A 55,586-nucleotide genomic window follows, 5' to 3' on the forward strand; every position below is an offset into this window, starting at 1 on the left:
CACCAGCCAGACAGGCACCTCACAAGCGAACGTGCAGGATTATGCCGATAGAAGGCACTCACTCGTAGCCCTGACCAGGGCATCTGCCCACCCAGTCGGCATAATCCGGACCTCGGCATAAGCGGACGACGCCGTGGTCCACTGCGCGACCGAGAGGCAGGCCAGGGAAGTGCTGGCCGCGCTCGGCGGGCGGATGGCCGAGGTCGGGCTCCAGCTGCACCCGGACAAGACGAAAATCGTCTACTGCCGGGACAGCGACCGGCGCGGCTCGTATGAGCACACGTCGTTCACGTTCCTGGGGTTCGAGTTCCGGGGGCGGCGTGCCCGCGGGAAGAACGGGAAGATCTTCACCTCGTTCCTGCCTGCGGTCAGCAAGGATGCCCTGAGCAAGATGAGCGCGGCAGTGCGGTCCTGGCGGCTGCACCGTCGCACCGGCCTGACCATGAGCCAGCTCGCCCGGGAGATCAACCCGGTCGTGCGAGGCTGGGTTCAGTACTACGGGGCCTTCGGCCTCAAGGAGCTGTATCCCCTTCTCCAGCGCGTCAACTATTACCTGGCGCGCTGGCTCCGCAAGAAATACCGGCGGTTGAGCACCTGGAAGAGACTCCGCATTTGCTGGGAGAGAATCACCAGCCAGTACCCGGCTATGTTCTCGCACTGGCACCAGGTGACGTGGTACTGGCGGACAGGATGACAGGAGCCCGGTGACGCGAGAGCGTCACGCCGGGATCTGTGGGAGCCCGGAGGGGAAGTTCCTCCGGGCTACCCGACCCCCCGGCCGACTCGCCCGCTATAGAGGAAGCCTTCTGAGCGGAATCCGGCATGTCGAGTTTACGTCGCTGCCGAATTTACTGACGTATCAAGCGGTCTGCCTGGAGAATTCGAATGGCCTTACAGTGGTACCGGACAACCGTGCGTGAGTCATGGTAGCTGACCGGGGAAGACTGTTTCCGGTTCAGGTCGCCGGGTTCGGCTACTGGTTCATCTGCTCAGACACGGCCCAGAGCCGTTCCGCGGCCTGGGGGTTGAGCGCGTAGGCGGCGACCCCGGCGGCGTCGGTGCCGGCAGCGGTCGGGTCGTCCGGGGTGTCCTCCTGACAGTTCTCGAAGTACCGGCCGACCACGCCGTGGAGCCGGGGCGAGGTAGCCACGTAGACGCTGGTGGCCGCGCCCTGGGCGAGCGTCTTGAAGGTGTACCGCCCAGACGAGCGGAGCGCGTCGAGTTGCGCCGGGTCGTAGTAGCGCGAGAGGTTGGAGTCGGCGATGGCGCCCGGGTGCAGGGCATTGACCTCGATCCCGTCACCGCCCCAATGCCGGGCAGCGGCCACGGCGAACAGCACGTTCGCGGTCTTGGACTGAGCGTAGGCAAGCGCCGGGTCGTACGGCCGGTCACGGAAGTCGATGTCGTCGAAGATTACCGGGGAGTTCAGGTGGGCCCGGGAGCTGACCGAGACCACCCTGGCGCCGCCGGCGGCCCGCAGCGCGGGCAGCAGCCCCAGGGCGAGGCGGAAGTGGCCGAGATGGTTGGTCGCGAACTGCAGCTCATGTCCTTCAGGGCTGCGGCGCAGTTCGGGGACGGCCATCACCCCAGCGTTGTTAACCAGGATGTGCAGCGGGCCCGTGAGGTCTCGGACCAGCTGGTCGACGGAGCCGCGGTCGAGCAGGTCGAGCCGGGCCGCCGAGACGGCCGGGTTTCCGGTCGTGGCCCGGATGTCGGCGGCTGTCCGCTCCCCGGCGGCGAGGTCGCGGGCGGCGATGACCGTCTCAGCGCCGGCCGAGGCCAGGGCACGGGCCGTCTCCACGCCGATGCCGCTGGCTGCCCCGGTGACCAGGGCCCGGCGGCCGTGCAGGTCGATGCCTGCGACCACCTCGGCCGCGGTGGACTCGAAGCCGAACGGGGAGGTGACGCGGGTGGTGGTCATGGTTTGTCCTTTGGGTTCATGCGGCGGATGATCGGGGCGAGTTCCTCGGCGACGGCGGCAGCCTTGTCCAGGTCGCCTGCCTCGCGGGCGCTCCAGTAGCGGACCTTGAGGTCCAGATAACGACGGCGCAGTTCGAGTGCGGCCACCTCGTCGGCTAGGCGGCGGGCATGGGTCTCGAATAGCTCCCGCTGCTCGCTGGCCGCCTCGTCGCCCCGGCGGGCACTGGCCAGGTAGGCGCGCATGTCTTCGATGCTCAGCCCGACGGCGCGCAGATTGCCCAGGGTTTCGAGGGTCGCGACGTCCTCGGGACGGCAGCGCCGGTGCCCGCTTGAGGCGTCGCGCTGCACCCGGTTGACCAAGCCGATGCGTTCCCAGTAGCGCAGCGTGCTCTCCGGCAGGCCGCACCGGGCCACAGCCTCGGCGATCGTCATCCAGTCCTCCTCCACCCGATCAGTATCGGAAACTTGAAGCACTTCAAGTCAAGCTCCGCGCCGGCCGGGTGAAGCCAGCGGATGAATTCGGCTCTGCTGGTGCTGAACAGGCCAGCCGTGCCCGCGATGAAACCGCACGGCTGCCAGAGCGTCCCGCCGGCTGCCTCACGTGGATTCCCGCCAGGGCGAGCTGCGAAAAAGCCCGGCTAGGATCGCGGCCAGCCGGCCGTCGTCCACGGGCACGGCCGGGACCGTCCCATTACCTGAACGCCCGGTCGTAAGATGCCCAGCTCCTGCCGGCCGCTGCTCAGGCACAGCCGCACGGCGGGGTCAGCCGGATCGTCCGCAGTGCTCAGCAGGCACTGCCGGCCGACCCCGGTGAGCAGGGCGTGGTGCAGCTGACGGCCTAGCCCGCGGCGGCGGTGGCGGCTGGGCAACGGCAAGCTCCACGAACTCGAACAATCCGTCTGGCCCGCGCGGTGTCGCCCCCGGTCACGCGAACCACGCCATTGCCTGTCCGTGGGCGCGAGTCCAGGCCAGCGGCGTACCGTCGAGCGCGAGCACGTTGTGCAGTGCCTGGTCTGGTGGCGGCGGCAGTCCCTCATAGGTCAGGACGTCCGGGGCCTCCACCGCTATCCAGTGCCCAGGTAGTTCGCGTACCAGGTCCACGAACGCCGCGCGGTGCGCCTCCGGCACCTGATAGAGCACGGACGAGTGGAACACCACCAGCGTTGCGCCGGCCGGGGCCTGCGCGGCCAAGGGCAGGAGTTCCTCCGTGAGGTCGCCGCGGATCAGCATCGGCGGATGCGCGGCGGCGATCACGGCCGCGGCACGCAGCCGGTCCCGGCGGTAGCTATGCTCGGGCCAGATGAGGGCTTCCAGCCAGGCCAGGTCTGCAGGATTGGTGATGTCGAGCGGATTCAGGTCCAGGCCGGCCCGCCATGCCACCTCGGGTAGCCGCGTTGGCGGCGCCGCTCCGGTGAGCGCGCAGTCGAGGACAGGTCCGCTCGAACCGAGCAGATGGCCACCGTAACGGTAGCAGTACCGGTCAGGATGGAGCCCCAGTCCTGCGGCGGTGCCGACCTCCAGCAACGCCAGCGGCTGCGGGAGCGAGGCAAGGACCGGCAGCAGCAGTGCGCACCGCCCGGCCTCGTTGGTCTGGGTGATACGGGTACGCAGCCCGGCCTCGATGGCCGGCCAGTTGGCCACCGTGAAGTCATGAAAGGCGGCCGGATCATCCACCGGGCCGCCCAGGAAACGGACGACGCCCAGAAGCAGATTCGGCTGCCGTTTAGCCGCGGGCACCGTATCCAGCAGCGCCAGGATCTCCTCGTCACCGGAGACCGCCAGCGACAAGCGCTCGTACGTCGGCGATATCCCACGAGCCTCGCGTATGCCGAACTCGGCGTACATCGATGCGATCGTCATTGCGCGATAATCGCACAGCCGCGCACGCTCATGCCGCGATGAGGTTGTCCGTCCAGCGACCCAAGTGCGCAGAACCGGATGATCGGTGCGCGGACGCGCGCACTGCCGATACCGTTGCGCGCCGCTCGTATTCGGCAGGGCGCGCAGTCGCCGGCTTTGCCGATTCGATTGCCGGGTGCCGCAAGAACTCCGCGGGGTGGTCGCGTGTCGCGCTGGGACGACGCGGCTGTTCCCGGTGTCCCGCTGCCCTGCCGGCCAAACCGGATCACCGTCTGCATGGGCCAGCGGGCAGCGGCGACACGAGGCAGGTGGCCAGTGGCTACCGGTCAGGTAGTGGCTCCTGCGCTGCCTGCGGTGCATCAAGCAGCGCACGGCATATGTCAGTGATGTCCACGATGCCGACCAGGCCGGGGCCACCCATGACCGGCAGGTGCCGGAAACGCCCGCTCGTCATGACCCTGGCCGCGTCACGGATGCTTGTCGTGGTGCTGACGACGGTCGGGCGGGTAGTCATCAGCTGGTATATCCGTACGTCGTTCGGGTTCTTCCCGTCCGCGACCAGGTGAGAGATGTCAGCCTCGGTGATGATGCCGACCGGCTCGCGGGTCTGGGCCTGCGTGACGACCAGGGCGGTCGCGCCTGCACGCTTCATCAGGTAGGCGGCCCCGGCCACGTGGTCGTTTTGCTCGACCGTCGTCACCGGCGGGTGCATGACGTCCGCGACCGTGGCCGCCGGCGGCGTCGGATGAATTGCTGAGGCCTCTGCCATGATCTGCTCTCCCTCGGGGATCCCATCCATTGTCAGGTATTCGATCACACTGCCGGGCCAGGGCGGCGCGCGCTTGTGCGGCATCCGCGGCAAAGGTCGCCCCGGGGCCGGCGGCCGGCAGTTGCTGGGACGTCCTCAGCAGTGCCGCTGATACCGAAAGATCCTCCCGGGCCAATGGCAGGCCTCGCCTGCGCAGTCCGTGATCAGCACCTGCCAGCGATCTCCTCAGGGCGAGCGCCCGAGCCGCCGCTATGCGCGGCACTATGACGTGGACCTTCGACCAGCGGTCGCATGCAGAACAGGCCGTATGGCGCAGGTGCATCCGCGTCCTCTTCTGCCGATGAGAGCGCGTCGCCGAGCTTGGTGATCGCGTTAGGGATAGGTACGGGCGGTATGGCTGTAGCCGCCTCGCGGGGACCATCGGTGGGGCGTCATCACCACAAAGCCCGTGCCTGTTCACGGCGGAGTTCGCGATTGGCGGCGGCCTCGACGGTGTCTACGGGTCTTGCGGCCGGACTGTCACGCATACCAGGATCGCGGCGTTTCCTGCGGTTCCGCCGAGGGCCCGTCCGGGGGCGGGGAAAGGACCCCGGGCTCAGGGGGGTGATGCCTGGGTGCGTCGCCAGCCGCCCGCGCGGTTGCTCACGATGACGGCTTGGAATATCGCCAGCAGTGCGGGCTGGTCGATCGGGTCGCCGCGGTAGACCTTGCAGGGCACGGGCTGTCGCGTTGCCGTGTCCCTGGTTGATGATGCCGTCCGGGTCGGGCACGGTGGGGTCGTAGATGAAGACGTTGACGTGGTCCTTGGCTGCGAGCAGGGCGCATACGTTGCGCTGGATCACGAAGTAGGGCAGCACGGACCGCTTTATGGTCTCCTCGACCTCGGGGTCGGCGTCGTGTACGAGCTGGCGTACCTGCTGGCAGATGGCTTGCTGCCAGCCGGGCAGCAGGCTGATGTAGTCGTCCACCCGGGAGGCGGCGTTCATGATCACCTCGTCGGGGAGCACGGCAGGTACTGAAGACAGATCCTGTTACCTGGGTTCCGCGTAATTCACCTCACCTAGAGTCACAATTATGGTTCTGACCTTGTGAAATGGCAGGCCGGCTAGCCGCATGCCGTGTCTCTAGGCGGCGGCTCGACGAAATGGGCTCTGATCAGGCTTCGGGCGTGGTGAGCTCGTGGATCTTGCGGGGGACGTCTATTTTCAGGGCTGTGAGGAGGTCGCGGGCTGTCTTGGGGACCTCGGTGCGCTGGCGGAAGGTGCCGGCCGGGCCGGTAAAGGTGCCGATGCTGATCCGCTGGAGGTCGCGGCGCATGGCGGGCCAGGTCTGCCCGGTGTGGTTCTCGGCGACGCGGACGAGCAGGAGCGCGAGCCAGCAGAGCAGGACGTGGGCGCGGATGCGCTCTTCGAGCCGGTGGTAGACGGGCTGCAGGTCAAGGACCGATTTCATGTCTCTCCAGCCGCGCTCGACTTCGAGGAGCTGCTTGTAGCCGGCGGCGATGTCCTCGGCGCTCATGTGCGGGTCGGCGCTGCGCAGCAGGTACTTGCCGTCGAGGTTCTCCTCGGCCTTCGCCCTGGCCTTGTCGACTCGCAGCAGGCCGCCGGGGGTAACGCGCAGGAACCGGTTCGGCCCCGGCATCGTCGAGATCTTCCCCCGCAGCTCGGCCCGCTTCGTGACGCTGAGCTGGTCGCTGCCGGCGATCAGCTCCTCAAGCATGCTGATCATGTTCGCGCGGACGGCGGCGTCGCGGACGGCCTGGTCCGGGTTGAAGCAGATGACGAACCGGTCGCCCGCGTCCGGGAGCCGTACTTCCTTGATCTGCAGGTTCCCGGCGACGGTCTTGTAGCGGCCCTGCCGCGACAGGGCGGCGTTCGCCTCGGCGGAGCCGGACCGGAGCTTCTCCCCGATGATGTAGGCGCCGCCGCCGGACTGCAGGAACTTCCGGTTCTCCTTCGAGGCGAAGCCGCGGTCGGCGACCCAGACGACGCGGCCCAGGCACCAGTCCCGCATGTCGGTCTTGACCTGCCGGATCAGGGCGGAGCCGGCGGTGTTCCCGGGCCAGCACCAGACCCGGACCGGGATGCCCTCCCGGGTGACGGCCAGGCCGATCACGACCTGCGGCAGGTCGTCGCGGGAGTCCTTGGACTTGCCGTAGGCCCGGAACCCGCCCGGCTTGCCGGCCGTGTTCTCCCCGTCTCCGCCTGCCTCTTCCCCGTCTCCGCGCGCAGTGTCCTGGCCTGCTGTTTTCTCCCCGCGCCAGTCCCGCGGGACCTCCTCGTCGGCGGCGCCGGTCTCGAAATAAGTCGATGTGGTATCGAAAAAGATGAGATCGACCTGAAGATTAAGAAGGTCCGCGACCTGGAAGTACACCTGTTTTTCCAGCTCGCCGCGCACGCCGTGCAGCCAGTCCATCGCCCGGTAGCAGGCATCGTCATCTACCTCGCCGAGCCCGTCGACGTGCACGTCGCGGCTCATCCACTCCGACGCCGCCAGCTTCGACGACGGAGCGAGGGCCCCGTTCGCGACCAGCCCGAACAGCACCCGCTCGGCCGCGGCGGCGTCCCGCGGCCGGCCCCGGCCGGAGGAAGCCAGCCTTGTCAGGATCGTCCCGATGCCGAGGCGCTGCCACAGCGCGTCGAGTACGTAGGCGCCGCCGTAGGGCCGCGACTCGGCGAACTCCAGGCCCTCGCCCGCTGCGGCGGGCAGGTCACCGGGGTCCAGCAGCCGCGACAGCGACGCGACGAGCCGGCGGACGGCCTCCTTGTCGAGCTGGTCCTCCCGGCCGAACCCGTAGATCACCTTCGGCACCGACCGGCCCCTGGCCGCGTCCCACTCGTTGTGAGCGAGCTGCAGGTAGCGGACTTCGCCGGTCCTGGTCTTCCGCACCGAGGTCTTCACGTACATGACTCTAGGAGACTACACGATTATCCCGTGATTACCAGGTGTATCTACATGAACCGTGTCTCTAGGGATTTTCGCCCGTGTCACCAGGCCCCGGCCCGCTGACCTGCCGCTTCACCTGGCGCATGCCTCCAGAACCCCCGAATTACGCGGAACGCAGGTGTTAGACGTGCGGCGGGCGGGTAAGTCACCGGCCCGGGCATGCGCTCAGGATCGGGGTTCGCCCGCCGACTGCCCTGTTTGACGGCGATGGGGAGCGGGCTGAGGGCCGAGGGGCCGGTACGCCAGCCTGTCCGGCTGGTTTAGGCGAGGACAGACAGGTCGACCTCGACGGGGAAGGACACGGTGGCTTTGAAGAGCCCGGTGTATACGTCGCCCTCCCGGTACCGCCTGCGTGCGGAGCCGAGCAGGCAGGCGTACACGACGGGAGTGCGGGTCGGAGTCAGTTCCAGGCGCCAGTAGAAGGGGTTGCCGGCGCTCGCGTAGACTCTCCGTGACGGTATGGTCACGGATAAGTAGGTGATCATGGGTGCACATCCCGGTCAGGCACGCCGTCACCGGAGGTGCGCTCGGATGCCACGCAGAAGATTTGCTCTGTGGGCGGGCGCTTGACGGCGCAGGCCGAGGCAGAGCGGTGATGGGGAGTTCTCCCGATGCGGGGCGCAGCCTCGGTTTCGTACCTTCCTATTGCGGCAGATCACCGTGTCGATCCCAATGAGGACGACCGCGTCTGGGCGCTCTTCAACTGGGATCTAGAGGGCTGGCAGAGCTTCGTTTCCGACCCGGGGGTCCCGCGGTGCTCCGGGAGGCGGGGCACGTTGGCCGGCCGCAGGTCGCGGAGCTCGGCGGTGCCTGCGACGCCTAGCGCCATCGCGTCGAACGCCGCCACCGATTCATCCACAACGCACAACCAAAGGAGCCAGTCTTGAGCAGCCCTGCAGCCAAGTCACCCGGGTACCGGAAGTACGTCCTGCGCTGGGACGAGCGTCCGGCAGCCGGAACGTCGGAGTATGAGGCAATTCAGTCCCGCATCCTCCAGGTGTTCCGTGAGTGGAGCACGCCCGAGGGGTTCACGATCCACCAGTTCGTCATCCGTGTCGGTGACTGGGGCGGGTACATGGTCTTCGAGACCGACAACCTCGCCGACATCCACTTCCTGAGCACGGCCCTGGCCGGCTTCACCTTCCAGCTCGAGCCCGTGATTGACGTCATGGATGCGGTCGCTGTCGAACTGCAGGCGATGGAGTGGCGCGCCACCGTCGCGTAGGCGGGGCTGCCAAACTCGACCTCGCCAACTGGGATCAGTTCTGGTCGTAAGACCCGGCCGTTCTGCCCGCGCCGCTCAATGACGACAGCCCAAGTCGGCAACGACCCCGAAGGCGGAGTGTTAGGCGTCGTTCGGGGTGGCCATGGCGGCTGACCTTGCCCCCGTTCGCCGGACCCCCCCGTCAAAGCGGGGCAACCTCACTTCACGGCTCCGAGCGGCAGGGGCGATTAGAAGTAATGCCCGTGGTCTAAGCGACCCCTCATGCGCCGCTGTACGGTGATGCCAAAGTCGCGCTCTCGGCCCGGAGGGACTGTCAAGGCAATCCTTCGCGGAAGGGCAGTCCCCATGAAAGGTGCGGGCACCGTTATGTGCATCGCCATGGCGGCGGCCGTCGTGGCGCTGGCGTGTTACGAGACGCTTCGGTGCACAGAGGGCGAACTGGTGGCCGGGCGGGCATCCGAACTGTTGCACACTTGATCGTGGGACGGGCGCACCGGGGGAGGCGCCGCCATGGCCACGGACGTGAAGGTCTATAGCGTCGAGGACGCTGATCAGGAATCCAGCTCAGGCATCCCGGCCGGGACCTTCCCGGGCACGCTCGCAGGCCTGCTCGACGCGCTCGACGCCGCCAGGTACCGGAGCGCAGCCGCCGGGACGCCGATAGCGCTGGTCATCGCAGAGGGGAAGAACCGGCAGGTTATCAGGCGCTTCGAGAGTGGCCACGAGACCTGGTCGGCATCCCAGACCGACATCCGCACCAAGCAGGTGGACGGACCGTCGGACTAAAGCCGGGCGTGGCGTTGCGGCGGTCGGCGCCTGCTCGGCCAGCGCGACCGGATGCCACGCCGACTGCACGCTGACCGCAGTCCTCACGCCCACCCGCCGCGTGCTGCCCAGCACGTAGACGGCCAGCGTCACCGCCGACGGGCAGGTGCCGTAGGACATGAAGTGGTGCTCGGCCAGCCATACGTCATCAAAGCCGGCCCGCTCGGCCGCCACGGCAGCCCCCACCGTCGCCGCCAGCACCTCATCGTCCCTTTGCCGGGAAACCGCGCCGCCAGCAGGAACACGCCAACTCGCATCCTCCTGCTGTCGCAGCAGGGCACGCGTCCCGCGGGCACTCCACGCTGCCAGGCAACCCGGGAGGGCGAGGGCGAGGACCTGGCGCGCTGAATGCTGCGCCCGGCGGGATTCGGGTGGCCGGCTCTCGCGTGCTGCGGGCGCCGTTCCCGGGATGGTCAGTCGTCGCCGGCTTCGTGCTCCCAGGCCTCGAGTCCTTCCTTGACGGCGAGGGCGGCGATGATGAGGGCGGCGGCGGGGTCGGCCCACCACCAGCCCAGCCAGGTGTTCAGGCCGACGCCGGCGAGGGTGGCTGCGGAGGTGAAGGCGCAGAAGGCGGTCTCGGCGGAGTCGGCGATCAGGGTGCGGTTGCCGAGCGCCCGCCCGGTGCGCCGCTTGGCGATCGCGAGGGCAGGCATGACGAGCAGGGCGGCGCCGGCCACCGCCAGGCCCGTCGTGGACTGCCCGGGGCGGGCGTGGGTGGCCAGGTCGCGGATGCCCTCGGCGGCCAGGTAGAGGGCCAGGGCGAAGAAGGTAACGCCGATCAGCCGGACCGCGCGGGACTCGCGTTCCTGTCCTCGATCCTGTCCTCGTAGCTGCCAGACGACGATGGTGGCGGCGAAGAGCTCGATCACGGAGTCCAGGCCGAACCCGGTCAGGGCGATGGAGGAGGCCAGGATCCCGGCGGTGACGGCGACGGCGGCCTCGGCCGTCATCCAGGCCATGCTGGCGTACTCCAGCGCGTAGCCGCGGCGGCGCAGCCGGTCCCGGCCGGCCGCCTCGGTCGTGCTCACCGGGCCTGCCCGTAGCGGGGGCACAGCGCGACCGCGTTGCCGGTCGCGGACAGCACCGCCTCGGCCGCGGTGAAGAGCTCCAGCAGCGCGGGCTGGGCGAGGGAGTAGACCGAGGCCCGCCCGGCGGCGCGAACGGTGACCAGCCCGCAGTCGCGCAGGCAGGCCAGGTGCTTGGAGACCGTGGACTGGGCCAGGCCGAGCGGCGCGGTCAGGTCGACCACCCGTGCGTCCCCGCCGGCGAGCTGGCGCAGGATCGCCAGCCGGGCCGGGTCGCCCAGCGAGCGGAACAGCGCCGACGCGGCCCGAAGGTCGGGCCGGGACTCCGCACCGGCTATCATCGTCATGGGACGATGCTATCGCACTTAAGGAATGAAAACGAGGAACGGCTCCCGGCCCCTGCGACCGACGGGCGGGAGGGCGCAGCCGAAGACGGCAGCACGCGTCGGCGGGCACTTGCAGGCCGGCTCCCAGGGCATTGGCGGCCTGGGTCGGAGCTGCGCCGACCCGGCCCCTCAGCTGCCGGCCGGCTCCCCGCAGGCGCACTGCGCGCAGGTGCCCAGGATCTCCAGGGTGTGTGTGACGTCCACGAACCCGTGGCTGCCGGCCACCTGTGCCGCCCATCGCTCGGCGTCTTGTCCCTCAACTTCAACAGTCCGCCCGCATTGCCGGCAGACCAGATGGTGGTGGTGGTGCCCGGTGCCGCAGCGGCGGTACAGAGTCTCGCCGTCCTCGCCGCGCAGGGCGTCGATCTCGCCGTTGTCAGCGAGAGCGCGCAGCTGCGTGTAGACCGTGGTGAGCCCGACGTTCTCGCCCCGTGTCCGCAGTTCGGTGAAGAGATCCTGGGCCGAGCGGAACCCGTCGGACTCGTCGAGGACGGCGGCGAGAGCACGTTTCTGCCGCGTCGAGCGCTCCTGGGACGCTCGCGGCGAGCCACCGGAGCCGCCAGGGCCGTTGTCCAGCAGTGCGGGCGCCCCGGCTTCAGTGCCCGTCAAGCGCGGCGTAGGTGTTCCCGTCATCCCCCCAGTCAACATGACCATCACGCGGGACGGCAACGCTGGCGCCGGCGGCGCAAAGACGGCTGCGCTAGGCAGGCCAGCGGCACACTGCCAGGCGGCGGGCCAGCAGTCTGCTCATCAGCGCTCGGCACCCGGTGAGCATCGGCGACATCGCCGAGCGCATTCCGGGCGTGCCGCGCACCTCGGCCTGCCCGCACCTGACCGGCCTGGAGGCAGCCGGGATCGTCAGGCGGGTGACCGGGTACCACCACCTGCTGTTCCCCAGCTGCGGGTAGCCGTGACGCCGGGCGATTACCCGGGTGCCGCGAAGCCCCGTGTGACCGGCCCGGGCGAGCGGGGCCAGGCAGGGCATTCACGGCAGAGCCTGGCCGCGCCCCGCGCTAGGCGGCGCGGATGCCGCACAGTCAGCGCAGGTACCGAAGAACTCTGCGATGGGAGCGATCCCGGTGAAGCCATGCGCCCTGCCCACGCGTGCTGCCCATTCCTCCAGCACCGCCCCGGGCACCTCCACCGTCCGGCCGTATCGCCGGCACACCAGGTGATGGTGGTGCTCCCTGGTGCCGCAGGCACGGTAAATAGTCTGCCCGCCCCAGTCCCGCACCGCGTCCACGGCACCTTCGTCCGCCAGCGCGTGCAGCGTCCGGTACACCGTGGCGAGCCCGATCCGGTGACCGGCCGATCTCAGCCGGGCATGCAGATCCTGGGCGCTGAGGAACGTGCCCGCCTCGGCCAGCGCCTGCCTGATCATGTCCTGCCGAACGGTCACCGGGACCCGCCGCCGTACGGTGCCTGCACGCGGGGTCCAGCGGGGCGCACCGGCCGGCACAGGTGTCAGCAGCCGACCAGCTGCGGGCTCTGGCTGAGGATCTGCGCCCGGGGCGACGCGAACTCCGGGTAAGCCCCTCCGGGCGCGCCGGGAGCGAAAACCGTAACGCGGTGGCAGTTCCGGAATGCCAGCCGGACACCGAAATTCCGCTCCGGCGCGCCCCGCATCGCGTCAATGGCCAGGGCCCGCAGCAGCTGCCTGCGCGCCGCATCATCCGGCGGGGGCACCAGGTTGCCGGCGAAGTCCTGGCTGCTGGACGGCAGCCGTTCGGCCAGGCCGCTGATCACCGGCCACGCACGGGGCGGCAGCGTGCGCGCGCATGCGATGAACTGCTCGTCATCTACCTCGCCGGCACTCGCCTGCTCCGGCAGGCCCGCCGGGCCCGTCAACAACATGCCCGCAATCCCTTCTCACTGTCATGGCCCTGCGCCTGTTGCCGCCCGTCCCGGCAGCCCGGTGGCGTCCGCCGCGGCAACCTGCCGGAATCGCTTGACCACTGCCAGCCACGGCGCAACGCTCAGGCATCCTGACATGAAAACCGTTTTCAGTCTAGGGAGGTTGGGTGCGAGGCAGCCAGCCGCCGGGGTGCGGAGAGGGCGCCACGGCGACGGCCGGGACGGCACGGCGCGAGAGCGGCCGCGGTGAGGAACCGGACGAGACCGGCGAATCGCCGACTTTACTTGCATCGGGAACGGATACCGATTAGGTTACTGACAATGAATCCCGATAAGACGGCCTGGCCGTGCTGCGACGATGGGAGCCGTCACCTATGAACTTCGGGCGCTTGACGAGGGGCTGCCTGCCGGGCAGGGTCCAGCGCGCGGGCGCGCTGGCCGCGGCCATCGCAGCGGCGGCCAGCCTCGCGGCCTGCGGGGGATCGCCGTCAGCGGCGGCGGCGTCCGGCGGAAACGTCCTGCAGGTGGTGGTGGCCGAGAACGACTGGGGCTCGATCGCCGCCCAGGTAGGCGGCAAGTACGTCCACGTGACCAGCATCATCGTCAACCCCAACGCTGACCCGCATGTCTACGAGCCGACGCCGGCCGACGGCCGGACCGTCGCCACGGCCAGCCTGGTCTGGTACAACGGCATCGGCTACGACGACTGGATGCCCAAGCTGCTGTCGGCGGACCCGGGGAACCGGACCGTGCTCAGCGTCGGCCAGGTCGTCGGGGTAGCCGGCGGCGGGAACCCGCACCGCTGGTACAACCCGGCCGATACCCAGAAGGTCATCGCCGCCTACGTGGCTGACCTGGCCAAGCTCGACCCGGCGCACGCAGCCTACTTCCGGGCGCGGGCCGCCCAGTTCAACAGCGTCGGCCTGAAGGCCTACAACGACGAGATCGCCCTGATCAAGTCGAAGTACGCGGGCACGCCGGTCGGTGCGTCGGAGTCGATCTTCGCGATGCTGGCCCCGGCCCTGGGGCTGAACCTGATCACCCCCTCCTCGTTCCTGAAGGCGATCAGCGAGGGCACCGACGTGTCCGCCGCGGACAAGGCGACCATCGACCACCAGATCAAGGGCCGCCTGATCAAGGTGTACGTATACAACAGCCAGAACACCACGCCCGACGTCCAGGCCCAGCTGGCCGAGTGCAAGGCCGAAGGCATCCCGACCGCGACGATCACCGAGACCCTTGTTCCGGCTACCGCCACGTACGAGGCCTGGCAGACCCGCCAGCTCGACGGGATCGCCGCGGCCCTGGCTAAGGCGACCGGCCGGTGAGTCCCGAGCAGGTGTCCCTGGCTCAGCCACCGAACGGCCGGCCGCCAGCGGCGCCGGCCCCCGCGGTGACCGCGCGGGGCGCGGCGATCGCCGTCGGGGGCCGGATGCTATGGAGCGGCGTGGACCTGGACGTGCCGGCCGGCGAGTTCGTGGCCATCCTCGGGCCGAACGGGGTCGGCAAGTCCACCCTGGTCAAGGCCGTCCTGGGCCTGCTGCCCCTGGCTGCCGGGCAGCTGTCCGTCCTTGGCCGGCCGCCGGGCAAGGCCAGCCACCGGATCGGCTACCTGCCCCAGCGGCGCAGCTTCGACCCGGGACTGCGGGTCCGCGGGATAGACGTGGTCCGCTGCGGCCTGGACGGCGACCGGTGGGGGCTGCCGTTCCCCGGCGCCGCCCGGTTCTCGGCCCGCGCCCGCCGCGCTGCCGCGCGGGTCGACGACGTCATAGGCCTGGTCGGCGCGGGCGCCTACGCCCAGCGCCCCGTCGGGCAGGTCTCCGGCGGCGAGCAGCAGCGCCTGCTGATCGCCCAGGCGCTGGCCCGCCAGCCTGAGCTGCTTGTCCTCGACGAGCCGCTCGACAGCCTGGACCTGCCCAACCAGGCCGCCGTCGCCGCGCTGATCGCCCGGATCAGCCGGGCCGAGCAGGTCACCGTGCTGATGGTCGCCCACGACGTCAACCCGATCCTGCCCTATCTCGACAAGGTCATCTACATAGCCGCCGGGGGGGCCGTGTCGGGGAGCCCGGCCGATGTCATCACCAGCACCACCCTCACCCGCCTGTACGGCACCCCCATCGAGGTTCTCCGCACCTCCGACGGGCGCCTCGTGGTGGTCGGCCAGCCCGAAGCTCCCGCGGTGCACACCGACCGCCATACCGGGATCCCGCGCCCGTGAGCGCCGGCGCCGCAGCGCCCGGAAGTCCGGGGGCGTCGCTGACCTGGAACCTGTGGTCCGACATCACCCAGGTCCTGACGTTCCACTTCATGGTCAACGCGGTGCAGGCCGGGACCATCATCGCCGTCGCCGCCGGGGTGATCGGCTGGTTCATGATCTTGCGCCGCCAGAGCTTCGCCGGGCACACCCTCGCCGTCGTCGCCTTCCCCGGCGCGTCCGGGGCGATCTGGCTCGGGCTGCCTGCCGCTGCGGGCTACTTCGGCTTCTGCACGGCCGCCGCCCTGTTCATCACCGCCACTCCCCGCAGCCATGGCGGTGCCGGCTTCTCGCAGGAGTCCGCGGTGATCGGCACCGTCCAGGCCTTCGCGCTGGCGTGCGGGTTCCTGTTCGTCAGCCTCTACAAGGGCTTCCTCGACGGGATCACGAGCCTGCTGTTCGGCAGCTTTCTCGGCATCAGCGACAGCCAGGTCCTCACCCTGCTCATCGCCGCTGTCGCTGCTCTTGCCGTGCTGGCCGTCATCGGCCGGCCCTTGTTCTTCGCGTCCATCGACCCGGCCGTCTCCGCGGCCCGGGGCGTGCCCGTCCGCGCCCTGTCCGTGATCTTCCTGCTCCTGCTCGGGATAGCCGCAGCCGAGGTCAGCCAGATCACCGGCGCCCTGCTGGTCTTCGCCTTGCTCGTCATGCCCGCCGCCGCCGCCCAGCAGCTCACCACCCGCCCCGCCCTCAGCCTGTCACTGACCGTGGTGATCGCCCTGGCGATCACCTGGCTGGGGCTCGGGGTCGCCTACTTCTCCGTCTACCCGGTCGGGTTCTTCATCACCACTTTCGGCTTCGCCGCCTACGCCCTGGCCGTCGCCGCCCGCCAGGCCGCCGGCCGGCTCGCCCGCCGCACGCGGCCCGCCGCCATCGCAGGGAGCGCACGAGCATGGTGACAGCCCTGGCCGCCGGCGACCCCATCACCGGGATCGGCCACATGCTCGCCCTGCCCTTCGAGGTCCGGGCCTACGTGGTCGGCACGCTCATCGCAGCCGCAGCCGGCCTCATCGGTTACTTCGTGGTCCTGCGCAGCCAGGTCTTCACCGGCGACGCGCTCTCCCACGTGGCCTTCACCGGCGCCCTTGCCGCCCTCGCGGCCGGCATCGACCTGCGCATCGGGCTCTTCGCCGCCTGCGTCGTCTTCGCCATCGCCATGACAGCCCTCGGCCGGGACGGCCGGGCCGACGACGTGGTCATCGGCAACCTGTTCGCCTGGATCCTCGGCCTGGGCGTGTTCTTCCTCACCGTCTACACCACCGGAGCCAGCGCCACCGGCGGCGGCAACAACGGCAGCTCCGGCGTCAACGTCCTGTTCGGATCCATCTTCGGCCTCACCGCCGGGCAGACCACCACCGCCGCCATCATCGCCGCCGCCGTCATCCTGGCGATCCTGGCGATCGCCCGGCCGCTGCTGTTCGCCTCCGTCGACCCCGCCGTCGCGGCTGCCCGCGGGGTCCCGGTCCGGCTGCTCGGGCTCGGATTCCTGGTCCTGGCCGGGATCACCGCCGGCGAGGCCACCCAGGCCGTCGGGGCCCTCCTCATCCTCGGCCTCCTCGCCACGCCGGCGGCCACCGCCCAGCGTCTTACCACCCGCCCGTTCCTGGCCCTGTGGGCGTCCGCCGGGATCGCTGTGGCATCCATGTGGGCCGGGCTCGGCATCGCCTACGCCGCCTCCAGCATCCCGCCGTCCTTCGCCATCCTCGCCGTGTCCACCGGCGCCTACGTCGCCGCGCTCGGCGGAACAGCACTCACCCGCCAGCGCGCCACTCCGGTAAGAGCCGGATCAGCCAGCGGACCTGCCAGCGCCCTGTAATCTTCCGCCCGGTTGCGCGGCCAGGCCCGGTTTGGTCCAGCCTCCCGCCCGCAGCGAGTAAACCGGTGCCGCTGCCATGCAGCCCAGGCCGCGACATACCCAGCCGCCTGGGAGTCCCCGAACGCGACGACGCCCGGGAGGAAGCCGGGCGGAGATGGCCACAAGGCCAGCTGACAGGCTTGGTAGAGGCGGACCTGGTAGTGGTCCAGGCCGGCCTCGTTCTTGCCGACCCGGAAGCACTCCTCCACGCACCAGCGGGTTCCGGCGACCTTCACCAGGACGGCGAGCGGAACCGGCTGCGGCGTGTGACACAGGTAGAAGGCCAGCTCAGACGGCCGGCTGATAGAGCGGCGGACCAGCAGCGAGATCTCGGGCCGGGTCGTAGCGAACAGCGCCCAGTCATACCAGCGGCGGCCCTTGGCGCCGTTCCCGCAGCTCAGGCGGTGCCAGGCTCCTGCGGCGGCCAGGATGTCCGCGCGGCGCGGCCCGGTGGGCGTGGCGACCGCGTGATCGCGGGCGACCGCCAGCACGTAGGAGATTCCCTCTTCCTCGAGGAAAGCGCGCAGCGGCCCGTTGTCACCGTAGGTCTCGTCCGCCGTGACCCAGGAGAACGGGATCCCGGCGGCGACTGCCCGTTCGATCATCACCTTCAGGAGCTGCGGCTTCGTCCAGAACCGCCTGTCTTCTGGCACCTGCGCCGCACTCAGCCGGCCCTCGTCCCGGTCCACGAGCGGGGCAGGTAAAGCTCCCGGTCGATCAGCGCCCGGCCTTTCGGCCGGCATAGGCCAGGAAGACCCCGACCGCGGCAGCGTCACCGTCGACACCGCCAAGGTCCGCGAGTGGGCCAAGGAGCAGGGCATCGAAGTCAAGGACCGCGGCCGTGTCCCGGCTGGCGTCGTCGAGCAGTACCAGACAGCCGCAGGGGTGTAGGCACCTTAGCGGTACCCCCACGGAATCGCGGCCGGGCCCTTGAGATGACAGGGCATAACCGCCCCGGCACCTTGTGGCCTGGCCTGTGGCTGCGTTGCCGACGACACAACAGCGCTTTTGATGACCACGCGCTATCCGCCTTATGGTCGGCAGTCTATGCATCACAGACTCGCTCGAAGCCCGCTCAGATCAGGCCGATCGGAGCGGTCGTCTGGGTCGTCGGCGGATGTCCGCTCATGCCGGTCTGCGGTAGTTGCTCGTCGGCGGCGGTCCTGAAATGCTTCGCGCATGTCTTCCCTCCCCACCTCCGCCGAGGACGTCATCGGTCAGCCAGTCCGGGACCAGTTCGAGGTGTTCATCGATGAGCACCGCAGTGATCTCAACGCGTGCCTGGACGGGCTGACCGAGGAGCAGGCGCGCCGGTCACTGGTGCCTTCCCGGACCACGTTGCTGGGCCTGGTGAAGCACGCGACCTTCGTCGAGAAGGTCTGGTTTGACGAGGCCGTCACGTGCCGGTCACGCCGGGAGATCGGCCTCCCCGCGACGCCAGACGAGTCGTTCATTCTTCATGACGACGACACCATCGCCGCAGTCCAGCAAGCGCATCGCGAGGCATGCGAGTCATCCCGCCGCGCGACAGCATCCCTGGGGCTCGACGACCTGGTCCACGGCAACCGGCGCGGCCCGCTCCCGCTGCGCTGGGTGTATCTCCACGTGCTGCGCGAACTCGCCCAGCACTGCGGGCACGCAGACATCCTGCGCGAGCAGCTCATCAACGAGTAGCGCGTCAGGTACCCGCTGATGTCGCGATGAGGTTGCTCGGTCGAGTGATTCGGGGCGCGCATAACGGTTGATCTGTCGCGTTGACGAGCCGGTGCGTATGCCCGAGAGATCAGGGTTTGCGTCCGGCGAGTCCGGTGGGCCTAACGATTGCCGGCACTTCATAACTGGAATCGGCGTGGTTCAGCTTACTGGCATCGGCCTGTTCCATGCTGTGCGCCCGGTGGCGAGGGAGGCATGGCAGGTGTTGGTCTGCCTGGGGCCTGCGCTAGCTCGCTGCGATGGTCAGGCTTGGTGATCGGGACTTCTGTGAGCAGGTACGCACCCGCAGTTGAACTGCGGCTAAGACGGCCGCTTGGGACCTTCGGCAAGATCATCCGGGTCCGCTGGCACCAGCCCGGCGAGCGCGAGTACAGCGGGATCTGGCGTGGTTCGACCGTGGGGATGCGAGTAATCGGGGTAGGCCCCGCGGTAGCCGCGCATCCGGCCGACGGTTCCGAGCAGCCCGAACATCACCTGCTGCACGGCGCGCGGTGGCTTGGTGAACTGGATGACGTCCTGGAACTCCCGGCCGATCAGGGCGAGCTGCAGCAGGCCGGGCACCCCCTTGGCGTCGGTCTTGCCGGCATTGGCCAGCCCGAACAGTGTCGCGATCATCAGCTCGAAACGGGGATTCGCCGGCGAGATCTCGATCAGGACCTGGGCGTCCTCGTCTCCGTCGTTCCACCAGTCGTGTGTGGTGCCAGCCGGAGCGGCCACCTCTTCCCCGGCGGTAAGGGTCCGCTCCACACCGCCAAGGCGGGTTCCGAGCCTGCCGGACACGACGTGGTACCGCTCCTGGATCTGCGGGTGGATGTGCTCGCCGACGACTGCGCCGTGCGGCCGGACGGTCAGATGCACCAGGAATGACTGCCCCCGGCTGTCCTCGTCGCCGCGCAGCACTACCGCATGCTCGCCGGTGATCTTGTTCTCGTAGGTGTCGCCGCAACGTGACACTAAGGCCTCCTGTGACCTGGCCGACCCTCTGCAGGCACTGCCTCTTGGAGGCTGATTCCCAGGTGCACTGTTTGTCAAGGGCCCGGCGACGAGCCCTTGCCGCAATTTGCCGTTCCGCGCCAGGGTCCAGGTCGGTGCCATCCAGCCGGAGCTCGGCGGTGGCTTGTTTCCGGCGGCCCGCGGTCCTTGCGCGACTGGGTCCTGGAGCAGGAGTTGCTGGAGCAGGAGTTGCTGGAGTGGCGGTGGCTTGAGCACCTCGAGGACTTCGTCCGCACCGGTCATAACGTCCTGGCGCACGACGGCCTCTCCGGCGACGCCTGGGGCGTCTATCAGCGCGGCATGCGCAGCGTCGCCGGCCTTTCCTCGGCGGAGGTGGCGCGCCGGGTGCCCGTGCCCGAAGGGGCACGGCAGATGCTGGACATCGGCGGCTCACACGGTTACTACTCGGTGGTCATCTGTCGTCGCCATCCCGGCCTGCGGTCGGTTGTTCTCGATCTTCCCCAGGTGATCTGCCATGCCGCTCCGCTGCTGGCCCAGGAAGGGATGGGCGACCGCGTGGTGCACCGGGCCGGGGACGCCACGACCGATGGCTTCGGAACCGCGGCATTCGACCTTGTGTTCATCGCCAACGCCGTTCACCATTTTGATGTGCCGACCAACCGTGACCTGGCCCGGCGGGCGGCTCACGCCCTGCGCCCGGGAGGCTTCTTCGTCATCCTCGATTTCGTCAGGCCGCGCTCGCCGAAGGATGCCGGGCAGGTCGGCACCGTCAACGATATGTTCTTCGCGCTGAGCAGCGCTTCCGGCACCTGGTCCAGCGAGGAGCTCAGCCGGCGCCTGGACGTCGGCCGGGTAACCAGCACAGCGGTCTCGTACATGGGGTTCGCCGCCAAGGCCGTGCGATAACGAACCAGTTCGGGTGCATGCCGAAGACGCTCTCATGACCGCGTAGCCGTCGGGTCGGCGCCAGGATGCCGCAGCCACGCGGACCCAGCCCGCCCGGATGCTCTCCCCTGCGGGTCCTCCTGACGTCGCGGCAGTCAGCCGCTGCCCCGGCCAATTTGGCCAACGCCAAATGCGGTCGCTCTAGCAGGGCTAAGGACGCCCAAGACTGGATAATCTGCGCGCGGCCACCCGCGGAGTCGGCACGGCTCCCAGGCACTCCGATTCGGCAGGCGCAGGGAGCCTTCTCTTCGCCGCCCACGCTGCTGCGCCGCCGGAAGGCTCATCGGCCGGATGCGGGGCATCAGGATCTGATCCGCGATCTCGGTGAGCTCCCATCGGGAGCCTGTAAGCACGGCTCCCGGTGACACCCCAGCTGGCAGGCTAGTCAGGTCGTTCCGGCGGCTCGGCCGCGCTGGACCCATCAGACGCCTCGGGCCGGAGCGATCTTAATCAGCCAGCATAGGTTTTGCCGCACTCAACCAGGCTCCATTACCAGATGGACGTCTTGCTCCTTGTCTCGCTTGTGCTTCATGCAAGGCCGTTGGGCGTGGCCAACTAGTTTCCATCCGGCATCAGTTCGATTGCAGTTGTCCCCTTTTACTCTGACGGCCCTTCCGGGGTACGTATAAGGCTGTCAGGATGACGGTTTTCCGGTTTGCGAACAACAGAGCGCTCACATAGGCGCCACTTAGAGGTGTTCAGCCGGGCCGAAGCCCTGCTTTCGCAGCCCCGCTGAATAGCTAAAGGGGAGCGAAAGGCAATGGATACCACTGAAGTCGAAACCCCGCACCAGCATCCAGAGCCGCAACGGCGCCGCAGGCTGACCAGACGCGTGATCCTGACCGCAGGTTTCGTCGTAACCCTGCTCATCGGCGTCGGCATCGGGTCTGCGACGCAGAACACGGGTGTCAGCCAGAGCACCTACAACGCATCGCAGGCACGGGTCTCTTCACTGAAGAGCCAGGTGTCTTCGCTGAAGAGCCAAGTGTCCTCGCTCAAGGGCAAAGTGGTTGTGCTTCAGACGGACGTCAGCAGCGCTAACGCCGCTCTCACCACAGAACAGATCAAGGCAGAAACCGCGCAGCAGACCGCGAACGCAAATGCGGCATCCGCCTACCGTGACCAGGAGGCAGCTCTCACGGCTCAGCAAAAGCAGGTGGCGGGCGAACAGCGCACTCTGAAGCAGGAACTGGGCCAGGTTCAGGCGAGCAGCATCGATGCCGACGGCACGTACATCGTGGGCCAGGACGTCAAGGTCGGCACCTTTCACACGAACGGCTCGGGTGATACTGGGCAGAACGACTGCTACTACGCCACGCTGAGCAGCACCAACGGCAGCCTCGACAGCATCATCTCGAACGATAACTTCGACGGACCGGAGACAATCAGCCTCAGCGGCGTTTATGCCTTCCAGATCAACGGGCCGTGCACATGGGTCTTGGTTCCCCAATGAGACAGCAGGCCCATCCCCGTAGGTAAGTGGCCACCGGCATGACGCGAGCCCACCCTGACTGGCGGTGTGGCTGCGGTAGAGCCACTCCAGCAGCTCCTGCCCCACCACCCTGGTTAGGGTGTCGCACGCGAGAACTCCCGCCCGTGCTGCCGAACCCAGGCATCGGTGGATAACCGGCAGGGATCTCATGAGCGGGCCGTACGCGAACCGCCGTTAGGCGCGTTGGGCGTCATGCGCGTTTCTCTCGCCGGGATCGCGCCCGAACTGGTCGATCTGCGTGGTGCCGTAGTCACTGGTGATTTAGGCATCTGCATGCATGTCCGGGTGGATGCCGGACGGATCGCGAGCACGCCCTGTGGAAGCTGCGCGCCGGCAGCACCGTCAATTACGGCTAGCCGAACGGACCCGGCCTACCCGCCACCGTCACGATCTCGGGGGGCACTTCCAGCGAGCGGGTCACGGCAGGCGCCGGACGCGGTGACAGCGGGCCCGGTGGTTCCGGGCCCGCTGTCACTGTCGGGGCAGGGTCAGCCGGCTGCGAGCGCCGGGGCCAGGTTGGCCGCGTTCGGAGTGCCCAGGCCCGTGACCGGGTCCCAGCCCTGGGTGGCGGGGAAACCGGGGACCGTGGGGGCGGCGGCGCCGTTGTTGCCGGTGGTCACGTCGTAGAAGTACGTGCCGTAATTCGGGCCCGAGGCCAGCTTGTACAGCGTCGGGTTGATCAGGCCGAGGCCGTGGCCCGCGATCTGGTCGGCGATCGCGACGATGCCGCCGAACTGCGGCGACGACGCGGACGTGCCGCCAACCACATACCAGCCCGCGCTGCACGGGTTGTCCGGCGGGCAGAGCAGGCCGCCCGTGGCGTCGCCGGGCGCGGTGTCATACACCAGCACACCGGTCCGCGAGCTTGCCTGGTAGGCGACGTCAGGCACGCCGCGACCGCTCGTGATCGGGGTCGAGCCGGCCGGCAGCGTGGCCTGGTAGGACGGCTTGGCGAACACGTGGCTGAACCCGCCGCCGCTGTCGATCCAGCCGATCTCGCGCACGCCCGGGTTGCTCTGGCAGGTAGCCGGCGGGTCGGCCGAGTCCACGCTGGTCCCGGTGATCGGGTCGGTGCACAGGTACGTGCCGCCGACAGCGGTCACCAGGGGATCGGAGGCAGGCCACCCCACCGTCGGGAACGGGAAGTCACTCGCCCCGCTGCCCCCGACCGGCGACTTGGGCGGGTTGGCGCTGCCGCCGTCGCCTGAGCTGGCCAGCACTGTTACGCCGTTGGCGGCCGCGTCGGTGAACGCGTCCCGCAGGTTGAGGAGCGACTTGGTGCTATTGAACGCCTCCTCGGCGGATCCGAAGCTCTGCGAGATGACCGTCGCCTGGTGGTGGTCGACGATGAACTTCTCGGCCTTCATCATCGCCGGGAAGCCCTGCACGCCCAGGGTCTCGGCGACGTTCGTGGTGACGAGGAGGATGTTCGCCCTCGGGGCGATCGCGTGGACCCATTCCACGTCGAGGCTGGTCTCCAGCGCCCAGGCGTTACGGGCCTGCAAGCCTGGGTTCTTGGCGCCCGCCGGGGGCGCCTTCACCTGAGTGTTGCCGTCCCAGAAGACGTGGGTGAAGGTGGGCGTCCCGGCCGCGCAGCTGGCGCCCGGCTCGCCGCACATGTGCGGCAGGCCGAATTGGGTGTCGAAGTTGGCGAGGTCGGAAGCCATGTTCGGGTTGCCGAACGAGTCGATGATCGCGACGGTGACGCCCTGGCCTTGCTTGCCCGCCGCGTACAGCGGCGAGAGGTTATACGAATTCTCCATCGAGGCCGGGTTGAAGCAGCGACGGGCGGCCGGGACGGCGCTGGCGCAGTCCGCCTGGCTCGGCGGGGTGATGCTGCCGTCAAGCCACTGTGCGTCGCTGAAGGCCGGATTCGGGGTCGGCAGCGCCATCGCGGCGGTGTGCCCGGTGGCGCCCGACAGGGCGAGTGCGGCGACCGCAAGAACTACTCCGGCCGCGGGTGACATCCGTCTGATCCCTTTTAGGGTCATATAGGACAACTTTTCCTCCCGTGTATGGGTGATCGGAGTTAATGTTCTTCCAGAGGCACCGCCTGCCGCAATACCTTGATCGTCACTGTCCACACGTACGGCACCAGGCCACTCCACGGGCCGCGCCTGATGCACAAGTTCAGCTTCAACCGACCGCAACCCAGCAGGTGCGCAACCCGCGATACCTGCCACCGTCAAATCGTGGCCCAAGTCCGGTTATCTACAGCGCCGGTCGATGGTGGGTCTAACCGATTTTCAAGGGGCAAGCAGGAGCATTTCCCGCGCCGGTCTGCGAGAAAAGGGGCATTTCACCGTTCCTGCCGGGTGCCGCTGCGCAGAACGCCGGATTCGGCACGCGCCTTCGGCGGTGGGCCGACCTGCATCGTCGCCACATGACGATCATGGCGGGGGGCCTCTGGAGCCCGCTGGCACGGCTGTTGGCAGCACAGAGTCGGTGATCCGGCATGCTCCTTTAGGAGGCGCTGTGCCGGCTGGTGTCTCTGGCTGGGGGTTAGCGGACCATGCGCAGCGCGACCTTGCGATTGCCGCCGTTTTGGCTGACCAGTGCGAACCACAGTGGCAGCAGGGCGTCGACGGTTGCCGTCGCGGTGGCGTCGCCGACAAAGGCCGGCTCGAGGCCGACGGCGCTGATGAGTTCCTCGGCAGCCGCCCGCGCCTCGGGATCGGCGGCGAAGAACAGGTTCGCGCCGGCCACCGGGTCAGCGAAGTTCTCCCAGCCGAGGGAGTTGAACGCGCGTACGTACCGGGCCGACGGGGCGGCGGCCGCGATTAGCGCCCGGCTGTCGGGCTCCGGCGCGCCCATCCTGTTCACCGCGTCGATCACCACCTTGCCCGCGAGTGCTGCCCCCTGCTCGTTCACGACATCCGGCACGGCTTGGCCGGGGACGGCCAGCAGCACCACCTCGGCGTCTTTGAGCGCCTCACCGATGCTGCGCACCGGAGCGCCGCCTGGGCCCTGGCCGGACCCGTCCCGTGCTCCGTAGACCACCTCGTGCCCGGCCGCGCGCCACTTGCTCCCGAGCGTTCCGCCGATGTTGCCCTTGCCGATCACCGCGATCCTCATGCTCCGGCAACCAGTGTGACGGCGGTCTCATTCCCTGCCGTACCGTCGCAGCCAGGCCACGAATACGACAGCTCATGCTGCGCTGCGTAATCAACCCTTGCCTGGCGTGACGCGCAATGCCGCCGCTATGGGCGGCATCGGGCGTTTCGGCGTTGAGCCGTTGAGGGGCGCCGTGCGGGGTGATCTGCGGCTTTGGCGCGGGTGAGGCGGAATGGGCGGTGATATCGTCCCTGGAGCGCCGGCCGCGCGGCCCTCATGCCGGCCCGGTGGCCGTTTCGGCTGCTTGAGGGGCCCTGGGTCGGCGGGTGCCGTCGGGTCGGTCGCTGGCCTGGCGGATGGCATGCACCAGTTCGGCCCGGGACACGCCTGCGGGGGGCGCTGGGCGCCATCCGGCGCGGAGCATGGCGCGGACCTCGGCCCGCAGCGGGTCGAGGGAGGCGGGCTTGGCCTCCATGGCGAGGTAGGCGCGGAAGGCGGGCAGCCAGTCGGGGTGCTGCGCGGCGGCCGCGCCGACCAGCATGGACGGGATCTCGCCATCGGGGTCGGCCGGGGTGCCTGACCACAGGGCCGTAAGGTACGCGTCCCACAGGAGGTGGTCGCTGAACCAGGGGCGGAGCTCGGTGTCGCACCACTGCCCGAGGAGCCGGGCCCATTGCTGGCGCGGGTGGCCGGCGACGATCGCGGCGGCCTGGCACCCGGCGAGGATGGCGAGGCTGAGCCCGCGCGCCGCTGCCGGGTTGGTTGTCATCGCGGCATCGCCGATGGCCAGCAGGCCGGCCAGGTCGCGGGCTTGCGGCCGGTACCGGTTGACCAGGCCGGCCCCGGCCCGGACCGGGCCGGTGGCCTGCGCCCGGTCCGGCCGGGTCCATGCGGCGCACCCGGGCAGGGCCCGGGCGGGGAATTGCCGGCCGGCCGGCAGCGACAGGGCCCCCGCCTGACCGGCGGCCAGAACCCCCGCCTGACCTGCGACCAGGGCCGCCCCCGCCAGATTGGCGAGCACAGCCTCCGGCTAACCGCCAAGGACGGTGATGAAGTCCCGGCTCCAGCCCAGGAGGTACTGGTCGGCGGGGCGGTGCTGGCCAGGCACCTTGGCCGTCAGCGGCCCGCCCGGCCGGGACGCGACGTCAAGCTGAACCCATTCCGGGTTGATGTCCAGTTCCATGCCGATCCGCGCGCCATGGTCGGCCAGCGCCTGGGCGAGGTCCTCGGGGCTGGCCGACATGCTCCCGGCGTAGAGCAGGTCGTCGGAGGCGTCCTCGCCGAGCGCGCTGCGTGCGACGTACTCGCCACCGCCGAGCGTCGCCCCCCACGCGTACCAGTCGGCGGCCGCCGCCGTCGGCTGCCCGTGCTTGACGAGCAGTTGCAGATTCTGGCGGACGCTGTACACCGCCTCTCCTCTGGCTGGCGCGCCGTAGCCCCAGGCGGCGATCCGGGCGCGCCCGGACCGGTCGATGATCAGGCTGGCGTACCCCGTCAGCAGCGGGCTGATGACATGCCCCTCCTGCTCGTAGCCGCCAGCGCCCACGGATAGCTTGAACCCGCCGTTGAAGGCGGCGAGCAGCTGTTTGCGTTCGGTGCCGCCTACGGCCGGGCTGGCCGTGACCAGGGCCGCCGAGAGCGCTGGATCCGCGCTGCCGGTGTGCAGCGCGTACCGGACCGGGCCGTGGAAGACCGCGACGGTCACCTTGGCGCCGTCGGCAGTACGCACCTGGTGCATAGTGACGTGCGGCACGGGCTTGGGCTTGGGCTTGGGCTTCGGGGTAGTCGTCGCGCTAGCGTGCCGTGTCGGCGTCGCGGACGGCGCGCTGGACGTCCCGGGCTTGCTGTTGGCGGCGGGTGCCGCGGCCGGGGTAGCAGTGCACGCCGTCGCCAGGCAGACCACCGCACCGACCACGAACATCAATCGCATGCGCGACAGCATAGGGACACGGTGTGACGGGACAGTGAAGGGGCTTGCGGCCGCGATGCCCGGCGCGCGCCGATCGGCGCGCCAGCCCGTTCGCCTTCGACCCGCGTGCCCGGCTCGGCGCCCCGCGCGCGTTCCCGCCCTGGGCAGCCGCCTCCCGCCGCCTGAGCTCCTCGATCAGCGACCCCATCCAGGTCTCCTTCCCCCCGTACACGACGGTAGAAAACCAAGCCGCCGATCAGACGATAGTCCGGCAAAACTGCTGGTCAGAAGTCCCTTCAGAAGAGCTGCACCCGTCGCCGATGCCGGCTCGCAGGACCAGTCATGCCGCGCACCCGTCCCGCCCGCCCTGGCGAGCCTGCACAGGATCCTGACAGTCTCGACCCATGCAGCCTGTGCTTCAGTACGTCGTCGCGGTAAACCGTTCCGGTGCCCGACCTTGACCGCGCAATGGCCTTCTACCGCGGCGTGCTCGGTCACCAGCTGATCTGCCGCAACGAAGCGACCGGGGCAGGCGGGGCTCCGAACCCCCGGATCAGACACCGAGATCGTGCTGACCACGCGGCAAGCTTACGAGCCGGACTGGAAGCTTGCTTCCGCCGACGCGGCCGCCGCGGTGTTCGCCGCTAACGGCGGGAGGGTGCTCGCCGGGCCCATGGACATCTCGATCGGCCGGCCCGCTATCGAGAAGGACCCCTTCGGCAACCGCCTCGTGCTGCTCGACTCGACGAAAAGCACCTACGACACTGACGAATCCAGCGCGGTCACCGGCGTCTCGTGACCAACTGGGCCATACGGCCCGGGCAGCATCTCGCACGCTGCGCAGAACCGCTTACCCAGCGAGCTCGTCAGCCTGCACCCGGCTGACCGGCGGTCGCGCGGCAGAAGCTCAGCCCCGGCAGGCAGTCCCCTCCAGATGGGTCGCCAGGCTGGGGCCAGCCACCCGAACCGCCGTTCGGTTCGTGTGCGGCATTTACGGAGGTGAGCTGGTCAGGCGCGCGGAACAGGTCGATCTGGCCTGGTGACGCGAGTTCTGTGCGTCTGCCTGCGAACTGTAAGGGTGGTGCCGCCTGCGGGCTTATGCAGGGCTGGCCGGATCGTCAGCGTCTTCGGGCTGGGTGATCCACGCTGAGAAGACCGGCAAGCCGTGCCACGGGGTGGGCTGAGGGGTATGCCGTCCGGGATGATGGCCTTGGTCGGCGGTGACGGCGACGACAGCGTAGGGCTGGCAGAAGCGCAGTTCTGCGGTCCGCATCAGACCAGGCCGGGTCCTCGGCAGGCTCGCCGCCATTGCCATTGCCGTTACCGCTGCTGCTTCGAACCCGGTCCGGCTGTAGCGGGCGACTGCGGCCTGCCGGGCCTCCCACGCGAACTCGTCCAGCCCGGCCAGTGCTGCCACGGTGGCCGCGGCCGTCCCGAAGCCGAGCTCGGGGTGCCTGCTCAGGTCATGCGTGCTGTCCGCTGACCAGGCCGGCAGCACCGCGGTGCAGCGCTCCTCACGGCCATCGGGCGAGGCGGTCTGCACCTGCTGCTCGCTGATCTCCCACAGCGGCGCCGCGCGGAGCGGCACGGTGAATAGCGAGCGCCTGGCCACCGGGCCGCCTGTGGCGATGGCGCTGGCCAGCCGGCAGGCGGCGGCAAGCACATCAGCGGGGGGCACGCCGGGCAGCGCGGCGACCGAGGTGACCAGCAGGCCATCCCGCGCCCAGGCCGTGTGCACAACGACGTCGCCGGCCTGGTCGTCGGCAGTGATGAACTGGGCGTGCCCCCAGCCACGCCGCGGCGTGCGCAGCACCCGGCTCAGGGTGCCGACCCAGGCACTGTCCGGGCCGAGCGCGGACGCGGGCGCCACGTCGAACGGCTGCGCCCATGAGATCTTCGTGGCCAGCGCCGTGGCCAGCACGAGCATGGTTTCGTCCGTCAGCTTGACCGGGAACCTCTCGATGAGCCCCAGGGTGCTGCGGCGCGCCCAGTCATCCAGCGCTGCCTGACCAGGCAGCGCGCCGGCCTCCACCGCAGCGGGCAGGCTGGCCAGCCACCGCGACAGCGCCTCGGCCTGCACGTCCTCGCGTCGCCACACCCCGCCCGCCGCCGCGACCAGCGGATGCGGCACTGACAACAGCCCGCTCGCCGCCGCCGCCGCTTGCTCCACATCCAAGCCGAGGACCTCAGCCAACTCGGCCCGCGCCGCCCCGCTACTGGCCGGACCGCACAACGCCAGCAGCAGCCATGCGCCAAGCGGTGACGCCACATGATGACACTCACCCGCGGCCCGGTGCAGCACCCGCGCATAACTCGCCACCGCCGCCGTCATGTCTGTCAACGAAGTACCCACCCACCACAGGGTGCCGCAAAACCCTGCCGCACGCACCTTCCAGCCGCCCTCACCAGGACGCAGTCCGGCGAACGGGGCAAGCTCAGAACGGAGGGTTCTGCACGCATGGACCGCACATCGGTAGGCCCTTCTGGCGTCGGAATAATCGGCGTTACGCGCGTTCTAGCCTCGGCTGCCTTCTTACGTTCAGTAACCGGCCCAGGACCACGTCGATCTTCTGCATGCTGGGTTTCGTATCGCGGTTGCGACGGTGGCATGCGATCTCACCCGCGGGACATCCGGCACGACCTGGGCGGCATGGGCAGGGCAGGAGCGGTACGGGCTGCTCCACACGCCCTGCCGGTAGGATTTCGGGTGTGGCCGCCACGCGCGTGATCCTGGTGTCAGACACGCATCTGTCTGCGTCAGCGCCGCAAGCGCAGGCCAACTGGGACGCTGTGCTCGGCTACGTCAGCGCCTGCGCTCCTGACCTGGTCATTCACCTTGGGGATCTGAGCCTGGACGGGGCAGCAACGCCGCGGACTTGCGTTACGGCCGTGCCCAGCTCGACCGGCTGCCGGCGCGGTGGCGTGCGGTTCCCGGCAACCATGACATTGGAGACAACCCGTGGCCGGGTGCTCCGGCAGGCAGTGCCGTGGACGCCGCTCGCCGTCAGCGGTGGCTGGACACAGTCGGCGCCGACCACTGGCTGGTACAGGCCGGCGGCTGGATTGTCCTGGGGGTCAACGCGCAGCTGCTAGGTTCTGGCCTGGAGGCCGAGGCCGCGCAGTGGTCGTGGCTCGGCGAGCAGGCCGGCAGGCATTGCGGCGGCCAACCGGTTGCGCTTATCACGCCAAGCCCGTAACCGCGCCCGGCCCGGAGCTCGCGGCCGGACCGCCCTACCGCTTCTGGCCGACGCCCGCCCGCATTCGGCTCGCCCGGCTGTTCGGCGGAACGCCGCCCGCATTGGTGATCAGCGGCCACGTCCACCAGTACCGCCTGCTGTGCCTCGACGGCACTGATCACCTGTGGGTGCCGACAACCTGGGCAGTGCTTCCCGACCACGTGCAGCCGGTGCTCGGAGCCAAGCGGTGCGGGATCGCGTCACTCTCACTCGCCCCGGAAAGGTACAAGAACAGCAGCTAATCGAGACCCCTGGCCTTGAACAGCTCACCGTGACCATCGACCTACCCGACCCCTACCACAGCTGACCAGCCACGCCGCTCATGCCGGGAGTCGTGCCCGCCGGCTCGGGCGGCCCGGGACGGCTGGTACCTGCCCTCATGTTCGTCGTGTCACGATGAGGGACATGCGCACCCAGAAATTCGGCGGCACAGCCACCGCTGGTCCTCGCGGCAGCCTGGGTCATCGCAGTTCCGTTTACCGGATGAGGTATGGGGTGCCAAAGCCGGGCATCCGGTAGGCGGGACAGTCAACGGCTGGCGGTTCCGCGGGACGGTAGCGCCGGGCGGCAGCGGCTGGGCCTTCACCGTGGGCCCGGCGTGGGTACGCGATTCCGGGCTTTCAGCCGACGGCGATGTACTCATTGAACTGGAACCGGAAGGCCCGCAACGCGACGATCTGGCCGACGATGTCCGCGCTGCGCTGGAGGACAGCCCCGCTGCGGCGGCGTTCTTTGACACGCTGCCGCAGTACTACCGCAAGGCCTACCTCCGCTGGGTCGACGCCACAACCCGCCGGCCGGAGGTACACGCAGCGCGCATCGCTGAGGTTGTGCGACTGCCCGCGACCGGGATCAAGGAACGGCCGCGGTCATGACCGGAAGGTCAGCCGCGCGGCTGGTTCGCTGGCTGCGCACTCCTGCTCGACCGTGCCCTGGAAGTCTTACCTGACCCTGCGAGGCCGCTGGTAGGTAGGCCGCTACAGTGCCGACTACCCCGTGCTCCCGCTCATCGGCCGACACTTCCTGCCTCACTTCGCCACCTCGACCGCGATGGTGGCCGAAGGCGCGGGGATGTAGTTGACCGATCCGGTGTAGGTGGCCTGGAAGAGGTAGCCACCCGGCTTGAGCTGCTTGGCGGTCAGGTGGCAGCTGCCGGTCCCGTGCACGGCCTTGATGATGCACACGGTGGTGCGGCCCGCGGTGATGTCGACCTTCCCGGTGGGGGTGCCCTTTGGCGAGGTCAGCTGGACGGTGACATGCCCAGCCTGCTCCTTGCCGTAGGTCAGGCCGGTGTTGACGACTGACAGGTGGACCATCGCCTGAGTTGCCAGGTTCACGACGAAGGGCTCGTAGACCTTTGCCTTGTTCAGGTAGGTGCCCGCACCGGAGCAGTAGCCGGTGGCGGTGCAGGACACCGCGTCGACTTCCGCCTCGCTCTTGCCCCCGCTGAGCAGCGGCAGGCCGTGCAGCCCGATCGCGTACTGCCAGCCGGAGGCGGTCTTGACGTCCAGGAAGGGCTGGCGGCCCGCCGTTGTCTCCCGGTACTCGCCGCCGACCGCGCAGTAGGCGCTGACCGAGCAGGAGATGACCGGCGCGGGGTTCTCCGTGATACCCGTGTTGCCCAGCTTGGCCGCCCCGAGGACGGGGCCGGGCGCGAACGCGGTGCTGTTCTCGCTCTCCTCGGTGAACGCGGTCGCGGTGCTGCTCCCGGTGCTGTAGCAGGTGTCCCGGACCGGGACCTTTACGCAGGAGACCGAGCTGAGCTGGTAGTCGCTGCTCTGCGCCGGCATCGCGGTCGGCGGGAGCCAGGTCCCGTTGCTCTCGACCGCCAGGAACGAGCCGCTGCTCGTGGCCGTGGCGGTCCGCCCGACAACGGTGCAGTCGCCAGCCGACGGGCACGAGATGCTCTCCGCCGCGGTGCGCTTCGCGTGCAGGGTGGCCAGGCCGGGTATCTCCACGGCGAAAGCGGCCCAACTGCCCTTAATCTGTTGGAGGAGGATGCCTTGGGAGACGTTGGCCGAGGCACCGGTCCCGCCGATCTCCGTGTAGCTCTCCCCGACGGCGAGGCAGTCGCTCGCCGCAGGGCACGAGACCGAGGTGATGACGTTGCCCGGCCTGGCGATCTCGGTCGGCAAGGCGAATGTTCGAGGCGGCTCCCAGGTGCCCTTGCTCTCGGCGACGGCCAGCGGCAACCGCTTGCCGCTGTGCACTTGGCCGGCCGTGCCGGCCGCCGCGCAATAACCGCCAGCCGAGCATGAGACGACGGTGAGTTGCCCTCCGTAGACGCCGATCATGTGCGCCTTGCCCCAGGTCCCGTTCTGCTCGAGGACGACGAGACCGTCCGTGCTCTTGTCCCTGCCCGACTCGAACCAACCGGCGGCCGCGCAGTCGCCCGCCGCCCAGCAGGACACCGCGTCGAGGCGGCCCTGCCCCCCGGTCGCCACCAGGCCCTTAATCCCGGGCACAGCCCGGGCCGGCTGCCAGACCCCGGCCACCTCGTTGGCTGTGAACGGCAGCCCGCCGCCCACGTCATACGAGCCGACCGCGGCGCAGTTGCCCGGCGACGCGCACGACAGGCCGCCGATCGTGGCCCCCTTAGCGCCGAGCTCGTCGAGGCCGCTCAGGGGAAACGCGTAGCTCAAGGTCCCGCCCGGTTCGGTCGGCTCGGCGGCTGAGGCGGCCGGCCGGGCCGTCGTGGACCCGCGGTCATCGCAATGCCACCGGTGACTCCTGCTCCGGTGACGACAGTGGCGGCGATAGCCAGCACTGTCCTGAATTTCAGCGCCAATGCTCTCAACTCACGTGCTCCTCGCAAGACTTGTGTGTTACCTGAATCCCCGGCTGTTGGACAGTCGGCCGAGCGGACCGGTTGTCTCACGGGTTAGCTGGCCCATCATGGAGACAGTTGCGATTACGTGCTCCTGATCACGGTCCTGGCTTGAGCGTCCAGGGATGACGCGCAGTGCCGTGCGCGCCGATTCGGCGGGGAGCGGCTGGGTGATCGCTAGTGTCCTGACCCGATATTGGGTTGGCAGCTGCAGAGGGGGCAGATCCTCTCATCGGATCTGCCCCCAATGCTGTCAGTCCTCGTGGACGGCGGGCAGTTCCTTGTAGTAGCGAACCAGCGGGAGCGGGGTGAAGCCGGCCTTCTCGTACGTGTGGCGGGCCGGGGCGTGGCCGGGATCGCCTCCAGTCCCGAGCTGGACGAGCTTGACGCCGGCGGCGCTGATCCAGTCGAACGCGTAGGCAAGCAGCGCACTGCCGATGCCCCGGTTCTGCTGATCCGGGTCGACGGCGATCATCTCGATTTCCGCGCTGTCCGGATCGTTGTGGAATGCCACGGCCGCGAATCCCGCTGGCCGGGCATCGACCTCGGCCACCCAGACCGTCATGTTCTCGTCCCGGCACACTTCCTCGACAGCGCGGGCCTGGCCTGCAGCCCAGTCCGGGTAAACGAGCCGGTTCAAGCGAGGGCCGAGCACGCCGGCCATCGACTCGTAGACCGGCTGCCAGGCCCGGAGCGACAACGCCACGATCGGCGCGATGTCGGCGTCGAGCTGCGGGCGGATGATGAACGGGGCGGGCGCGGAAGCAGGCGCCGGCTCATGGACGGCAGGCTGAGGTGACTGCTGATTGATCATGATTGTTCTCCGTTGCGATCACGGCCGATAGCACCCTGCCGAAGGGCGGGTGAACTTGCACGGTGACGCGGCGGACGAAGTGCCCGTTGCGTTAGGCGCAGCGGGTGCGGCTGACCGCGAAGCGGCCCAGCCCGGAGTTCATGATCACCCGGGCAGGCTACCAAGCCTCCGGGTGCTTGTCACAAGGCTTTCGGTCCCAGCGTCCTGAGCCGGTGATGCGCTGGCGAAAGCGCCCAGCGACGCGCGTCCGGCATGCGCACGACACAAGTCGCCGGCAGCGCTTTCCGTCTGCGTGCCGGATGGACAATGGACTGGTGATCGAGGTTGACCCAGCGCGCTTCGAGGAGATGGTCGCCTCGGTGCTGGACGGACTACCGGAGGACCTAGGACGGCTCATGAGCAACGTCGCCATCACGGTCGAGCACCGCGCGGGGCCGCCCGGCCTGCTGGGGCTCTACGAGGGCGTCTCCTTGACCAGCAGGACGACCGGGTACGCCGGGGTCCTGCCCGACCGGATCACCATCTACCGCCAGGCGATCTGCTCGATCTGCCAGACCGAGCAGGAGGTCGCCGGGCAGGTCCACAAGACCGTCATTCACGAGGTCGCACACCACTTCGGGATCGATGACCGGCGCCTGCGCGAACTGGGCTGGTGACACCGCAGACCACGACCACGACCCGCGACCAGGCAAGTGCGCGTGAACCGCCTTATTGGGGGGTTGGTTAATGACTGGCATTTGTTTCACTCATTACAGAACGAGCTGATCTGCGTACGCCGGGATCTCTTGCGATCGGCCTGTACCTGCAGCCGTTGTCCGGTATCTCAGCCGGCCACGCTGACCCCTGCGCTCCTGAGTGCCTCGAGCAAGGGCTGTAGTTGTTCGTAGGCCGGCTCATCGACCGGGAGGGAATTGTCTATGCCGGCCTGTCTGAGGACGACGTTGCGATTGCCGTGCTTGTCGGGGCCGGAAACGGTCACGGACAGGAGCTTCACATGGAAGCGCCGTACCGAGCCCCCGAAGACTTCAAGGACGCGGCCATCGAAAGCGACAATGCGGTTCGGCCCGGCACCGACTTCGAGCAGATCCATGACGGCGAAGGTAGCAGTGGCCAGAAGACTCGCCACAGCCGCCCGGCATGGACGGCGCACCGCCGAGCCTGTCTGTATCGGCGGCTCGAAGCTGTTAGTTCCCTGTGTGGCCGCACGCTGGTAGACAGGCCCGAGCTTGTAATCCTCGATCACCAGGTAGAGCGCGGCCACATTAGAGCATGGCCAACCCACATTACGGCGGGTAATATCCGCTGGCCGGGGGTGCTCGTCGATCCTGAGTGCGCGGGCGGTCAGCTGACGGTTGCCGCCGCCCCGGCAATGGCACGCGGGTGCAGGCAGGCGACGGCGACGATCCCGCACACTCCCGCGATGGCGATCGCCGCGCCCGGTCCTGTCACTGCGCCGAGCGCTCCGGCGAACGCGAAGCCTAGCGCCTGCAGCGTGAGCAGGCCCGCCGAGTTGACCGCCATCGCCCGCGCGAACAGGTGCTCAGGCGCGACCTGCCGGACCATTCCGTCCAGGCCCAGCGAGTACAGGCTGCACGTGCCAGAAAGCGCGAGCAGTGGCAGTGCCACGGCGATCGGGGGCGTGGCGGCGAACACTAGGTACGGCACGAACGAGGCAGCCGCGGCGGCTCCCACCAGGAGGCGCTGTCGGCGCGCGGACAGGAAGGTGACGCCGATCAGGTCGCCGGTGATGATCCCGACCGGAAGGGCGGCCAGCCACCAGCCGACGAGCGCCGGCGACGCGCCGCGGCCGGCGATGTACGGCGCCGCCAGAGCCTCCGGCGCCACGAAGAACGCAGGCGCCAGCCAGCCGAGCAGCAGCAGCCGCCGCAGCCGGGCCTGCGCGAACACGTCCCGCACGCCGTGCAGGGAGTCCCGCAGCAGCGCTGTCCCGTCCGCCGGGCCGGTCGCCGGGTGGCTGCGGATGCCGAACCGCGCCAGCGCCGCGGCGGCGGCCAGCAAGGCGGCGCTGGCCAGGAACGAGCCGCTGGCGGAGAGGGTGACGAACAGCAGCCCGCCGACCGGGTTGCCGCCAAGCTGGGCGCCCTGCACGGCGATCCGCACCAGCGACCGGGCTGGCACGTAGGCGGGCTCGGGCACGACCGAGCGGACCAGCGCGGCCTGCGCCGCGTTTCCGAAGCCGCTGAGCGTGCCAGTGCCCACGAGCAGCGCGAACAGCCCCGCGACGGGTATCCCCGGCAGGGCCATCACCGCCGTAAGGCCGGCTGAGCCGAGGGCGCAGGACGCGAGCAGCCGCCGGGGCGGCACCCGGTCCACCACCCCGGACAGCACCGTGCCGGTGACCAGGAACGGCAAGAACCCGAGCGTGAAGGTGGCGGCGGAAAGCAGGGGCGACCGGGTCCGGTCGAAGACCAGGACCGTCAGCACGACCGACGCGACCACCTGCGCGGTGATCGCCGTCGCGGCCGCAGCGAACAGCGCGCGGAACTCTGGCACGGCGAGCGCCGCGCGGTAGCTGACTTCGGGCACGAGACCGACTGTGCTCCCGGCCGGGCGCAGCGGCAAAAGATTCGCTCCTGCGCGTATCATCGGGCTCGATGACCACGTTCGCGGCGCGGCGCCAGGATCTCGGCACCATCCGGTTCGCCTACTCCCCGGCATGGGAGACGACGCACGCGGCCCGGATGTTCATCGACCCGCGCAGCCGCCCTTACCACCGGTCCTGGCACGCCGCGGTGGCCGCCGAGGCCGCCAGGCTGAACCTGACGCCGCTGCTCGCCGTCAACCCCGTGCGCGGGAACGTCCCCGACTTCCTGACGCCGCCGCCGGACGTGCCCGCGCCGCGGTTCGCCGACCAGCTGGCGCGGATCCGGGCGACGCCGCCCGGCCAGGTCGCGGAAGAACTGGCGCGGTGCCGCGCCACCCTCACAGGCAAGGCGGCGGCCGAGGCGGTCGACGCGATGCTCGCCGACCCCGCCGGCGCCCGCGACTTGCTCGCCGACCAGCTGCAAGCGGTATGGGACAGGCTGGTCGCGCCGTTCTGGCCGCGGATCCGGGACGTGCTCGACGCGGACCTGGCCTACCGGTCACGCCAGCTCGCCGGCGCCGGGCTGCGGCAAGTCCTCGAGGCTCTCGACGGAAGGATCACCTGGGGCGAGGACGGCACCGTGACCGTCGGCGACGGCATCGACCAGCTCGTCGAGTTGCGCGGCCGGGGGCTGGTGCTGATGCCGAGCGCGTACATATGGCCGGCCGTGGTGGCGGTCACTGACGAGCCCTGGCAGCCGACGATCGTCTACCCGGCGCGCGGCATCGGCCGTCTCTGGCGGCCAGCAGGCGCCCCGCCGGACGCGCTGGTCCGGCTGCTTGGCCGGACCCGAGCCCAGCTGCTGGCCGGCCTTGACCGGCCCGCGTCCACGTCCGGGCTTGCGGCGCTGCACGGCCTGTCTCCCAGCGGCACCTCCAGGCACCTGATCGCCCTGCGCGACGCGGGCCTGATCACCGGCACCCGGCACGGCCACGAGATCCGGTACGCCCGCACCCGGCTGGGTGCCGACCTCGCCCGTGCCGCGGCCGGGTCCTCGCACTAGCGTCCCCCATGCGCCTTGCCGCCATGCGCACCGCCGCCGGGACGTCCGCGGCACGACTCGATTCCGACGCCCACCTGCTGATTCCGCTGGACGCCGCGGACGCAGCCGAACCGCTCCACCGGCGACCCCGCCGCGGTTCGCGCCCGGCCGGGCGCGTCACCCGTGCCGATTGCGGAGGCCCACGGCCGGCGTGCTGCGGGATATCGGAGGACAGGGAGCCGGAAGCGCGATGACTGACAGCCAACTGCCCGCCGCGATCCAGGACTTCATCGAGGCGACCAACCGCGGGGACTCTGCGGCATTCGTCGCCGCGTTCACACCCGACAAGGCACAGGCGTCATTCGGCAGTATGAGACGAGCCGCGCTGGGCGCGGGCCCGGCGTTTGCCCTCGTGCATGGCCTGTACGCGCGCGATCGGGATCGTCCTGCCCTCCGCGACGAGGTCCTCAGGCAGGGCCTGCGGCGACGGCAGGGCAGCGGCCCAGGGATCAGCGTCCGCCAGCAGCCGAGCCGCGTTCCGCACCGTGAAGTCACCCGGTGACACCTCGTCCAGCGCATCCCAGGCCACCGGGAACGAGACCGGCACGCCGGGGCGCACTCGCGGGCTGTAGGCAGCCACCACGGTCGCCCCGTGCGCCCGGGTCGAGTCGATGAACACCATGCCGCCGCGATCAGCCTTGATGAACGCGGTCGTCGCGAGGCCGGGGTCCAGCCGCGCGGCCCGTTCCGCCAGGGCGCGGGTTGCCGCCGCCGCGTCGTCCGCTGAAACTGATTCCTGAACGGGCACGTAGATGTGCACGCCTTTGGCCCCGCTGGTCTTGACCGCGCCCGCCAGGCCCGCCCCGGACAGCGCTTCCCGGACCAGCTTGGCCGCGGCGACCGCCCGCCCGAACTCGCCTGCACCCGGCGGATCGATGTCGAGCACCAGGTAGGAGGGCCGGTCCAGGTGCCCGGCGGTGCCGAGCGTGACGTGGTATTCCACCGCGCGTTGATTAGCGAACCAGATCAGCGTCGGCTTGTCCTCGCACAGCGCATACCGCACCTGCCGGTGCGACGATTCCGCCCACATCGAGACGGTTTTGATCCATGGCGGCGCGTAGTCCGGCACGTTCTTCTGCATGAACGGACGCTGGCCCGCGCGGACCCGGATCACCGACAGCGGCCGGCCGCTCAGCACGGAGATGATTCGGTCCCCGACCGCCTCCAGGTAGTTCACCAAATCGCGCTTGGTCGCGTCCGCCCCGTCGAACAGGGGCTCGTCCAGGTGCGTCAACGTGATCTCGGGCGATGCCATGCGTAACGTCTACCCGTTCCGTGTCCGGGCACCACCGGCCTTATGAGGATCAGGGGCTTGCGGTGTTGTCACCCGCGCCGAGTCCGCACTGATCAGCGCCTGCCGGGATCGCACGTCTGGTGGGCGCGCGACGCTGATCCGGCACCGGTCACCCCGGCCAAGCCCCAGGCTCAATATCACTGCCTGTCAATGACCGTGGCCTGGCACACGCGCCCGAGCCGCCGATAGGCGTGCGCGGTTGGCCCGTCGGCGCTCATGTGCTAAGCCAAGCAGAATTGGCCGATCTCGGCGAATGCCTAGGGGGAGGGGCGCTCATGGTTTCGGTTATCGCGGGTCGCCGTGGCCCTCAGCTTGCGCGGCGGTGAGGGCCGGGGCCAGCAGTGCCCGGATGGCGGGCACGAGGTAGCCGACGAGTTCGTCCCGGTCGAGGTCCGCCAGGGCGCCGGTGCGGGCGACGTGGCGGGCGAACGTGATGCCGATGACCAGCGAGGTGAGCAGGTTGGCGTATACCTCGGTGCCCGGGCCGAGTGCCCGGCGGAAGGCCTCGGTTACCTCGCGCTCGGCCGCCGCGTAGAGCGGCATCGCGGCATCCTCGCCTGAAGCGGCGCTGCGGATCAGGGCAACGACGAAAGGCGTCTGACCGCCGTCCGCGGGCTCCGTTTCGGCCACGAAGGCCGCCGCGATGCGCTCAGGGAGCGTGTCCAGGTCGCCGGGGGCGACTTCGGCGGCGGCCCGCGGCCCGGGCAGCGCCTGGACGAGCAGTTGCTCCTTGGTGCCGAAGTGGCGCATCACCAGGCCGTGCGTGACGCCGGCCCTGCGGGCGATCTCCCGGATGGTCGCGTGCGCGTAGCCGCGTTCGTTGAAGACATCGCGCGTCGCCTGGAGGATCGCCGCACGTGACGCTTCCGGGTCGCGCCGGCGTTTGGCAGGCTGGCGGTCTGGCCGGCTTTCCATGAGCTAAGTGTACAAGTGGTCATTAGCGCTGCGGAGTGGTAGCGTCGTTAGTAACCGCTTGGTTATTAGTGACCTGGCAATGCGCGTCACCAGGAAGGACTGCCCTGATGCCCGACACGTCCCGGGTGCGGCGCCAGCCGTCGCCCGTCCGCCTGTTCGCGATCGCCGTCGCGGCTGCCGTGGTCAGTTTGATCCTCACGCTCTCGTTCGACTTCGCCGACCACGCCCCCGCGCCGCACGGCGTCCGGCTAGCGGTGGCAGCCCCGGCCGGGTTTACCCGGGAGCTGTCCGCCGGGCTCGCGCACGCGGCACCGGGCGGCTTCACCGTCGTGGCCGAGCCGACGGCCCAGGCCGTGGCAGGCAGCGTCCGCTCGCAGTCAGCGGCGGGCGGGCTAGTGGCCGGCGCGGCCGGCCCTGTGACGATCGTGACGGCGGGCGCGGCGGGACCGGCCCAGCAGCAGGCGATCACCGCGGCCCTCACAGCTGCGGCGACCGCGTTCCACCGGCAGGCGCGGCCCCTTGACGTCGCGCCGCTGCCGGCCAACGACCGGGCGGGCCTGTCGGTCTTCGTCTTCGAACTCGGCCTGCTGGTCCCGAGCGTGATCGGGGGCGTCGGCCTGTTCCTGGCCGGGAGGCGGTTCCGGATCTGGTGGCGGATCGCCGCCGCCGCCCTGTTCGCCCTGCTGGCCGCCCTCGCCAGCGCGCTCGTGCTCAACGTGGTCTTCGGTGCCCTGACCGGCGCGACCCTCGCGCTGATCGGCGTAGGGTTCCTGGGCGCGCTCGCGTTCGTGGCATTCATCGCCGCTTGCCAGGCGGTCGTCGGGCTGCCTGGAACCGGCCTCGCCGCGCTCGCCTTCGTCTTCGTCGGTAACGCCGTGTCCGGCGGGACGCTCGCGTTCGCGTTCCTGCCTGACGGATTCCGCCAGGTGGCGCCGTGGCTGCCGAACGGCGCCGTCGTGTCCGCCGCCCGCGACGTGGCGTACCTCCCGGACGCCAGCCTGCAGCACCCGCTGCTCGTCCTCGGGATCTGGCTGGCCGGGTCCCTGGCCGTGCTGGTCAGAATGGATCTGCTCCACGTGGCCGAACGCCGCCACACCCCGGAACGCGAAGCCGAAATCTACGCGACGCCGGGGACCAGCCACATCCGGCAGCGCCGCGCTCGCCGCCGCGCTCGCCGCCGTGCAGCGGCCGCCGGGCCGCCGCCTGCCAGTGCCTCGCCTGCAGGAGCACGCTAGGCCGGATGAGGCGGCGCGGTTCAGGTCCGCGGGGCGTACTCGATGGAGTCGAACGGCCAGTCGCGTTCCAGCCAGGCGAGGACCGCGTCATGGAGGACCGGGTCGAGCGCGGCTCGGTCGGCACGCACCCAGGAGCTGACGGTTGCGTGCCATCTCCCGGTGCCGCCCGGCTCCTGGCCGCGAGGCGGGTATATGTACACGCAGCCGAGGACCTCGCCGGCGCTAGCGCTGAGCACGGTGTAGGTGAACCCGCGACGTCCGGCGAAGTCCCGTGCGTGCTTTTCCAGGTCGCGGAGGTTGTCATCCAGGGACATCTCGTGCGGCCAGCTGCCTCCGCTGAATCCCGGTGTCGCCCGGATGTGATCGATACTCGACGTCCAGGCGGCGTAGTCGGACTCGTTGTGCTGCGGGCCGAGCGGGGCCAGCCGCAGCTCCCCGGCTGTCAGCCCGTCAGGGACGGTGAAGCCTTCCGGGACGAACTGCTCATCGCTCACCCGGCGATGGTAACTCCTGCGGGTGGCAGGTGCCGTCCGGCAGACCTGGCCTGGTGTGGTGTGCGGTCTCCTCAGTGCTAGCGCAGAGGGACGAGGGTTTCCTTGGTGGCGTAGTTGGATCGCCCGCTGTGGTCGATGAACTCGGTCCATGTCTGCACGGTGAGCTTGGTGCCGGCCGTATTGATCGTGCCGTAGAGCAGTCTCTTGGAGGAACTGAACTTGTAGGGGGCCAGGAAGGCCGTCCCGGCCGTCAGCGACCTGAGGTTGGCGGTGAACGTGGTGCCGGCGACGGTGCCCCAGCTGCACGGAACCGGCGCGCAGTAACCGTACGCGTGCACCTTGCGCGCCCCGCCTGGACCGGCGGACACGACCACGGCGCGGATGTTCCCCGTGACGGCGGTGTTGATCCGCGAAGGCCGGGACGGACATCCTGCCCCGTTCGCATGCCCCGCACTGAGCGCTGAACGGGTCGACCGTGACGCCCTTGGCCGTCGCGGCGACCACGATGTGCGCGATGTTGATGGTCTTCGGGTTCGTATTCACCCACGTCCCGGTGAGGACACTGCCCGGCGCTGGCGGTACCAGGGTGGCCGGCCGCGCCGTCGCGGCCAGCGACCGCGCTTTCCGGACCGACGGTGCCCGCGCGAGCGGGTACTACGTTGAATATGACGCGCCAGGGTGGGAGCCCGGTTACGGCGGGAACAGGAAATCATCGCGTCCATGGCGGCGGCCCGGCTTAGCCGCTCGGCTTTTGACGTGAGTCATGGAACCGCGAGAGGCGTTACGTCCGTCACAGGGACATGATTCGACGGCGTAGCCGCGCGGGAGCGGCGGTCCTAGCGTGTTTGACGATCGCAGTAGCCGGCTGCACGGCCGGAAATTCGCTGCACCCAGCCCCCAAGGGTTCCTCGCACGGGAAGGCTGTCATTAAGGCGTCGCTGGCCGCCTTCCACAGTTGTTCCGACGCGCTCGCAGGGCTGCGCGGTGCGGCGGAGGCGAGCGTCACTGCCTACGGCATGCCGCAAGTGGCGGGCGCTTCGTCCCGCGCGGGAGTCGCCTACGCGGCGTCAGGCGTCGCGACGGCACCAGAAGCCGCGGCGGCCGGCGCCGCCGGCCCTGTCGGCGGAGCCGCCAGCAGTTCGGCGGCAGCCCCCGCCTACTCCGGCACGAACGACTACACCGCCGGCGTCGACGAGCCCGACCTGGTGAAGTCCGACGGCCGGCGGATCGTTACGGTCAGCGGAAGCACCCTTGAGGTCATCGACGCGGCGACGCGACAGGTCACAGGCAGCCTGGACCTCTCCTCCTCGGGCGTCCAGTACGGCCAGCCGAACCTGCTGCTCAGCGGTGACCACGTGCTGGTCATCTCCACGTCCGCCAGCGAGGCCGGGCCGGCGGGCCCCGCGGTGTCCCAGTACGGCCCGAAGTTCGTCCTCGTCGACTTGGCAGGCCAGCCGCGGGTCCTGGCGTCGTACACAATCAGCGGCAACCTCGTCGGCGCCCGCCTGACCGGATCGATCGTGCGCGTCGTCACTGACTCCGCGCCGAACATCGTCTTCCCCGACGTGCCCAGCGGCACCAGCGACGCCGAGCGCGTGGCAACGTACCGGGTCGCCGCCGGCCAGGCCGGCCTTGACGCATGGCTGCCGCGGTACCAGTCGACCAGTGCGAGCGGCTCGACCTCGGGAAGTGTCCCGTGCACGTCGGTCAGCCGGCCCGCGAAGTTCTCGGGGGCGAACCTGCTCACGGTGCTGACGTTCGACATGTCCGGCGACGCGTTCGGGACCGGTGACCCTGTTACCGTCGCCGCGGACGGCGACACCGTCTACGGCACTACCACCAGCCTGTACGTGGCGAGCGGCGCGATGGTGACGCCCTGGGGAGCTGGGGGCACGTACGTGCGCGGGTCCGGGTCGACCGCGGGCACGCAGATCTACCGGTTCGACGTCAGCCAGCCGGGACCGCCCAGGTACGTCGCCAGCGGCTCGGTGCCTGGCTACCTGCTGAACCAGTACGCGATGTCCGAATGGAACGGCTACCTGCGCGTCGCCACCACAACCGGCACCTCGTGGGCGATCGCGGACGGAGCACCGTCAGGGGCGTCAGGGACGTCAGGGACGTCAGGGACGTCAGGCATGCCGCCCAGTTCGTCGGCGGTGTACGAGCTGACAACCTCAGCGCCCGTGATGCGGATCGTCGGCACCGTCGCCGGGCTCGGCTCCATGGAGCGGATCTACGCCGTCAGGTTCATGGGCCCGGTGGGGTACGTGGTCACCTTCCGGCAGACCGACCCGCTCTACACCCTGGACCTGAGCGACCCGGCGCGCCCGCGGGTCGTCGGGGCACTCGCGCTCACTGGGTACTCGGCTTACCTGCACCCCGTGTCGGCCACCCGCCTCCTCGGTGTCGGCCAGAACGCCGACTCGGTGGGGCATGTACTGGGAGCCCAGGTCTCGCTGTTCGATGTCTCCGACCTGGCGAAGCCGTCCCGGCTGGCCACCTACGCGCTCGCCTCGTCGGTGTCGGCGGCGGGGATGGACCCGCACGCGTTCCTGTACTGGCCGGCCGACCGGCTCGTCGTGGTCCCGATCCAGGAATACGGCGGGTTCGCCGCGCCCGCCGGAGCCACGCAGCAGCCCACGCACGTGCCGCAGTCGGGCGCGCTCGTTCTGCGTGTCAGCGGCGCGAGCCTGACCAGGGCCGGGTTTATCAGCCCACCGCAGTCGAGCGGCTATGACGGATCGCCGATCGAGCGCTCACTGGTCATCGGGCAGACGCTCTGGACCATCTCTCCAGGCGGAGTGCTAGCCAGCGACCTGACGAGTCTGCGGCAGCAAGCGTGGCTGCCCTTCTCCCAGACGGTAAATTCCTATCCCTCTCCTTCAGGGAGTGCCATCGCTCCGTAGCGCCCACCCGCTCCACTGCCGAAGTGCTCGCGGACGATCGGCTTCCCGGTACGCGCTCTATTTGGCTGGGGTCACCTGGAATATCGTTACGCCGCCGGTATCGGTGCTCTTGAAGCCGAGGGTGGCGAAGATGTACATCCATTTCTCAGCCCAGGCATTCTCGACGATCAGGGCACCCACTCCAGCCCTGCGGGCGTAGTTCTCGAAGTCTTGTATCCGTTGTCTGGTCGGCTGCCTGAGTGCGCCGACGTCCTGCGGCAGGGCGTCGGCGCGGGAGAGCGCGTCATTGATGAAGCCGCCGCCGATCCGGAAGTAGAAGTCGGTGTAGGCCTGGAACAGCATCCCGGCGTTCCCCCGGTGCGACAGGATCACGACGTTCTCGCCCGGTTTCACGTACTTCTTGTATGTGCCGGCGGTGAAAAAGACCGGTATGTCGTTCGAGATTTTAAGCTGCGGGTTCGCCTTCTCCCAGTACTGCGGCGGGTCCGGCGGGACGACCACGGACGCGAGCGAGGGCACGTCGGCGAAGACCGCGGCAAGTGCCGCCACGGCCAGCGCCCAGCGGGCCCAAAGCACCGTCCTGCGCACCGTCACCGTCGAGAGCCAGATGGCCATGCCGAGCGCGAGTATCAGGTACCCGAGGTCGATGAACCTGACAGGTTCGGCGCTGCGCAGGAGGGGGAGGCGCCAGATCCCGCTCCAGGGCAGCGTGAACTCCCGCCGGCTGTCGATGATGAGGTGGGGGCCGAGCGTGAGCAGGATGATGACCGCGAACAGTGCGGTTAGCATCCGCACGAGCCGGCTGGACCACGTGAAGACGGCAAGCAGGACAAACAGCACCAGCATCGGAATGGCGATGTAGCTGGCGGTTTCCCTCAGGTGGCCCGAGGCGGCCGCCAGCCAGTTCATCCCGAACAGCCGGTGCTTGCCGGGGATCACCAGGCTCGCCAGGTCGAGCGAGAACTGCGGCTTCTGCCGGACGAATACCTTGGGAAAGTTCCTCAGCGCGTAGAACAGGTACGGTGACGCGATGACGATGGCGCCGGCATAGGCGGCGGCGGTGTACACGGCCAGCCGGGCGATCTTGGGACGCACGGCAGCCCCGGCGACCGCGAGCCCGACGACCAGCGCCGCCGTCCCGACGATCGTGATCTCGGCGAAGGCTTCGACGAACGTATAGAACTCCAGGGCAACGGCGACGGTCATCCAGATGACGTAGCCGGTGCGTTTCAGTGTCCCGTCCCACCACAGCAGGACCAGGTACACCATGAGCGCGGGCAGCAGGGTGACGGTGAGGTTCGGCTGGCCTGATGCGTCGTGGCTCAGCTCGTAGGAGGAGAAGCCGTATACGGGGCCGGCGAGCAGCGCCGGCCAGAACTTACCGGTCAGCTTGCGCGCTGCGACGAAGGCCGCCCAGGCGGATGCCGGCGGAGCGAGCAGCAGCGTCACGTTGAAAGCGGCGATAGGGCCGGCCGCCGCCGTGATGGGCCACACCAGGACGGCCACCGCGGGCGAGGTGGTCGCCCATGCGAGGTTGTAGCCCCCCGGCGCCCCGATCAGGTGCGAGTGCAGCGGGTTGAGCCCGTGAGTGAGCGCGTAGGGCCACCAGCTCCAGGCCCAGACGTAGAAGTTCGGGTCCACCTTGTCCTGCCCGACCTTGGGCACGTTCAGGTGCGGGAAAAGCGCGTGCCCGGACAGGGCGACGAAGGCCGCCAGGTAGATGATGAACGCGATCAGCCCCTGGAGCGCCGGGCCGATGGCCTTGCGCCGGGGCTCCGGCACCTCGGGATCAGCGATGCCCGCGCCGGTGCTCTGCCCGGCGCGATTCGCGAACGTAGTCCACCGCAAGACCTGAGTCCTTATTCTTCCAAAGCCCCGACGATCATGTGCGCCAGGTGCGCGGGACCGGGAAACGACTCGGACGCGGCTGCACAACTAACATTCGCTGTAACGGGTAGTTCGCTGGCTCTTGCCGAGTCGACGGGTCCACTGCCCGACATCTGACTACCCTCCGCAACTCGTCCTCACACAGGCCACCGCCCGGGACGAAGCGGGCTTAGTCGTTCACCCGCGTTGATTGGCACGTCGATGGTGTTCTCGGCAGGCGCGAGCGGGCACACCCAGCGCGGGTCGTACCGGCACGATGGGTGGTACGTGAAGTTGAAATCAATGACGATGTGCCGGCCGTCGGATCCGAGATCGGCGCCCTTCGCCGTGTCGAGCAGGTAGCGGCCCCCGCCGTAGCTGGCGCCGCCTGCTGTCGCGTCGCGGACCGGCAAGAAGAGACCGCCACCGTACTGGTCCAGCCACCACAGCGCGAGTCGCCGGCCAACGGGGGCGGGAATCGTGACCCAGCCGACCTGCTCAAGGCGGGTAACGCCGTCCGCCCCGGTGTCGATCTCGAGCCGCTTGTGCTCTGCTGCCGGCTCCACGGGCACCGCGAAACGCAGTGCCGGGTCGTAGGGCCAGTAAGGCACGCCAGTAACCCGCAGCGGGTCGTCTTCGGGCAGCGCGCTCTGCGGGTGCGAGCTCATCAGCCCATCGCGCCCTGCTCGCCACAGCGCGTGCGCCGCAGCGGGATCCGCCTGCTCCCGGACGCGTGCGTACAAGGCGGCGGTCGCGCGGCGCCAGTCCGCGAGCTGCAAGGCCGTTACCGGGTCCATGGCCATGACCGTACAGGGCGGCCAACGACGGGCTCGCCAACGCGGTGATCACCGACCTAAAGTCGGCGGGGGTCAAGGACGGCAAGGTGCCGACCGTCGGTCAGGACGCCACCGCGACTCAAGCATCACCGAGCCGGCCTCTCTGCTGACCCCGGTGTGGGTGACCAAGGCCAACATGGAGTCGACAGTCGTCAAGGACGGCTTCGACACCGCCAAGGACATCTGCGCGATCGCCGGCCAGAGCACCTGCTCCGCGGCCGGGATCAAGTAATCCCGATTCTCACGTACTGCTTGCCGCCGCGGGTTTCCCGCGGCGGCAAGCGCCGTTATATGGGCAGGCGCGCCGGGACGGGATAACGGCTTTGATCATTCCGAACGGGTTGTGGTTTCACGCCTCAGCGCCGGTGCCCGTGCTGGCGGACGATGGCGTCAAGCGCCGCGGCGGCCTTGGTCTGGTCGCCGCGGATGGCGTCCAGCTCGGCTGCCGGCAGCCGGGTCACCGGGGTCCACGCATTCCGTTCCCGCCGGCCGTCGACCTTAGCGAGGCGGTAGCACACCTGGCCGTCGGCACGCAGGATCCACTCCCAGGACATCACACCGACCTCGCCAGTTGAACGGGCGTTGACTTGGGCGATCACCTTCGGTGAAAGCAACGCCATGGATAAGCTCCCTCGCCGGATGACCCTGGGCGGAAGTCCCGGTTACCCGGGGCCCGGCCACTTTGCCTGACCCGACTGAGGCTACTGCGAAACGCTGCAAAGGATTGCATCGCGCGGCCGATGCGTGACGAACATCACATTCGGCGCCATAAATAACGAGATTCTAATGGGGCCCCTAGGGGCCCTGACCGCTCTCTGGGGCCGAAATCAGGGCATCGGCCCGCCCGCGGACCCGCTTCTGGGCACTGCCGGGGCCGTGGAGGCCGCCGGACGAGCCAAAAGACCAGGTCGCTGCAAACGTTTGTTGCTGCCTCGGTCTGACCCTGGCGCCGATTCTGGTATGTAGTCGGCCCGGCCCAGCCCCGAGGCGGCTCGCTCAGTAGGTCACGCGCACTTCCGGGGTCAGCGGCACGGCCTGGCAGGCGAGGATGTAGCCGTCAGCCAGGTCCGCCGCTTCGAGTACCTCGTTGTGTGCCATCTCCACCTCGCCGGCCACCAGCTGGCAGGCGCACGCGCCGCAGATTCCCTGGCGGCACGAGTAGGGTGCGTCAAGCCCGGCGGCGATGAGCACGTCGAGCATCCGGGTGCCAGGCGGCCAGGGCAACGCCGTGGCGGTGCCGTCGAGCTCGACCGACAGCGTCGCCGCCTGCCCGCCGTTGGCGGTGCTGGTGGTCGGCGTCTCGTCGAACGGGTTCTCCGCGAGCGACAGGAACCGCTCCGCCCGCACTCGCTTGGCGGGCACGCCGAGCCGCCCGAGCGCCGCCCTGACCACCGCGAGGTACGGGTCGGGCCCGCAGACGTACGGTTCCCACCCGGCATACGGCCGGGCCAGGTCCGCGATCCCGGCGGCCGCCGGGATGCCCTGCACCGAGTCGAGCCAGTGCAGCACGACAAGCCGCCCGGCGGCCGAGGTCACCAGCCTGCGCAGGCCGGCGGCGAAGATCACCGAGCGCTCGTCCCGGTTGGCGTACACCAGGGCGACCCGGCCGCGCCCGGCGGCAAGCACGGACTTGAGTATGGAGATGACCGGCGTGATCCCGCTGCCCGCCGCGAACAGCAGGAAGTCGCCGTCAAGCGACCCCGGGCAGAACGTCCCGGCCGGCGGCAGCAGGTCAAGTACGGTGCCCGCGGTGACGGTGTCCAGGAACCAGTTGGAGGCGTACCCGCCGGCCGTTCGCTTGACGGTGATCGCGGGCCTCTCCTCGGCATGCGGTGAGGAGCACAAGGAGTAACAGCGGGCCACCGACCCGGTCTGCTCGGAGGGAACCCGGACGGTGACGAACTGGCCGGGGCGGTAGGCGAAGGCGACGGCAAGTGACGGCGGCACGTCAAGCACGAACGAGGACGCGTCGCCAGTCTCGCGGATCACCTCCGCCACGGTGACCTGGTAAAAGTCGCGCACTGCGGTCGGCTTGCTCGTACGAGGGCGGCGAGACCGCCAGCCGCCCGGACGCGACCGCGGCGTCGATGCTGTCCCGCAGGGCGGCGCACCCCTCGACCAGCGCGCTGCGGGTGCCCGCGGCGGTCCGGGCGCGGAACTCCGCGCAGCAGGCCGCCGCCGCCGCGGTCCACTGCACCGACGTGTGCTGCGGGCTGAACTTCACCACCTCGGCAATCGCACCGCAGCGGCCGCATTCGACCGGCTGCGGGTCGGCGTGGCGGTCGTCGACCCGCGCTGCCATCTCAGTCCGCCGCCGGCGCGGACGGGACCTCGGCTGGGACCTCCTCAGCCGGCGGCCGCCTGGCGGCCAGGTTCTGCGCGACCTCCGCCTCCCAGCCCGCCACCGCCCGGGTGGTGTCCACCTCGAACTCGTACCGCGCGACCATGTCCGGCTCCACCTCGGCCGCGTCCCGGTAGAACTGGTCGTACCAGCGCCGCAGCTGGTACACCGGCCCGTCCTCCGCGCACAGCAGCGGGTTGTCCACCCGGCTCTTGTGCAGCCAGATCTCCACGTCCTGCTCGAAGCCGAGGCCGACGAACTTCGCGAACCGTGCGCCGAACTTGGCGGCCGCCTCATCGGACATCCCCGGCGGCCGCTTGACGATCACGCCCCACTGCAGCATGAACGACGTCGGGCTCACCGGGTAATGGCAGTTGATCAGCACGCTCTCCACGGCCATGCCGTGGTAGTCCTGCCACAGGTAGTCGATCATGTAGGAGGGGCCGTAGTAGGAAGCCTCCGAACGGAGGGTGACTTGGCCTCCTCCGGCCCGGCTGGGCACCGGCCCCACGTCCGGCCGCGCCCTGGTCCGCAGGTACTGCGTCGCGATGTGCCCCTCGAAGACGTTCTTGAAGTACGTCGGGAACGCGAAGTGGATGTAGAAGAAGTGCGGCATGTCCACGACGTTGTCGATCACCTCGCGGCAGTTCGCGTTATCGACCAGGATCGAGTCCCAGGTCCAGCCGGTCCACTCCGCTGAGCCTGCCCCCTCGATCAGCGGAATGGTCACGTCGTCGGCCGGCGGGTTCCCCTCGGGGTCATGCCAGACGAACAACTGCCCGTTCCGTTCCATCGTGAGCCAGGAGCGGGTCCTGGCGGCGGGCGGCACCCGCCGCGCGTAGGGAATCTGCGCGCACCGGCCGTCGCCGCCCCAGCGCCAGTCGTGGAACGGGCACGCGACCTCGTCGCCCTTGATCGTGCCCATGGTCAGGTCGCCGCCCATGTGCCGGCAGTACGCGTCGAGCACGTGCAGTTCGCCGGCGGCGTCGGCGAACACGACCAGCTTGGTGCCGAACGCCTGCACGGCGTGCGGCCCCCTGCTCGCCGAGCCGGGGTCGCCGTCGCGGAACGCCGCCGCCAGCCCGAGGCAATGCCAGCCGCGCGCGAACCGGTCCGGCGGCCTCCCTGCGTCGATGATCCGCGGACGATCCATCCCCATCGCTCTTGCCATACCCATAGACTAGAACATGTTCTATTCTTGTGGCGATGGGTGGGGCGGGGCGGGTTCGGGCGGAGTTGGGGCGGGTTCGGGCGGGAGAAAGAAAGGAGCCTGCACGTGGCCGAAATCGGCGCATACGCAGGGCCGGAGCCGACCGTCGTCGCGGCGGTGTCCGACCTGCTCCCCGTGCTCCGGCAGCGGGCCCAGGAGACCGAGGACAACAGGGACGTGCCGGCCGACTCGGTCAAGGCGCTCACCGAGACCGGGTTCTTCCGGCTGCTGCAGCCGGCCAGCTACGGCGGGCTTGAGGCGGACCCGATGGCGTTCTTCACCGCGGTGCGGATGATCGCGAGCGCCTGCGGGTCGACCGGCTGGGTGGCGTCCGTGCTCGGCGTGCACCCGTGGCAGCTCGCTCTTTTCCCGGTCCGGGCGCAAGAGGAGGTCTGGGGCGCCGACCCGGGCACCCGGATGTCTTCGTCCTACGCACCGACCGGGCGGGCGCGCGCCGTCGCCGGCGGGTACCAGCTGGCGGGCCGGTGGAGCTTCTCCTCCGGCGCGGCGCACGCGACCTGGGTGCTGCTCGGCGGGATCGTGCTCGGCGACGACAATAAGCCCGTCGACTTCTGCACGTTCCTGCTGCCGGCCAGCGACTACACCGTCGACGACGTGTGGGACACGGTCGGGCTGCGCGGCACCGGCAGCAACGACATCGTGGTCGAGGACGCCTTCGTCCCGGCCCACCGGGCGCTCAGCTTCAACGACGTCACCCGGCTGGCCTGTCCCGGCCAGGAGCGCAACCCCGGGCCGCTGTACCGGATCCCGTACGGATCGGTGTTCACGTACGCCATCACGACGCCGGTCATCGGCATGGCGACCGGGGCCTACGAGGCGCACGTGGCCTACCAGCGGGACCGGGTCCGCGCCGCGTACGCGGGGGAGAAGGCCGGTGACGACCCGTTCGGCCAGGTGCACGTGGCCGAGGCGGCGAGCCTGCTCGACGGCGCCTGGCTGGCGCTCGAGCGGAACATGGCCGAGCTGATGGCCCACGCCTGCGCGGGGCAGAAGCTGCCGATCCCGCTGCGGCTGCGGGTGCGGCGCGACCAGGTGACCGGCACCGCGCAGGCCGTCCGGGTGGTCGACCTGCTCTTCGAGAACTCCGGCGGGCGGGCGCTGAAGGCCGGGACCCCGCTACAGCGGTTCTGGCGGGACGCGCACGCCGGCCGGCTGCACGCGATCAACGACCCGGAGCGCGCGCTGTCGATGTTCGGCCGCGGCGAGTTCGGGCGCGACGTTCCGCCCGGCGCGATGTTGTAAAGGCGCGGTTCCACTAGTTCGACCGGCTGGCGATCAGCTTGATGGAAGGAGGGAACCGGTGATCGGGTCCCTTGGCTACCTGCGGATCGAGTCGACCGACGTCGCCGCGTGGCGGGAGTTCGGCGTCCGGATTCTCGGCATGACGGAGGGACGGGGGCCGGCCGGCCCGGGCGACGGTGCCCTGTACCTGCGGATGGACGACTTCCCCGCCCGGCTGGTGATCCTGCCCGGATCGCGGGACCGCCTTCTCGCGACCGGCTGGGAGGTGACCGACGCGGCGGCGCTTGCCACCCTGCGCCGGGCCCTCACGGACGCCGGCGTCGCGGTCAAGGCGGGGGACCCCGACGAGCTCGCCGCGCGGCGGGTGGGGGAGATGCTGCGCTTCGACGACCCGGCGGGCAACGCCGTGGAGGTGTTCTGCGGCGCAGCGCTCGAGCACCGGCCGGCCGTCAGCCCGTACGACAACCAGTTCGTGACCGGAGACATGGGCCTGGGGCACGTCGTGCTGCCGGTGCCCGGCGCCGCCGACGCCGCGCTGGCCTTCTACACCGACGTGCTCGGCTTCCGGCTGCGGGACTCGATGCGGATGCCGGCCGAGTTCCTTGGCGGGCAGCCGGGGGACCCGCCCGTCTGGTTCCGGTTCCTCGGCTGCTGCCCGCGGCATCACTCGCTGGCGCTGGCGCCGATGCCGGCCGGGGCCGGCATCGTGCACCTCATGATCGAGGTAGCCGCGCTTGACGACGTCGGCCGGGCCATGGACCGCTGCGCGCGGCGCGGCGCGCAGGTGTCGGCCTCACTCGGGCGGCACGCCAACGACCTCATGGTGTCGTTCTACGCGCGCACCCCGGGCGGATTCGACATCGAGTACGGCACCGACGGACGAACCGTGGACGACGCGACCTGGGTCAGCAGGGAGACGACCGCGGTCAGCCTGTGGGGGCACAGCTTCGCCGGGCCCGCCGCGCCCTGAGCGTGAGGGGCCGGCCTCCGGCCCCTCACGGCAGGTCAGTACTCGGTGTCGATGGTGTCAAGCACCTTCTGCACCTCAGCCAGCGGCCCGCGCAGCTGCATCATCTTCATCATCTTGCCGGTGATCTTGACCTTGCCCTGCGTGAACGCCTTCGCGCCGTCCAGTTCGCCCCTGTTGACCTGCGCCGACGTCTCATAGGACTGACGGATGGTGACCTCGGCGTCCCCGGCGTCGCCGAGGCTGACCGCGGCGGTGCCGTCGGCGATGCGGAGCGAGTAATGGACCTCGCCGGCGGGCGCGTCGGCGACCACCATCTGGATGACCGCGCTCTTGCCCTTCAGTGCCTTGCGCACCGCGTCGTCGGCGGCCACGGCCGCGTTGTAGGCGTCGATCCATTCCGGTGACAGGTACTTGACCGGCATCCTTGCTCATCTCCCTTGTCGCCAGGCATCGGAGCAAAGTTATAACAAGTTCTATTCTTCTGGAAGAACCCGGGCGCACCTCATGAGCGGCTCATCGGGACGCGGACTCCGCCGTCCGGGTGCGCCCGCAGCGGAGCGTCGTCGGATGCGTCGCCGGAGTCGATGTGCCGGATGACGCCCATGCCCGGGTCGTTGGTGAGCACCCGCTCGATCTTGGCCGCTGCGAGCGGCGTGCCGTCGGCGACGGTCACCTGGCCGGCGTGGATCGACCGGCCGATGCCCACGCCCCCGCCGTGGTGCAGCGACACCCAGGAGGCGCCGGACGCGGTGTTGACAAGCGCGTTGAGCAGCGGCCAGTCGGCGATCGCGTCGGAACCGTCGGCCATGCCCTCGGACTCACGGTACGGTGACGCGACCGAGCCGCAGTCGAGGTGGTCACGGCCGATGACGACCGGAGCGCTGAGCTCGCCGGATGCCACCATCTCGTTGAACCGCGCGCCCGCCTTGTCGCGCTCGCCGTACCCGAGCCAGCAGATCCGCGCGGGCAGCCCCTGGAACGCGACGCGCTGCTGCGCGGCGCCGATCCACTTGTGCAGCCTTGTGTTGTCGGGGAACAGCTCAAGCACCGCCCGGTCGGTGGCGTAGATGTCATTCGGGTCGCCGGACAGCGCGGCCCACCGGAACGGCCCCTTGCCCTGCGTGAACAGCGGCCGGATGTACGCGGGCACGAAGCCGGGGAACGCGAATGCCCGCGCGAAACCGCCGCGGCGCGCCTCGTCGCGGATGGAGTTGCCGTAGTCGAAGACCTCGGCGCCGGCGTCCTGGAAGCCGACCATCGCCTCGACGTGCCTGGCCATCGAAGCACGAGCCCGTTCGGTGAATTCCTCGGGCTTCTTGCTCGCGTAATCGTCCCAGTCGCCGAGGTCCACGCCCTCGGGCAGATAGGACAGCGGGTCGTGCGCCGACGTCTGGTCGGTGACGATGTCCACCGCCACCCCGCGGCGCAGCAGTTCGGGCAGCACAACGGCGCTGTTGCCGACAAGGCCAACGGACAGTGCGCGCCGCTCGGCCCTGGCGCGCTCGCACCGCGCGATCGCGTCATCGAGCCCGTCGGCGACTTCGTCGAGATACCGATGCTCCACGCGGCGCCGCAGCCGCGCGGGGTCGACGTCGACGACCAGGCACACGCCGTCGTTCAGCGTGACCGCGAGCGGCTGCGCGCCGCCCATGCCGCCGCAGCCGCCGGTGACGGTGAGCGTGCCGGCCAGGGAGCCATTGAAGCGCTTTTCCGCGACGGCGGCGAACGTCTCGTAGGTGCCCTGCAGGATGCCCTGGGTGCCGATGTAGATCCACGACCCGGCGGTCATCTGGCCGTACATCATCAGGCCGAGCTGTTCCAAGCGGCGGAACTCCGGCCAGGTGGCCCAGTCGCCGACGAGGTTGGAGTTGGCGATCAGCACCCGCGGCGCCCACTCATGGGTCCGCATGACGCCGACCGGCTTGCCTGACTGCACGAGCATCGTCTCGTCCTCGCGCAGCTCGGTGAGGGTGCGGACGATCGCGTCGTAGCTGGCCCAGTTGCGGGCCGCGCGGCCGGTGCCACCGTAGACGACGAGGTCGTCGGGGCGCTCGGCGACCTCGGGGTCGAGGTTGTTCATCAGCATTCGCAACGGTGCCTCGGTCTGCCAGGACCGGGCGGTGAGCGTGGTGCCGCGCGGAGCGCGGACGGGGCGGGCGCCTTCCATGTCGGTTCTCCTCGGTGCTGTAACAGGCTCGGTGTCGGGACGGATCAGAGCAGCGGGCCGCAGACGGCCTCGGCGGCCGCGACGAGTCGCCCGGACCTGACGAGTTCCACGGCGGCCGCGATGTCGGGGGCGAGGTAGCGGTCCGGGCCAGGGCCGGCGACCCGCTGGCGCAGGGCGTCGCGGGCCGCGGCCGTCGCCGGAGCGGGGGTGAGCGGCAGGCGCAGGTCGAGCGCCCGGGCGGCGGTGAGGATCTCGATCGCCAGCACCTGCGTCAGGGCGTCGACGGCACGGCGCAGCTTGCGGGCGGCCGACCAGCCCATCGAGACATGGTCTTCCTGCATCGCGCTTGACGGGATCGAGTCGACGGAGGCAGGAACGGCCAGCCGCTTCAGTTCCGAGACGAGCGCGGCCTGGGTGTACTGGGCGATCATGTAGCCGGAGTCCACCCCGGGGTCGTCGGCGAGGAACGCGGGCAGCCCGTGGTTGCGGGCGCGGTCAAGGAACCGGTCGGTGCGCCGTTCGGCGACCGACGCGAGGTCGGCCGCGGCGATGGCCAGGAAGTCCAGCACGTAGCCGACCGGC

General features: G+C 69.7%; 59 protein-coding genes and 2 pseudogenes (1 of these 61 running past the window's edge). 24 read left to right on the forward strand and 37 right to left on the reverse strand.

The window, feature by feature from the left end:
* Positions 1–133 precede the first annotated feature (133 nt).
* Positions 134–694, forward strand: a complete 561-nt coding sequence (locus EAS64_RS08665; RefSeq protein ID WP_222849144.1) for a group II intron maturase-specific domain-containing protein — start codon at positions 134–136, stop codon at positions 692–694.
* Between the two features lie 279 nt (positions 695–973).
* Here the strand turns inward: EAS64_RS08665 and EAS64_RS08670 are convergent, their stop codons facing one another.
* The 7 genes from EAS64_RS08670 to EAS64_RS08700 form a co-directional block, all read right to left on the reverse strand.
* Positions 974–1,921: an SDR family NAD(P)-dependent oxidoreductase gene (locus tag EAS64_RS08670; protein WP_145852436.1), complete on the reverse strand. Its 948-nt coding sequence runs from the start codon at positions 1,919–1,921 to the stop codon at positions 974–976.
* A complete protein-coding gene (locus EAS64_RS08675; protein ID WP_145852437.1) occupies positions 1,918–2,352 on the reverse strand; it encodes a MerR family transcriptional regulator in 435 nt (144 codons plus the stop codon). The genes EAS64_RS08670 and EAS64_RS08675 overlap by 4 nt, the downstream gene beginning before the upstream one ends.
* Positions 2,353–2,844: 492 nt before the next feature.
* Positions 2,845–3,765, reverse strand: coding sequence for a DUF2332 domain-containing protein (locus EAS64_RS08680; RefSeq protein WP_246115592.1), 921 nt, complete (start codon positions 3,763–3,765; stop codon positions 2,845–2,847).
* Between the two features lie 334 nt (positions 3,766–4,099).
* Complete coding sequence (locus tag EAS64_RS08685) at positions 4,100–4,549, reverse strand: CBS domain-containing protein (protein WP_187365799.1); 450 nt, start codon at positions 4,547–4,549, stop codon at positions 4,100–4,102.
* Between the two features lie 434 nt (positions 4,550–4,983).
* Entirely contained in the window at positions 4,984–5,556 is a 573-nt protein-coding gene (locus EAS64_RS08690; RefSeq protein WP_222849145.1) for a DUF1801 domain-containing protein, read from the reverse strand.
* Positions 5,557–5,704: 148 nt separating this feature from the next.
* The gene (locus tag EAS64_RS08695; RefSeq protein ID WP_145852440.1) at positions 5,705–7,456 is read right to left on the reverse strand and encodes an IS1634 family transposase; all 1,752 of its coding nucleotides are present in this window, start codon (positions 7,454–7,456) and stop codon (positions 5,705–5,707) included.
* 299 nt (positions 7,457–7,755) lie between these two features.
* Positions 7,756–7,962, reverse strand: coding sequence for a hypothetical protein (locus EAS64_RS08700; protein ID WP_145852441.1), 207 nt, complete (start codon positions 7,960–7,962; stop codon positions 7,756–7,758).
* A 416-nt stretch (positions 7,963–8,378) separates the two neighbouring features.
* Here EAS64_RS08700 and EAS64_RS08705 point away from each other — a divergent pair, with 416 nt between their 5' ends.
* Both EAS64_RS08705 and EAS64_RS45680 read left to right on the forward strand, forming a co-directional pair.
* Complete coding sequence (locus EAS64_RS08705; RefSeq protein WP_145852442.1) at positions 8,379–8,720, forward strand: DUF3303 domain-containing protein; 342 nt, start codon at positions 8,379–8,381, stop codon at positions 8,718–8,720.
* 510 nt (positions 8,721–9,230) lie between these two features.
* Positions 9,231–9,506 carry a hypothetical protein gene (locus EAS64_RS45680; RefSeq protein ID WP_246115696.1) on the forward strand — a complete coding sequence of 92 codons (276 nt, stop codon included), beginning with the start codon at positions 9,231–9,233 and terminating at the stop codon, positions 9,504–9,506.
* A 78-nt stretch (positions 9,507–9,584) separates the two neighbouring features.
* Here EAS64_RS45680 and EAS64_RS47120 read toward each other — a convergent pair.
* A pseudogene (locus tag EAS64_RS47120) lies at positions 9,585–9,746 on the reverse strand (LLM class flavin-dependent oxidoreductase); the annotation flags it as partial.
* Between EAS64_RS47120 and EAS64_RS47125 the strand changes: the two are divergent.
* On the forward strand, positions 9,672–9,893 hold the full coding sequence (locus tag EAS64_RS47125; protein WP_342782047.1) for a hypothetical protein: 222 nt from the start codon (positions 9,672–9,674) through the stop codon (positions 9,891–9,893). The pseudogene EAS64_RS47120 and the gene EAS64_RS47125 sit on opposite strands and share 75 nt — an antisense overlap.
* Before the next feature lie 65 nt (positions 9,894–9,958).
* On the opposite strand, the gene EAS64_RS08715 is transcribed toward EAS64_RS47125, so the two are convergent.
* The 3 genes from EAS64_RS08715 to EAS64_RS08725 all read right to left on the reverse strand — a co-directional run bounded on the left by EAS64_RS08715 (position 9,959) and on the right by EAS64_RS08725 (position 11,565).
* The gene (locus tag EAS64_RS08715; RefSeq protein WP_145852443.1) at positions 9,959–10,573 is read right to left on the reverse strand and encodes a cation efflux transmembrane domain-containing protein; all 615 of its coding nucleotides are present in this window, start codon (positions 10,571–10,573) and stop codon (positions 9,959–9,961) included.
* A complete protein-coding gene (locus EAS64_RS08720) occupies positions 10,570–10,917 on the reverse strand; it encodes an ArsR/SmtB family transcription factor (protein ID WP_145852444.1) in 348 nt (115 codons plus the stop codon). Before EAS64_RS08720 ends, EAS64_RS08715 begins: the two co-directional genes overlap by 4 nt.
* 168 nt (positions 10,918–11,085) lie before the next feature.
* On the reverse strand, positions 11,086–11,565 hold the full coding sequence (locus EAS64_RS08725; protein WP_342782030.1) for a Fur family transcriptional regulator: 480 nt from the start codon (positions 11,563–11,565) through the stop codon (positions 11,086–11,088).
* 158 nt (positions 11,566–11,723) lie between these two features.
* On the opposite strand from EAS64_RS08725, the gene EAS64_RS43420 reads away from it, so the two are divergent.
* Positions 11,724–11,864 carry a helix-turn-helix domain-containing protein gene (locus EAS64_RS43420; RefSeq protein ID WP_187365800.1) on the forward strand — a complete coding sequence of 47 codons (141 nt, stop codon included), beginning with the start codon at positions 11,724–11,726 and terminating at the stop codon, positions 11,862–11,864.
* A gap of 77 nt (positions 11,865–11,941) precedes the next feature.
* Here the strand turns inward: EAS64_RS43420 and EAS64_RS08730 are convergent, their stop codons facing one another.
* Positions 11,942–12,355 (reverse strand): Fur family transcriptional regulator, encoded by a 414-nt coding sequence (locus EAS64_RS08730; protein ID WP_145852446.1) that lies wholly within the window; start codon positions 12,353–12,355, stop codon positions 11,942–11,944.
* A gap of 65 nt (positions 12,356–12,420) precedes the next feature.
* Complete coding sequence (locus EAS64_RS08735) at positions 12,421–12,810, reverse strand: SCO5389 family protein (RefSeq protein WP_145852447.1); 390 nt, start codon at positions 12,808–12,810, stop codon at positions 12,421–12,423.
* 389 nt (positions 12,811–13,199) lie between these two features.
* On the opposite strand from EAS64_RS08735, the gene EAS64_RS08740 reads away from it, so the two are divergent.
* From EAS64_RS08740 to EAS64_RS08755, 4 genes are read left to right on the forward strand one after another with little or no spacing between them, the layout of a single operon-like run.
* A complete protein-coding gene (locus EAS64_RS08740; protein ID WP_222849146.1) occupies positions 13,200–14,138 on the forward strand; it encodes a metal ABC transporter solute-binding protein, Zn/Mn family in 939 nt (312 codons plus the stop codon).
* Entirely contained in the window at positions 14,135–15,028 is an 894-nt protein-coding gene (locus EAS64_RS08745) for a metal ABC transporter ATP-binding protein (RefSeq protein WP_222849147.1), read from the forward strand. Before EAS64_RS08740 ends, EAS64_RS08745 begins: the two co-directional genes overlap by 4 nt.
* Complete coding sequence (locus EAS64_RS08750) at positions 15,025–15,960, forward strand: metal ABC transporter permease (protein WP_222849148.1); 936 nt, start codon at positions 15,025–15,027, stop codon at positions 15,958–15,960. Before EAS64_RS08745 ends, EAS64_RS08750 begins: the two co-directional genes overlap by 4 nt.
* Positions 15,954–16,877 (forward strand): metal ABC transporter permease, encoded by a 924-nt coding sequence (locus EAS64_RS08755; RefSeq protein ID WP_222849149.1) that lies wholly within the window; start codon positions 15,954–15,956, stop codon positions 16,875–16,877. Before EAS64_RS08750 ends, EAS64_RS08755 begins: the two co-directional genes overlap by 7 nt.
* Before the next feature lie 176 nt (positions 16,878–17,053).
* On the opposite strand, the pseudogene EAS64_RS08760 reads toward EAS64_RS08755, so the two are convergent.
* Positions 17,054–17,678: pseudogene (locus EAS64_RS08760) on the reverse strand (IS701 family transposase); the annotation flags it as partial.
* Here EAS64_RS08760 and EAS64_RS45690 point away from each other — a divergent pair.
* Together EAS64_RS45690 and EAS64_RS08770 are read left to right on the forward strand one after the other, a co-directional pair.
* On the forward strand, positions 17,658–17,807 hold the full coding sequence (locus tag EAS64_RS45690) for an Lsr2 family DNA-binding protein (protein WP_246115675.1): 150 nt from the start codon (positions 17,658–17,660) through the stop codon (positions 17,805–17,807). The pseudogene EAS64_RS08760 and the gene EAS64_RS45690 overlap by 21 nt on opposite strands.
* Before the next feature lie 288 nt (positions 17,808–18,095).
* The gene (locus EAS64_RS08770; protein WP_145852451.1) at positions 18,096–18,590 is read left to right on the forward strand and encodes a DinB family protein; all 495 of its coding nucleotides are present in this window, start codon (positions 18,096–18,098) and stop codon (positions 18,588–18,590) included.
* 339 nt (positions 18,591–18,929) lie between these two features.
* Here the strand turns inward: EAS64_RS08770 and EAS64_RS08775 are convergent, their stop codons facing one another.
* The gene (locus EAS64_RS08775; RefSeq protein ID WP_145852452.1) at positions 18,930–19,583 is read right to left on the reverse strand and encodes a cupin domain-containing protein; all 654 of its coding nucleotides are present in this window, start codon (positions 19,581–19,583) and stop codon (positions 18,930–18,932) included.
* Positions 19,584–19,769: 186 nt separating this feature from the next.
* On the opposite strand from EAS64_RS08775, the gene EAS64_RS08780 reads away from it, so the two are divergent.
* Both EAS64_RS08780 and EAS64_RS08785 read left to right on the forward strand, forming a co-directional pair.
* The gene (locus EAS64_RS08780) at positions 19,770–20,489 is read left to right on the forward strand and encodes a class I SAM-dependent methyltransferase (RefSeq protein WP_222849151.1); all 720 of its coding nucleotides are present in this window, start codon (positions 19,770–19,772) and stop codon (positions 20,487–20,489) included.
* A gap of 799 nt (positions 20,490–21,288) precedes the next feature.
* A complete protein-coding gene (locus EAS64_RS08785; RefSeq protein WP_145852454.1) occupies positions 21,289–21,981 on the forward strand; it encodes an Rv1352/Rv1906c domain-containing protein in 693 nt (230 codons plus the stop codon).
* Between the two features lie 527 nt (positions 21,982–22,508).
* Here the strand turns inward: EAS64_RS08785 and EAS64_RS08790 are convergent.
* The 4 genes from EAS64_RS08790 to EAS64_RS08805 form a co-directional block, all read right to left on the reverse strand.
* Positions 22,509–23,987 (reverse strand): S53 family peptidase, encoded by a 1,479-nt coding sequence (locus tag EAS64_RS08790; RefSeq protein ID WP_145852455.1) that lies wholly within the window; start codon positions 23,985–23,987, stop codon positions 22,509–22,511.
* A 535-nt stretch (positions 23,988–24,522) separates the two neighbouring features.
* On the reverse strand, positions 24,523–25,095 hold the full coding sequence (locus EAS64_RS08795) for an NADPH-dependent F420 reductase (protein WP_145852456.1): 573 nt from the start codon (positions 25,093–25,095) through the stop codon (positions 24,523–24,525).
* 253 nt (positions 25,096–25,348) lie between these two features.
* Positions 25,349–26,095, reverse strand: coding sequence for a hypothetical protein (locus tag EAS64_RS08800; RefSeq protein WP_145852457.1), 747 nt, complete (start codon positions 26,093–26,095; stop codon positions 25,349–25,351).
* Positions 26,096–26,104: 9 nt separating this feature from the next.
* On the reverse strand, positions 26,105–27,004 hold the full coding sequence (locus EAS64_RS08805) for a phosphodiester glycosidase family protein (protein ID WP_145852458.1): 900 nt from the start codon (positions 27,002–27,004) through the stop codon (positions 26,105–26,107).
* Positions 27,005–27,430: 426 nt separating this feature from the next.
* Between EAS64_RS08805 and EAS64_RS47380 the strand changes: the two genes are divergently transcribed.
* Together EAS64_RS47380 and EAS64_RS43425 are read left to right on the forward strand one after the other, a co-directional pair.
* Positions 27,431–27,631, forward strand: a complete 201-nt coding sequence (locus EAS64_RS47380; protein ID WP_145852459.1) for a hypothetical protein — start codon at positions 27,431–27,433, stop codon at positions 27,629–27,631.
* On the forward strand, positions 27,552–27,782 hold the full coding sequence (locus EAS64_RS43425; RefSeq protein WP_187365931.1) for a VOC family protein: 231 nt from the start codon (positions 27,552–27,554) through the stop codon (positions 27,780–27,782). The genes EAS64_RS47380 and EAS64_RS43425 overlap by 80 nt, the downstream gene beginning before the upstream one ends.
* Positions 27,783–28,079: 297 nt before the next feature.
* On the opposite strand, the gene EAS64_RS08815 is transcribed toward EAS64_RS43425, so the two are convergent.
* A complete protein-coding gene (locus tag EAS64_RS08815; protein ID WP_145853455.1) occupies positions 28,080–29,324 on the reverse strand; it encodes a serpin family protein in 1,245 nt (414 codons plus the stop codon).
* Between the two features lie 535 nt (positions 29,325–29,859).
* Here EAS64_RS08815 and EAS64_RS08820 point away from each other — a divergent pair.
* The 3 genes from EAS64_RS08820 to EAS64_RS08830 all read left to right on the forward strand — a co-directional run bounded on the left by EAS64_RS08820 (position 29,860) and on the right by EAS64_RS08830 (position 31,094).
* Entirely contained in the window at positions 29,860–30,180 is a 321-nt protein-coding gene (locus tag EAS64_RS08820; protein ID WP_145852460.1) for a metallophosphoesterase family protein, read from the forward strand.
* The gene (locus tag EAS64_RS08825; protein WP_145852461.1) at positions 30,138–30,461 is read left to right on the forward strand and encodes a hypothetical protein; all 324 of its coding nucleotides are present in this window, start codon (positions 30,138–30,140) and stop codon (positions 30,459–30,461) included. The genes EAS64_RS08820 and EAS64_RS08825 overlap by 43 nt, the downstream gene beginning before the upstream one ends.
* 345 nt (positions 30,462–30,806) lie before the next feature.
* Positions 30,807–31,094, forward strand: a complete 288-nt coding sequence (locus EAS64_RS08830; RefSeq protein ID WP_145852462.1) for a YdeI/OmpD-associated family protein — start codon at positions 30,807–30,809, stop codon at positions 31,092–31,094.
* Between the two features lie 153 nt (positions 31,095–31,247).
* Here the strand turns inward: EAS64_RS08830 and EAS64_RS08835 are convergent, their stop codons facing one another.
* Both EAS64_RS08835 and EAS64_RS08840 read right to left on the reverse strand, forming a co-directional pair.
* The gene (locus tag EAS64_RS08835) at positions 31,248–32,861 is read right to left on the reverse strand and encodes an Ig-like domain-containing protein (RefSeq protein ID WP_145852463.1); all 1,614 of its coding nucleotides are present in this window, start codon (positions 32,859–32,861) and stop codon (positions 31,248–31,250) included.
* A gap of 438 nt (positions 32,862–33,299) precedes the next feature.
* The gene (locus tag EAS64_RS08840; RefSeq protein ID WP_145852464.1) at positions 33,300–33,860 is read right to left on the reverse strand and encodes a GNAT family N-acetyltransferase; all 561 of its coding nucleotides are present in this window, start codon (positions 33,858–33,860) and stop codon (positions 33,300–33,302) included.
* 314 nt (positions 33,861–34,174) lie between these two features.
* Between EAS64_RS08840 and EAS64_RS08845 the strand changes: the two genes are divergently transcribed.
* Complete coding sequence (locus EAS64_RS08845) at positions 34,175–34,516, forward strand: metallopeptidase family protein (protein WP_145852465.1); 342 nt, start codon at positions 34,175–34,177, stop codon at positions 34,514–34,516.
* Between the two features lie 167 nt (positions 34,517–34,683).
* Here EAS64_RS08845 and EAS64_RS08850 read toward each other — a convergent pair whose 3' ends face one another.
* Together EAS64_RS08850 and EAS64_RS08855 are read right to left on the reverse strand one after the other, a co-directional pair.
* Positions 34,684–35,121 carry a hypothetical protein gene (locus EAS64_RS08850; protein WP_145852466.1) on the reverse strand — a complete coding sequence of 146 codons (438 nt, stop codon included), beginning with the start codon at positions 35,119–35,121 and terminating at the stop codon, positions 34,684–34,686.
* An 80-nt stretch (positions 35,122–35,201) separates the two neighbouring features.
* A complete protein-coding gene (locus EAS64_RS08855; RefSeq protein ID WP_145852467.1) occupies positions 35,202–36,407 on the reverse strand; it encodes an MFS transporter in 1,206 nt (401 codons plus the stop codon).
* Between the two features lie 68 nt (positions 36,408–36,475).
* On the opposite strand from EAS64_RS08855, the gene EAS64_RS08860 reads away from it, so the two are divergent.
* Positions 36,476–37,468: an ArsR/SmtB family transcription factor gene (locus EAS64_RS08860; RefSeq protein ID WP_145852468.1), complete on the forward strand. Its 993-nt coding sequence runs from the start codon at positions 36,476–36,478 to the stop codon at positions 37,466–37,468.
* 337 nt (positions 37,469–37,805) lie between these two features.
* Here EAS64_RS08860 and EAS64_RS08865 read toward each other — a convergent pair whose 3' ends face one another.
* Together EAS64_RS08865 and EAS64_RS08870 are read right to left on the reverse strand one after the other, a co-directional pair.
* A complete protein-coding gene (locus tag EAS64_RS08865) occupies positions 37,806–38,762 on the reverse strand; it encodes a DNA polymerase domain-containing protein (RefSeq protein WP_145852469.1) in 957 nt (318 codons plus the stop codon).
* A gap of 324 nt (positions 38,763–39,086) precedes the next feature.
* Positions 39,087–39,716: a TetR/AcrR family transcriptional regulator gene (locus EAS64_RS08870; protein WP_145852470.1), complete on the reverse strand. Its 630-nt coding sequence runs from the start codon at positions 39,714–39,716 to the stop codon at positions 39,087–39,089.
* Between the two features lie 107 nt (positions 39,717–39,823).
* Between EAS64_RS08870 and EAS64_RS08875 the strand changes: the two genes are divergently transcribed.
* Positions 39,824–40,951, forward strand: a complete 1,128-nt coding sequence (locus EAS64_RS08875) for an ABC-2 transporter permease (protein ID WP_145852471.1) — start codon at positions 39,824–39,826, stop codon at positions 40,949–40,951.
* Positions 40,952–40,971: 20 nt separating this feature from the next.
* Here the strand turns inward: EAS64_RS08875 and EAS64_RS08880 are convergent, their stop codons facing one another.
* Together EAS64_RS08880 and EAS64_RS08885 are read right to left on the reverse strand one after the other, a co-directional pair.
* Complete coding sequence (locus tag EAS64_RS08880) at positions 40,972–41,445, reverse strand: N-acetyltransferase (protein WP_145852472.1); 474 nt, start codon at positions 41,443–41,445, stop codon at positions 40,972–40,974.
* Between the two features lie 77 nt (positions 41,446–41,522).
* The gene (locus tag EAS64_RS08885; RefSeq protein WP_145852473.1) at positions 41,523–41,819 is read right to left on the reverse strand and encodes a hypothetical protein; all 297 of its coding nucleotides are present in this window, start codon (positions 41,817–41,819) and stop codon (positions 41,523–41,525) included.
* 471 nt (positions 41,820–42,290) lie between these two features.
* Between EAS64_RS08885 and EAS64_RS08890 the strand changes: the two genes are divergently transcribed.
* On the forward strand, positions 42,291–44,351 hold the full coding sequence (locus EAS64_RS08890) for a beta-propeller domain-containing protein (protein WP_187365801.1): 2,061 nt from the start codon (positions 42,291–42,293) through the stop codon (positions 44,349–44,351).
* A 57-nt stretch (positions 44,352–44,408) separates the two neighbouring features.
* On the opposite strand, the gene EAS64_RS08895 is transcribed toward EAS64_RS08890, so the two are convergent.
* From EAS64_RS08895 to EAS64_RS08920, 6 genes are all read right to left on the reverse strand, one after another.
* Positions 44,409–46,199 (reverse strand): hypothetical protein, encoded by a 1,791-nt coding sequence (locus EAS64_RS08895; protein ID WP_145852475.1) that lies wholly within the window; start codon positions 46,197–46,199, stop codon positions 44,409–44,411.
* 176 nt (positions 46,200–46,375) lie between these two features.
* The gene (locus EAS64_RS08900) at positions 46,376–47,014 is read right to left on the reverse strand and encodes a DUF1684 domain-containing protein (protein ID WP_145852476.1); all 639 of its coding nucleotides are present in this window, start codon (positions 47,012–47,014) and stop codon (positions 46,376–46,378) included.
* 395 nt (positions 47,015–47,409) lie between these two features.
* Positions 47,410–47,673, reverse strand: coding sequence for a hypothetical protein (locus EAS64_RS08905; protein ID WP_145852477.1), 264 nt, complete (start codon positions 47,671–47,673; stop codon positions 47,410–47,412).
* 376 nt (positions 47,674–48,049) lie between these two features.
* Positions 48,050–49,042 carry a ferredoxin--NADP reductase gene (locus EAS64_RS08910; protein WP_246115594.1) on the reverse strand — a complete coding sequence of 331 codons (993 nt, stop codon included), beginning with the start codon at positions 49,040–49,042 and terminating at the stop codon, positions 48,050–48,052.
* Positions 49,002–49,355: a hypothetical protein gene (locus tag EAS64_RS08915; RefSeq protein WP_222849153.1), complete on the reverse strand. Its 354-nt coding sequence runs from the start codon at positions 49,353–49,355 to the stop codon at positions 49,002–49,004. The genes EAS64_RS08910 and EAS64_RS08915 overlap by 41 nt, the downstream gene beginning before the upstream one ends.
* A gap of 1 nt (position 49,356) precedes the next feature.
* Positions 49,357–50,565, reverse strand: a complete 1,209-nt coding sequence (locus EAS64_RS08920) for a 3-ketosteroid-9-alpha-monooxygenase, oxygenase component (protein WP_222849154.1) — start codon at positions 50,563–50,565, stop codon at positions 49,357–49,359.
* Between the two features lie 105 nt (positions 50,566–50,670).
* Here EAS64_RS08920 and hsaA point away from each other — a divergent pair, with 105 nt between their 5' ends.
* A complete protein-coding gene (hsaA, locus tag EAS64_RS08925; protein ID WP_246115595.1) occupies positions 50,671–51,867 on the forward strand; it encodes a 3-hydroxy-9,10-secoandrosta-1,3,5(10)-triene-9,17-dione monooxygenase oxygenase subunit in 1,197 nt (398 codons plus the stop codon).
* A gap of 58 nt (positions 51,868–51,925) precedes the next feature.
* Positions 51,926–52,837 carry an iron-dependent extradiol dioxygenase HsaC gene (gene hsaC / locus EAS64_RS08930; protein WP_246115596.1) on the forward strand — a complete coding sequence of 304 codons (912 nt, stop codon included), beginning with the start codon at positions 51,926–51,928 and terminating at the stop codon, positions 52,835–52,837.
* 35 nt (positions 52,838–52,872) lie between these two features.
* Here the strand turns inward: hsaC and EAS64_RS08935 are convergent, their stop codons facing one another.
* The 3 genes from EAS64_RS08935 to hutH all read right to left on the reverse strand — a co-directional run.
* Positions 52,873–53,259, reverse strand: coding sequence for an SCP2 sterol-binding domain-containing protein (locus tag EAS64_RS08935; protein ID WP_145852480.1), 387 nt, complete (start codon positions 53,257–53,259; stop codon positions 52,873–52,875).
* 80 nt (positions 53,260–53,339) lie between these two features.
* Positions 53,340–55,004 (reverse strand): urocanate hydratase, encoded by a 1,665-nt coding sequence (hutU, locus tag EAS64_RS08940; RefSeq protein WP_145852481.1) that lies wholly within the window; start codon positions 55,002–55,004, stop codon positions 53,340–53,342.
* 44 nt (positions 55,005–55,048) lie between these two features.
* Positions 55,049–55,586: the 3' end of a histidine ammonia-lyase gene (gene hutH, locus EAS64_RS08945; RefSeq protein WP_145852482.1), read on the reverse strand. It continues 998 nt past the right edge of the window; 538 of the gene's 1,536 nt are visible here — the last part of the coding sequence; its start codon lies off the right edge, out of view; it ends in the stop codon at positions 55,049–55,051.

Origin of the sequence: Trebonia kvetii (assembly GCF_007827045.1) — a bacterium.
GTDB lineage: Bacteria > Actinomycetota > Actinomycetes > Streptosporangiales > Streptosporangiaceae > Trebonia > Trebonia kvetii.

Coding starts and splice junctions, on each gene's coding strand:
- EAS64_RS08670 (WP_145852436.1), bottom strand. CDS start 1,921: ATGACCACCACCCGCGTCACCTCCCCGTTCGGCTTCGAGTCCACCGCG.
- EAS64_RS08675 (WP_145852437.1), bottom strand. CDS start 2,352: ATGACGATCGCCGAGGCTGTGGCCCGGTGCGGCCTGCCGGAGAGCACG.
- EAS64_RS08680 (WP_246115592.1), bottom strand. CDS start 3,765: ATGTACGCCGAGTTCGGCATACGCGAGGCTCGTGGGATATCGCCGACG.
- EAS64_RS08685 (WP_187365799.1), bottom strand. CDS start 4,549: ATGGCAGAGGCCTCAGCAATTCATCCGACGCCGCCGGCGGCCACGGTC.
- EAS64_RS08695 (WP_145852440.1), bottom strand. CDS start 7,456: ATGTACGTGAAGACCTCGGTGCGGAAGACCAGGACCGGCGAAGTCCGC.
- EAS64_RS45680 (WP_246115696.1), top strand. CDS start 9,231: ATGGCCACGGACGTGAAGGTCTATAGCGTCGAGGACGCTGATCAGGAA.
- EAS64_RS08720 (WP_145852444.1), bottom strand. CDS start 10,917: ATGACGATGATAGCCGGTGCGGAGTCCCGGCCCGACCTTCGGGCCGCG.
- EAS64_RS08735 (WP_145852447.1), bottom strand. CDS start 12,810: ATGTTGTTGACGGGCCCGGCGGGCCTGCCGGAGCAGGCGAGTGCCGGC.
- EAS64_RS08755 (WP_222849149.1), top strand. CDS start 15,954: ATGGTGACAGCCCTGGCCGCCGGCGACCCCATCACCGGGATCGGCCAC.
- EAS64_RS08770 (WP_145852451.1), top strand. CDS start 18,096: ATGTCTTCCCTCCCCACCTCCGCCGAGGACGTCATCGGTCAGCCAGTC.
- EAS64_RS08785 (WP_145852454.1), top strand. CDS start 21,289: ATGGATACCACTGAAGTCGAAACCCCGCACCAGCATCCAGAGCCGCAA.
- EAS64_RS08790 (WP_145852455.1), bottom strand. CDS start 23,987: ATGTCACCCGCGGCCGGAGTAGTTCTTGCGGTCGCCGCACTCGCCCTG.
- EAS64_RS08795 (WP_145852456.1), bottom strand. CDS start 25,095: ATGAGGATCGCGGTGATCGGCAAGGGCAACATCGGCGGAACGCTCGGG.
- EAS64_RS08805 (WP_145852458.1), bottom strand. CDS start 27,004: ATGCGATTGATGTTCGTGGTCGGTGCGGTGGTCTGCCTGGCGACGGCG.
- EAS64_RS08840 (WP_145852464.1), bottom strand. CDS start 33,860: ATGATCAATCAGCAGTCACCTCAGCCTGCCGTCCATGAGCCGGCGCCT.
- EAS64_RS08860 (WP_145852468.1), top strand. CDS start 36,476: ATGACCACGTTCGCGGCGCGGCGCCAGGATCTCGGCACCATCCGGTTC.
- EAS64_RS08865 (WP_145852469.1), bottom strand. CDS start 38,762: ATGGCATCGCCCGAGATCACGTTGACGCACCTGGACGAGCCCCTGTTC.
- EAS64_RS08870 (WP_145852470.1), bottom strand. CDS start 39,716: ATGGAAAGCCGGCCAGACCGCCAGCCTGCCAAACGCCGGCGCGACCCG.
- EAS64_RS08875 (WP_145852471.1), top strand. CDS start 39,824: ATGCCCGACACGTCCCGGGTGCGGCGCCAGCCGTCGCCCGTCCGCCTG.
- EAS64_RS08900 (WP_145852476.1), bottom strand. CDS start 47,014: ATGGACCCGGTAACGGCCTTGCAGCTCGCGGACTGGCGCCGCGCGACC.
- EAS64_RS08905 (WP_145852477.1), bottom strand. CDS start 47,673: ATGGCGTTGCTTTCACCGAAGGTGATCGCCCAAGTCAACGCCCGTTCA.
- EAS64_RS08915 (WP_222849153.1), bottom strand. CDS start 49,355: ATGGCAGCGCGGGTCGACGACCGCCACGCCGACCCGCAGCCGGTCGAA.
- EAS64_RS08920 (WP_222849154.1), bottom strand. CDS start 50,565: ATGGCAAGAGCGATGGGGATGGATCGTCCGCGGATCATCGACGCAGGG.
- EAS64_RS08935 (WP_145852480.1), bottom strand. CDS start 53,259: ATGCCGGTCAAGTACCTGTCACCGGAATGGATCGACGCCTACAACGCG.
- hutU (WP_145852481.1), bottom strand. CDS start 55,004: ATGGAAGGCGCCCGCCCCGTCCGCGCTCCGCGCGGCACCACGCTCACC.